General features: G+C 34.8%; 50 protein-coding genes and 1 other RNA gene (1 of these 51 only partly in view). 8 read left to right on the top strand and 43 right to left on the bottom strand.

Annotated features, from left to right (window positions below; genetic code table 11):
- Window positions 1-219: 219 nt before the first annotated feature.
- From BMW29_RS05935 to BMW29_RS05850, 18 genes are all read right to left on the bottom strand, one after another.
- The gene (locus tag BMW29_RS05935) at window positions 220-1,095 is read right to left on the bottom strand and encodes an aldose 1-epimerase family protein (protein ID WP_092651377.1); all 876 of its coding nucleotides are present in this window, start codon (window positions 1,093-1,095) and stop codon (window positions 220-222) included.
- A gap of 352 nt (window positions 1,096-1,447) precedes the next feature.
- Window positions 1,448-2,242: a GTP-sensing pleiotropic transcriptional regulator CodY gene (gene codY, locus BMW29_RS05930; RefSeq protein WP_092651347.1), complete on the bottom strand. Its 795-nt coding sequence runs from the start codon at window positions 2,240-2,242 to the stop codon at window positions 1,448-1,450.
- A 20-nt stretch (window positions 2,243-2,262) separates the two neighbouring features.
- Window positions 2,263-3,654: an ATP-dependent protease ATPase subunit HslU gene (gene hslU / locus BMW29_RS05925; RefSeq protein ID WP_092651344.1), complete on the bottom strand. Its 1,392-nt coding sequence runs from the start codon at window positions 3,652-3,654 to the stop codon at window positions 2,263-2,265.
- 16 nt (window positions 3,655-3,670) lie between these two features.
- Window positions 3,671-4,210, bottom strand: coding sequence for an ATP-dependent protease subunit HslV (gene hslV / locus BMW29_RS05920; protein ID WP_092651342.1), 540 nt, complete (start codon window positions 4,208-4,210; stop codon window positions 3,671-3,673).
- 38 nt (window positions 4,211-4,248) lie between these two features.
- Window positions 4,249-5,148 (bottom strand): tyrosine recombinase XerC, encoded by a 900-nt coding sequence (gene xerC, locus BMW29_RS05915; RefSeq protein ID WP_092651339.1) that lies wholly within the window; start codon window positions 5,146-5,148, stop codon window positions 4,249-4,251.
- Between the two features lie 73 nt (window positions 5,149-5,221).
- Window positions 5,222-6,529, bottom strand: coding sequence for a methylenetetrahydrofolate--tRNA-(uracil(54)-C(5))-methyltransferase (FADH(2)-oxidizing) TrmFO (trmFO, locus tag BMW29_RS05910; protein ID WP_092651335.1), 1,308 nt, complete (start codon window positions 6,527-6,529; stop codon window positions 5,222-5,224).
- Between the two features lie 29 nt (window positions 6,530-6,558).
- Window positions 6,559-8,637, bottom strand: a complete 2,079-nt coding sequence (topA, locus tag BMW29_RS05905) for a type I DNA topoisomerase (RefSeq protein ID WP_092651334.1) — start codon at window positions 8,635-8,637, stop codon at window positions 6,559-6,561.
- Between the two features lie 168 nt (window positions 8,638-8,805).
- Window positions 8,806-9,672: a DNA-processing protein DprA gene (dprA, locus tag BMW29_RS05900; protein ID WP_092651331.1), complete on the bottom strand. Its 867-nt coding sequence runs from the start codon at window positions 9,670-9,672 to the stop codon at window positions 8,806-8,808.
- A 59-nt stretch (window positions 9,673-9,731) separates the two neighbouring features.
- Window positions 9,732-10,499 (bottom strand): ribonuclease HII, encoded by a 768-nt coding sequence (locus BMW29_RS05895; protein WP_092651328.1) that lies wholly within the window; start codon window positions 10,497-10,499, stop codon window positions 9,732-9,734.
- A 10-nt stretch (window positions 10,500-10,509) separates the two neighbouring features.
- A complete protein-coding gene (gene ylqF, locus BMW29_RS05890; protein WP_092651326.1) occupies window positions 10,510-11,361 on the bottom strand; it encodes a ribosome biogenesis GTPase YlqF in 852 nt (283 codons plus the stop codon).
- A gap of 51 nt (window positions 11,362-11,412) precedes the next feature.
- Entirely contained in the window at window positions 11,413-12,060 is a 648-nt protein-coding gene (lepB, locus tag BMW29_RS05885; RefSeq protein ID WP_245706241.1) for a signal peptidase I, read from the bottom strand.
- A 25-nt stretch (window positions 12,061-12,085) separates the two neighbouring features.
- Window positions 12,086-12,637: a signal peptidase I gene (gene lepB / locus BMW29_RS05880; RefSeq protein WP_092651321.1), complete on the bottom strand. Its 552-nt coding sequence runs from the start codon at window positions 12,635-12,637 to the stop codon at window positions 12,086-12,088.
- 245 nt (window positions 12,638-12,882) lie between these two features.
- On the bottom strand, window positions 12,883-14,349 hold the full coding sequence (locus BMW29_RS05875; RefSeq protein ID WP_092651318.1) for a S41 family peptidase: 1,467 nt from the start codon (window positions 14,347-14,349) through the stop codon (window positions 12,883-12,885).
- 16 nt (window positions 14,350-14,365) lie between these two features.
- A complete protein-coding gene (gene deoD, locus BMW29_RS05870; RefSeq protein ID WP_092651315.1) occupies window positions 14,366-15,076 on the bottom strand; it encodes a purine-nucleoside phosphorylase in 711 nt (236 codons plus the stop codon).
- A gap of 30 nt (window positions 15,077-15,106) precedes the next feature.
- Window positions 15,107-15,328: a YozE family protein gene (locus tag BMW29_RS05865; protein WP_092651313.1), complete on the bottom strand. Its 222-nt coding sequence runs from the start codon at window positions 15,326-15,328 to the stop codon at window positions 15,107-15,109.
- Window positions 15,329-15,340: 12 nt separating this feature from the next.
- Window positions 15,341-15,994 (bottom strand): YpmS family protein, encoded by a 654-nt coding sequence (locus BMW29_RS05860; protein ID WP_177165690.1) that lies wholly within the window; start codon window positions 15,992-15,994, stop codon window positions 15,341-15,343.
- Window positions 15,995-16,007: 13 nt separating this feature from the next.
- On the bottom strand, window positions 16,008-16,808 hold the full coding sequence (locus BMW29_RS05855; protein ID WP_092651309.1) for an SGNH/GDSL hydrolase family protein: 801 nt from the start codon (window positions 16,806-16,808) through the stop codon (window positions 16,008-16,010).
- Between the two features lie 79 nt (window positions 16,809-16,887).
- Complete coding sequence (locus BMW29_RS05850; protein WP_092651306.1) at window positions 16,888-17,730, bottom strand: DegV family protein; 843 nt, start codon at window positions 17,728-17,730, stop codon at window positions 16,888-16,890.
- Window positions 17,731-17,926: 196 nt separating this feature from the next.
- Between BMW29_RS05850 and trhA the strand changes: the two genes are divergently transcribed.
- Window positions 17,927-18,571 (top strand): PAQR family membrane homeostasis protein TrhA, encoded by a 645-nt coding sequence (trhA, locus tag BMW29_RS05845; protein ID WP_092651304.1) that lies wholly within the window; start codon window positions 17,927-17,929, stop codon window positions 18,569-18,571.
- A gap of 86 nt (window positions 18,572-18,657) precedes the next feature.
- Here the strand turns inward: trhA and BMW29_RS05840 are convergent, their stop codons facing one another.
- The 5 genes from BMW29_RS05840 to BMW29_RS05820 form a co-directional block, all read right to left on the bottom strand.
- A complete protein-coding gene (locus BMW29_RS05840) occupies window positions 18,658-19,152 on the bottom strand; it encodes a dihydrofolate reductase (protein WP_092651301.1) in 495 nt (164 codons plus the stop codon).
- A gap of 15 nt (window positions 19,153-19,167) precedes the next feature.
- On the bottom strand, window positions 19,168-20,115 hold the full coding sequence (locus BMW29_RS05835) for a thymidylate synthase (protein ID WP_092651298.1): 948 nt from the start codon (window positions 20,113-20,115) through the stop codon (window positions 19,168-19,170).
- 15 nt (window positions 20,116-20,130) lie between these two features.
- A complete protein-coding gene (locus BMW29_RS05830) occupies window positions 20,131-22,017 on the bottom strand; it encodes an ABC-F family ATP-binding cassette domain-containing protein (protein ID WP_092651295.1) in 1,887 nt (628 codons plus the stop codon).
- Between the two features lie 89 nt (window positions 22,018-22,106).
- A complete protein-coding gene (locus BMW29_RS05825; protein ID WP_092651292.1) occupies window positions 22,107-22,499 on the bottom strand; it encodes a VOC family protein in 393 nt (130 codons plus the stop codon).
- 84 nt (window positions 22,500-22,583) lie between these two features.
- Window positions 22,584-24,263, bottom strand: a complete 1,680-nt coding sequence (locus tag BMW29_RS05820; protein ID WP_092651290.1) for a formate--tetrahydrofolate ligase — start codon at window positions 24,261-24,263, stop codon at window positions 22,584-22,586.
- 261 nt (window positions 24,264-24,524) lie between these two features.
- Here BMW29_RS05820 and BMW29_RS05815 point away from each other — a divergent pair, with 261 nt between their 5' ends.
- A complete protein-coding gene (locus tag BMW29_RS05815) occupies window positions 24,525-24,725 on the top strand; it encodes a cold-shock protein (RefSeq protein WP_092651287.1) in 201 nt (66 codons plus the stop codon).
- Between the two features lie 267 nt (window positions 24,726-24,992).
- Here BMW29_RS05815 and BMW29_RS05810 read toward each other — a convergent pair whose 3' ends face one another.
- Complete coding sequence (locus tag BMW29_RS05810) at window positions 24,993-25,472, bottom strand: EbsA family protein (RefSeq protein WP_143047336.1); 480 nt, start codon at window positions 25,470-25,472, stop codon at window positions 24,993-24,995.
- 116 nt (window positions 25,473-25,588) lie between these two features.
- On the opposite strand from BMW29_RS05810, the gene BMW29_RS05805 reads away from it, so the two are divergent.
- Complete coding sequence (locus BMW29_RS05805) at window positions 25,589-25,999, top strand: ribonuclease HI family protein (protein ID WP_092651283.1); 411 nt, start codon at window positions 25,589-25,591, stop codon at window positions 25,997-25,999.
- A gap of 47 nt (window positions 26,000-26,046) precedes the next feature.
- Here the strand turns inward: BMW29_RS05805 and BMW29_RS05800 are convergent, their stop codons facing one another.
- The 5 genes from BMW29_RS05800 to BMW29_RS05780 all read right to left on the bottom strand — a co-directional run bounded on the left by BMW29_RS05800 (window position 26,047) and on the right by BMW29_RS05780 (window position 30,143).
- Entirely contained in the window at window positions 26,047-27,546 is a 1,500-nt protein-coding gene (locus tag BMW29_RS05800) for a carboxypeptidase M32 (protein ID WP_092651280.1), read from the bottom strand.
- Between the two features lie 5 nt (window positions 27,547-27,551).
- Window positions 27,552-28,706: a THUMP domain-containing class I SAM-dependent RNA methyltransferase gene (locus tag BMW29_RS05795; RefSeq protein WP_092651374.1), complete on the bottom strand. Its 1,155-nt coding sequence runs from the start codon at window positions 28,704-28,706 to the stop codon at window positions 27,552-27,554.
- An 83-nt stretch (window positions 28,707-28,789) separates the two neighbouring features.
- Window positions 28,790-29,165, bottom strand: an RNA gene (rnpB, locus tag BMW29_RS05790) — RNase P RNA component class B.
- 15 nt (window positions 29,166-29,180) lie between these two features.
- Window positions 29,181-29,513: a cell division regulator GpsB gene (gene gpsB, locus BMW29_RS05785; protein WP_092651277.1), complete on the bottom strand. Its 333-nt coding sequence runs from the start codon at window positions 29,511-29,513 to the stop codon at window positions 29,181-29,183.
- A gap of 93 nt (window positions 29,514-29,606) precedes the next feature.
- Entirely contained in the window at window positions 29,607-30,143 is a 537-nt protein-coding gene (locus BMW29_RS05780) for an SLOG family protein (protein WP_245706240.1), read from the bottom strand.
- A 71-nt stretch (window positions 30,144-30,214) separates the two neighbouring features.
- On the opposite strand from BMW29_RS05780, the gene recU reads away from it, so the two are divergent.
- Complete coding sequence (recU, locus tag BMW29_RS05775; RefSeq protein ID WP_092651274.1) at window positions 30,215-30,841, top strand: Holliday junction resolvase RecU; 627 nt, start codon at window positions 30,215-30,217, stop codon at window positions 30,839-30,841.
- Window positions 30,842-30,855: 14 nt separating this feature from the next.
- A complete protein-coding gene (locus BMW29_RS05770) occupies window positions 30,856-33,330 on the top strand; it encodes a transglycosylase domain-containing protein (protein WP_092651271.1) in 2,475 nt (824 codons plus the stop codon).
- A gap of 66 nt (window positions 33,331-33,396) precedes the next feature.
- Here BMW29_RS05770 and nth read toward each other — a convergent pair whose 3' ends face one another.
- The 5 genes from nth to BMW29_RS05745 form a co-directional block, all read right to left on the bottom strand.
- On the bottom strand, window positions 33,397-34,041 hold the full coding sequence (gene nth, locus BMW29_RS05765) for an endonuclease III (RefSeq protein WP_092651268.1): 645 nt from the start codon (window positions 34,039-34,041) through the stop codon (window positions 33,397-33,399).
- Window positions 34,042-34,053: 12 nt separating this feature from the next.
- Window positions 34,054-34,758, bottom strand: coding sequence for a DnaD domain-containing protein (locus tag BMW29_RS05760; RefSeq protein ID WP_092651265.1), 705 nt, complete (start codon window positions 34,756-34,758; stop codon window positions 34,054-34,056).
- 74 nt (window positions 34,759-34,832) lie between these two features.
- On the bottom strand, window positions 34,833-36,515 hold the full coding sequence (locus tag BMW29_RS05755; RefSeq protein ID WP_092651262.1) for a ribonuclease J: 1,683 nt from the start codon (window positions 36,513-36,515) through the stop codon (window positions 34,833-34,835).
- Between the two features lie 38 nt (window positions 36,516-36,553).
- Window positions 36,554-37,438 carry a 4-hydroxy-tetrahydrodipicolinate synthase gene (gene dapA / locus BMW29_RS05750; RefSeq protein ID WP_092651369.1) on the bottom strand — a complete coding sequence of 295 codons (885 nt, stop codon included), beginning with the start codon at window positions 37,436-37,438 and terminating at the stop codon, window positions 36,554-36,556.
- 26 nt (window positions 37,439-37,464) lie between these two features.
- Window positions 37,465-38,511: an aspartate-semialdehyde dehydrogenase gene (locus tag BMW29_RS05745; protein WP_092651259.1), complete on the bottom strand. Its 1,047-nt coding sequence runs from the start codon at window positions 38,509-38,511 to the stop codon at window positions 37,465-37,467.
- A 150-nt stretch (window positions 38,512-38,661) separates the two neighbouring features.
- Here BMW29_RS05745 and BMW29_RS05740 point away from each other — a divergent pair, with 150 nt between their 5' ends.
- Window positions 38,662-39,651, top strand: a complete 990-nt coding sequence (locus BMW29_RS05740) for a biotin--[acetyl-CoA-carboxylase] ligase (protein ID WP_092651256.1) — start codon at window positions 38,662-38,664, stop codon at window positions 39,649-39,651.
- Here BMW29_RS05740 and BMW29_RS05735 read toward each other — a convergent pair.
- The 7 genes from BMW29_RS05735 to BMW29_RS05705 form a co-directional block, all read right to left on the bottom strand.
- Complete coding sequence (locus BMW29_RS05735; RefSeq protein ID WP_092651254.1) at window positions 39,648-40,208, bottom strand: biotin transporter BioY; 561 nt, start codon at window positions 40,206-40,208, stop codon at window positions 39,648-39,650. The genes BMW29_RS05740 and BMW29_RS05735 overlap by 4 nt on opposite strands.
- Window positions 40,209-40,326: 118 nt before the next feature.
- On the bottom strand, window positions 40,327-41,226 hold the full coding sequence (locus BMW29_RS05730; protein WP_092651252.1) for a hypothetical protein: 900 nt from the start codon (window positions 41,224-41,226) through the stop codon (window positions 40,327-40,329).
- A 51-nt stretch (window positions 41,227-41,277) separates the two neighbouring features.
- Entirely contained in the window at window positions 41,278-41,595 is a 318-nt protein-coding gene (locus tag BMW29_RS05725; RefSeq protein WP_092651250.1) for a hypothetical protein, read from the bottom strand.
- Window positions 41,596-41,602: 7 nt separating this feature from the next.
- Window positions 41,603-41,911 carry a hypothetical protein gene (locus BMW29_RS05720; protein WP_092651248.1) on the bottom strand — a complete coding sequence of 103 codons (309 nt, stop codon included), beginning with the start codon at window positions 41,909-41,911 and terminating at the stop codon, window positions 41,603-41,605.
- 73 nt (window positions 41,912-41,984) lie between these two features.
- Window positions 41,985-44,108 carry a polyribonucleotide nucleotidyltransferase gene (gene pnp / locus BMW29_RS05715; RefSeq protein ID WP_092651246.1) on the bottom strand — a complete coding sequence of 708 codons (2,124 nt, stop codon included), beginning with the start codon at window positions 44,106-44,108 and terminating at the stop codon, window positions 41,985-41,987.
- Window positions 44,109-44,323: 215 nt separating this feature from the next.
- Window positions 44,324-44,593 carry a 30S ribosomal protein S15 gene (rpsO, locus tag BMW29_RS05710; RefSeq protein WP_092651243.1) on the bottom strand — a complete coding sequence of 90 codons (270 nt, stop codon included), beginning with the start codon at window positions 44,591-44,593 and terminating at the stop codon, window positions 44,324-44,326.
- 161 nt (window positions 44,594-44,754) lie between these two features.
- Window positions 44,755-45,252 (bottom strand): DUF3013 family protein, encoded by a 498-nt coding sequence (locus BMW29_RS05705; protein ID WP_092651240.1) that lies wholly within the window; start codon window positions 45,250-45,252, stop codon window positions 44,755-44,757.
- 128 nt (window positions 45,253-45,380) lie between these two features.
- On the opposite strand from BMW29_RS05705, the gene BMW29_RS13965 reads away from it, so the two are divergent.
- Window positions 45,381-45,524, top strand: coding sequence for a hypothetical protein (locus BMW29_RS13965; RefSeq protein ID WP_177165688.1), 144 nt, complete (start codon window positions 45,381-45,383; stop codon window positions 45,522-45,524).
- 23 nt (window positions 45,525-45,547) lie between these two features.
- Here the strand turns inward: BMW29_RS13965 and BMW29_RS05700 are convergent, their stop codons facing one another.
- Together BMW29_RS05700 and BMW29_RS05695 are read right to left on the bottom strand one after the other, a co-directional pair.
- Window positions 45,548-46,090: an HdeD family acid-resistance protein gene (locus BMW29_RS05700; RefSeq protein WP_177165687.1), complete on the bottom strand. Its 543-nt coding sequence runs from the start codon at window positions 46,088-46,090 to the stop codon at window positions 45,548-45,550.
- 144 nt (window positions 46,091-46,234) lie between these two features.
- Window positions 46,235-46,462: a helix-turn-helix domain-containing protein gene (locus BMW29_RS05695; protein WP_092651235.1), complete on the bottom strand. Its 228-nt coding sequence runs from the start codon at window positions 46,460-46,462 to the stop codon at window positions 46,235-46,237.
- Window positions 46,463-46,619: 157 nt separating this feature from the next.
- Between BMW29_RS05695 and BMW29_RS05690 the strand changes: the two genes are divergently transcribed.
- Window positions 46,620-46,775: the beginning of a helix-turn-helix domain-containing protein gene (locus BMW29_RS05690; protein ID WP_092651233.1), read on the top strand. The gene runs 240 nt beyond the window's last position; 156 of the gene's 396 nt are visible here — the first part of the coding sequence; the start codon lies at window positions 46,620-46,622; its stop codon lies off the right edge, out of view.

The following is a 46,775-nucleotide window of genomic DNA, read 5'->3' as shown; positions in this document are numbered from 1 at the left end:
ATCGAACTTGTTCGACTCTGAACCTTATAAATTTGTTGTGATCGAAGCGTAGCGTAGTAGGTATCAATCAGCATCTGTTCACTACGTTTACAGTGGTTCTTGACAATTGCAGACCGAACCTGCCTTTTGGCCACCGTCTATAGAGGTAATTTATGGTTTTTCAGAAGCAATTTAAGAGGGCGAGACAAAACGTTAACGTTTTGTCTCGCCCTCATTTTTTTAATAAACAGTAATATCAAAATAAGTTTCAAATTCATGCTTAGGATCTAACTTACGTAACCCTAATTTATCTAAAAACTGCCCAGTACTATCAACACTATCCGCAATACCAAACCAAGGTTCAATACAAACAAATGGTGCTTCGGTTTGATAGGGAGACCATATTCCTGTGTAAGGAAAATCTTTAAAGGTTACATCAATCCCATGTTCTGTCTTATCTGATTTAATTGAAAAAGTATTTTCTCCATTTGTTTCATAAATCAAAGCATCATTTTTAAATAAAGCACGATTTAAGCTGATTTCAGTATTTGTTTGCCCTAATGTTCGACCATTTAAATCGATATGAGGACCCACTAAAGGAATCATTGTTCTTGTTTTTCTTGGAGAAAAACTTAAATAATAGTCATCAAATGTTGTATTTTCAACCAAAGGTACATTAAAGCCAGGATGAGCACCAATCGAAAATGGCAGGACTTCTTGTGAGCCGTTTTCAACATGATAGCTTGTTCTAACTGTACGATCCTCTAAAGTATAAGTAATGGTTAAGGTGAAATCAAAAGGGTATTGCTTTCTTGTATCTGCACTAGATTCTAGTCTTAAAGAAACAGCTTTATCTGTTTGAGATACCACATCATAAAAGCCATCTCTAGCAAAGCCATGTTGTGTCATTTGGTATGTTTGACCATTCAGTTGATACTGGTCATCTTTTAGTTTCCCAACAATTGGAAAAAGAACAGGTGCATGTCTCCCCCAAAATGCTTGGTCAGCAGACCATAAATACTCAATTTCAGAATGATTATCTTTAATGCTGGTTAACTCAGCACCCTGTGGATTTACTTCAACAGTGAGTTGTTCATTTTTTAATACAATCGGCATAACTTCTTCCTCCAATTCGTGTTCAGTCATTAAGTGAAACCTATCTAACATATTCCAACGTTGTAGCTCTTTTAGCACACGAACTTGGATTGACCCAAATAAATCAAAATGTGGAATTTTGGTACTTTCAGGATCAATCATAAAGTCATAGAGTTGTAGCTTCTTTCCCCATACTTTAAGTGTTTTTAAGTCGTTTGCTGCAACTTTTGTGACGGTATTGCTATCTGGAAAGCGGTCATCTGACCAATAATGAGTTAAAACAGCTAACTCATTATTGGTCACATTTTCTTTATAACGCTTTAACTCATTCTTTTTTACACCAAATGCCACTGTCTATCACTTCCTAAAAATCTTAGTAAATTACTTCTTTGTCTAATTCTTTTAAGAAATTTTCATTTTTAATGTGAATATAAGTCCCTTTCATTCCTAAAGAACGAGATTCAATCACACCCGCTGATTCTAATTTACGAAGTGCATTCACAATCACTGATCTAGTAATCCCAACTTTATCCGCAATATTTGAAGCGGTTAGACGTCCTTCTAATCCATCTAATTCCGCAAAAACAGCTTTTACAGCTTTCATTTCACTATAAGAAAGAGTGCGAATGGCCATTTGTACAACAGCTGTACTTCTCACTTCTTCTGCTAATTGAATGGATTGAACATGCATAATCTCCATCCCAACAACAGTTGAGCCATATTCAGCTAGTAATAAATCATCATCTGTAAAAGCAGCATCAACCCTAGCCAAAATTAGTGTACCTAGGCGAACCCCAGCCCCTGTAATGGGTACAATAGTTGTTAATCCCTGATTAAATAAATCTCTATTTTCTACAGGAAATGCTGTATAGTCACTTTCAACACCAATGTTTGCTTCAGTGCTTGTGATACTTCTTAGATTATCGGTATAATCAATTGGAAATTTTTGGTCAACAAGCATTTGTTTAACACGTTCATTGTTAATCTCATGCTTTTCTTTATAGCCTAACAAAATCCCTTTGTTATCAATAATGTAAGTGTTGGCATCAATAATATCCCCTAAGGTCATGGCCATATTAGTAAAAGGTAAAGCTTCTTCCCCCATCGATACTCTTCCATTTTGTTGAAGCATTGCATTTAGTTTTCGAGTTTTATCTAATAAACTCATTTTATTCCCTCTTTTCTTTATTATAAAATGTAGCGACTTAAATCTTTGTCTTCTACAATATATTCAATCTTGTCATTCACATAGCTTTCAGTTATGGTAATATCCCCCATTCCCATATCTGGTGCTTCAAATAATAATTCTTCCAGTAATTTTTCTAAAATGGTATGCAGTCTTCTAGCACCAATATTGTCAGTTTCATTATTGACTTGATAAGCAATTTCAGATAAGCGTTCAATCGCCTCAATTGTAAAGGTTACATTGATGTTTTCAGTTGCTAACATCGCAACATACTGTTTGATTAAAGAATGCTGTGGTTCTGTTAAGATACGTACAAAATCCTTTGCATCTAAATTATCTAATTCAACACGAATTGGGAATCTACCTTGAAGTTCTGGGATTAAATCACTTGGTTTGGCAACATGGAATGCTCCTGAAGCAATAAAGAGAATATAATCCGTTTGAATGGGTCCATATTTAGTGTTTACTTGAGAGCCTTCAACAATTGGTAAAATATCTCTTTGAACACCTTCTCTAGATACTTGACCAGCTTGGCTTCCTTGCGAGGCAATTTTATCCATTTCATCAATAAAGATAATCCCATTGTTTTGCGCATGTAAAATCGCTTCACTATGGATATCTTCATCATTAACTAGCTTTTCAGATTCTTCATGAATCAGAATTTCTTTTGCTTCTTTCACCGTTACATTGCGCTTCACTTTTTTCTTAGGAGTTAATGCACTTAAGGTATCATTTAAGTCAATCCCCATTTGCTCTAAACCATTGCCCATGGCACCAATTGGTTTCTTAACTTCATCCACCTCAATGGTAATTTCTCTGTTATTAAGCAGACCATTTCTAATTTGCTCTTTTATTTGTGCACGATTTGTTGTAATCGTTTCATTCACTTCTTCTTTTTCTTCTTCTTGCTGCAAATTCATATTTTGGAACATTGCTTCAAAAGGATTCGTTGCATTTTTCTTTTGTTCTTTTTTAATACCAGGAACTAACAGCTTTGTTAAGCGATCAATTGCATTTTTTTCCGCTTGGACATAAACTTGACTATGTTGTTTCTTTCTAACAATTTGAATACTCACTTCAACAAGGTCTCTAACCATTGATTCAACATCACGGCCGACATAACCAACTTCAGTAAATTTTGTCGCTTCTACTTTTAAGAAAGGAGCATTCACAATTTTTGCTAATCTTCTAGCAATTTCAGTTTTACCAACACCGGTTGGGCCAATCATTAACATATTTTTTGGGGTAATTTCTTGTTGCATTTCCGCATCTAATAAGGTGCGACGATAACGATTACGCAAAGCAACTGCTACGGCTTTTTTCGCATCGGCTTGACCAACGATAAAGCGGTCTAATTCTTCTACAATTTCTCTAGGCGTTTTTGTTGTATTCATTTGGTACACATCCTATCTATAATTCTTCTACGATAATATTATGGTTCGTAAAGACACAAATATCTGCCGCAACAGTTAATGCTTCTTGTGCAATCTCTACTGCGCTTAATTTTTCGCCATGTTTTTTTAAAGCACGACCTGCTGCTAAGGCGTAATTGCCACCAGAACCAATCGCTAAAATACCATCATCAGGCTCAATCACTTCTCCACCACCTGAAACCATTAGCATTTCCTCTTTATTCATCACAATTAAAAGTGCTTCTAGTTTTTGCATCATTTTATCTGTACGCCATTCTTGTGCTAATTCAACAGCTGCCCGTTTTAGGTTGCCACCATATTCATTTAATTTTGCTTCAAATTTCTCTTCTAGTGTAAAAGCATCTGCAACACTACCTGCAAAGCCTACTAATACTTCACCATTATATATTTTTCTAACTTTTCTTGCAGTGGCTTTCATTACAACAGATTCTCCCATTGTAACTTGCCCATCACCTGACATGGCAGATTTCCCATTATGTTTAACTGCAAAAATTGTTGTTGCGTGAAAAGTTGTCATTCTATTACCTCCTAAAACTCGTTTCTTCTTCTATTCTATCATGGTCTTGGATGAAATAATCTATAATTTTTCTGTAAATTTTCTTTTGTTACATGGGCATAAATTTGTGTTGAAGATAAACTCGCATGCCCTAGTAGCTCTTGCACAGTTCGCATATCAGCGCCATTATTTAACAAATGTGTCGCAAATGTATGCCGCAACATATGAGGATGAATATGACTGGTCAAACTACTCTTTTTGATGATTTGATTTAAAACATAGCGAATCCCATTTGTTGTGATGGGATCCCCATAATGGTTTACAAATAAATAAGGATGTTCCTTATGATGTTTCTCCATTAGTATTCCGCGACTTTCACGACAATAGTTTTCAATTGCTGCTGCCGCAAACTGGCCAAAAGGAACATACCTTTCTTTATTCCCTTTTCCATGAATCAATAAGACCCCTAATTCTTGATCAATATCTTGCATTTTCAAGGATGTACACTCACTCACACGAATCCCAGTGGCATATAAGACTTCAATTAAAGCAATATTACGCTTATCAAGCATTGAATCCCCTTGAGCTGCCTCAAAAAAGACTTCTAATTCTTTCTCATAGAAAAAGTGTGGTAATTTTAATGCTTTTTTCTTGAGTTGGATATAAGAGAAAGGATTTTCATTTACTAATTGATTTTTTAATAAAAATTGATAAAAAGCGCGTAAACTAGATATTTTTCTAGAAACTGAATTTCTGCTATAGGCTTCCTCTTGTAAATAAGCCAAATAAACACGAACATCTTGTGTTGTGACATTTTCCAAATTGCCATCACCTGATGCTTCAAGAAAATTGCTAAAAGAGGCAATATCTTCTTCATAAGCTTTTTTGGTTAGCTCAGAGTAGTTTCTTTCTGTCATTAAGTAGGTTAAAAATATTTGGATGGCTTCTTTTTTCTCCATAAAAAATCCCCCTTTCTATGGACAAAGTCACTTTATCACAATAGCTAGGGGAATACAATTCATTCTCTCTCATTTATAGAAAATTCTTATAATTCTCTACAATTTCTAAAGCTCGTGCTGCATAAGCTTCATTTCTTAACTTTTTATCTTTAATTTTTTCTTTTAAAGGCGCTAAAATTCCAAAGTTTGCATTCATTGGTTGGAAATGTTTACCTTCAGTATGTGTAATATAATGAGCCATACTCCCAATTGCTGTTTCATTTGAAAAGACAACTAGTTCTTCACCCTTTAATAGTTTAGCGGCATTTATCCCTGCTAATAAACCACTTGCAGCACTCTCAACATAGCCTTCAACACCCGTCATTTGTCCTGCAAAGAATAAATCGACACGTTTCTTCGTTTGATAGGTTGCATTTAAAAGCTTTGGTGCATTTAAGAAAGTATTGCGATGCATCACACCATAACGAACAAATTCAGCATTTTCTAAACCAGGAATCATTTGGAAGACCCGTTTTTGTTCGCCCCATTTTAAATGTGTTTGAAAACCGACTAAGTTAAATAAAGAACCTGCTGCATTATCCTGTCTTAATTGAACCACTGCATGAGGTCGCTCACCTGTTTTAGGATCCTCTAAGCCAACTGGTTTCATTGGTCCAAATAATAAGGTTTTATGCCCTCTAGCAGCCATGACTTCAACTGGCATACAGCCTTCAAAGAATTTTTCTTTTTCAAAAGTATTAAGTGGCGCAACTTCTGCATGGATTAAGGCATCTTGGAAGGCATCAAATTCTTCTCTTGTCATTGGACAATTTAAATAGGCTGCTTCTCCCTTATCATAACGTGATTTTAGATAAACCTTATCCATATCAATTGTGCTTTTATCTACGATTGGTGCTGCAGCATCATAGAAATATAAGCCATCTTCCTCTGTAAATTCAGCAATTGCTTTTGCTAAAGGACTAGAAGTTAGCGGTCCTGTTGCAATAATCGTAATACCATCAGGAATAGCAGTGATTTCTTCAGAAAATACTGTAATATTTGGATGATTTTTTAATTTCTCTGTTACAGCTGCAGAAAAGCCATCACGGTCTACAGCCAAAGCGCCTCCAGCAGGAACAGCATGTTGATCTGCCATGTCAATAATGACAGAATTCAATAAGCGCATTTCTTCTTTTAAAAGTCCAGCAGCAATCGTTACTTGATTGCCTCTCAATGAATTCGTACAGACCAATTCAGCGAAATCTGAAGTATGATGTGCTTCTGTATTTTTTACAGGTCTCATTTCATATAAATGAACTTGTACACCAGCCTCTGCAGCTTGCCAAGCAGCTTCACTCCCAGCTAAGCCAGCTCCAATGATATTAATAAATTGTTCAGTCATTAAATCATCCTTTCAAACAATATTGCGATTTATTTTTGTGCTTCTTCTTTATAATCACAGTTACTACATTGAATTTGCTTGCCACCTCTTAGTTTCTTCTCAACTAAATAATGGTCACATTTTGGACAGTTTCTACCAATTGGCTTATCCCATGAAACAAACTCACAGGTTGGATATTGATCACAACCGTAGAAAAGTCTATTTTTCTTAGATTTACGTTCAATAATATGTCCTTTACCACAAGTTGGGCAAGTAATCCCTGTATCTTTAACAATGGCTTTTGTATTACGACATTCTGGGAAATTACTACATGCATAGAATTTTCCATAACGACCCATTTTAATCACCATTGGATGACCACAAAGCTCACAATCAAAGCCAGCTGGTTCATCTTTAATTTGAATTTTTTCAATGCCTTCTTCAGCTTTTTCAAGTTCAATTTTAAATGGTTGATAGAATTTATCAATAACAGTTACCCATTTTTGATGCCCTACACCGATTTCATCTAACTCTTTTTCCATTTCAGCAGTAAAATGAATATCAACAATTTGAGGGAAAAAGTCAACAATTAAGCCATTTACAATTTCACCTAACTCAGTTGGCTCAAAACGTTTACTTTTTAAAGCCACATAATATCTTCTTTGAATAGTTTCTAAAGTGGGTGCATAAGTTGATGGACGCCCAACTCCGTTTTCTTCCAATGCTTTAACTAGTCTTGCTTCTGTAAAGCGTGGTGGTGGCTGAGTAAAGTGTTGCTTCGGCTCCATATCAACTGATTTGACAAGATCGCCTTTTTCCATATCTGGTAAAATATTCTCTTTTTCTTCACTACCATCATCTGTGCCTTCAATATAGACTTTGGTAAAACCTGGGAACTTAACTTTTGAGCCATTCGCTCTAAATAGGACATCATTTTGAACCAAATCAACTGTCATCGTATCAAAGATAGCTGGTTTCATTTGGCTGGCTACAAAACGAGACCAAATCAATTTATAAAGTTTTAATTGATCTTTACTTAAATACTTTTCGACTTCTTCAGGTGTTCTTAACACGCTTGAAGGACGAATGGCTTCATGAGCATCTTGTGCGCCTTGCGCTTTTTTCGTTACTTTTACTTCAGTAGCAGTATATTCTTTTCCGTAAGTTTCTTGAATAAATCCAGCTGCTTCACCTTTGGCACTATCAGCAATACGTGTTGAATCGGTACGCATATAGGTAATCAGACCGACTGCTCCACCTCTACCAATTGCAATCCCTTCATACAATTGCTGTGCAACCATCATTGTTTTTCTTGTTCTGAAATTTAATTTTCTAGCAGCTTCCTGTTGTAAACTACTTGTTGTAAAAGGTAATGCTGGATTTCTTTTACGTTCCTTTTTCACAACTTTAGCGACTTCGAAGTCTTTACCATTTAGTTTAGACATCACTTCTTTTACATCTTCAGCATTGGATAAGGCTTTTTTCTTACCATCTACGCCATAAAAAGCAGCTTTAAATTTCTTTGTTTGCTTTTTAAAATTACCACCAATTGTCCAATATTCTTCTGGTTTAAAGCGACGAATTTCATTTTCACGGTCAATAATCAATTTAAGCGCAACAGATTGTACACGACCTGCACTTAAGCCTTTTTTGACTTTTTTCCATAAAATCGGACTAATGTTATAGCCAACTAAGCGGTCTAAGATACGTCTTGCTTGTTGTGCATCAATTAAATCCATGTTTAAAGCACGAGGTTCTTTAAAAGCCTCTTTAACCGCTTCTTTGGTAATTTCATTAAATACAACACGGTTTTTATCCTCTTTGTCTAATCCAAATAAAGTCGCAAGGTGCCAAGCAATCGCTTCTCCCTCGCGATCCGGATCGGCTGCGAGATAAACTTTATCTGCTTTTTTAACATATTTTTTTAAATTTCTAATTAATTCACCTTTACCTCTAATTGAAATATAATGAGGTTCATAGTTGTTTTCAACATCTACCCCCATTTTACTCTTTGGTAAATCTCTTACATGTCCTGCGCTTGCTACTACTTTATAATTTTTCCCAAGATACTTTTCAATTGTTTTCGCTTTAGCAGGTGATTCCACTATTACTAAATATTTATAAGCCATTAAGAAACTCCTTCCATTAAAGGTTATTATTTATTTATCGTTAACTAGCTTGGATAGCATCAATAAATCAATCATCCAAATCGTAACCCATCTTATGCTATCTGAGGGGTCTTTGTCAACAGATAGTTTTTTTCCTACTATATAATAACCACAAAATTTGTCTCTTTTTTAGCCTAATTCCTCTAAAATGTGCTGTGCATGATAAACTGATTTAGCACCTTGTTGAATCAATTCATTGGTTCCCATTGAGGAGGCACTTGTAATACTCCCAGGTACTGCAAACACTGACTTTCCATATTCTAATGCTAAATTTGCAGTAATCAAACTACCGCTTCTTTTTTTAGCTTCTACAACCAAACAACCTTGCCCAAGCGCCGCAATAATTCTATTTCTCATTGGAAAATGATATTTTTTTGGTGGTGAACCAATGGGGTACTCTGATAGCAATAATTGTTCTGTTGCAATTTTCTTTTGTAAAAAAGCATTTTCTTTTGGATAAACAACATCTAATCCAGCTCCTACTACCCCAATGGTTTTGCCTTTTAACGAAAGTGCGAGTTGGTGAGAGCAAGTATCAATTCCTCTGGCTAAACCACTAACAATCACATAATCTTCTTTGATTAAGCCAGGTAAAATACATTGTAAGCTTCGTTTTCCATATTGACTCATTTTCCTACATCCAACAACAGCCATTTTCTTTTTTGAAAGTAAACTAATATCTCCTTGATAAAATAATAAGACTGGCGGGCAATCCATTTCTTTAAATAATGAAGGATAACAGGTATCAATCATTGTAAACCATTTAATATTTTGCTCTTGATAACGTGCGACTAAAGTAGGAATATCCACTTGATGATAACTTTCTAAAAAATCATGAATCACACCTTTAGGTAGTTGAGCAATTAAAGCTAACTCATAAGGGGAAATTTCTGCTTGATCAATACAGGCAGCAATACAGTAAATAATCCCTTTGGTCGTCATGTGTTTACAGTGAAATAAATGAAAAATTTGTTGTTTAAGCTCTTCTTTATTCATAAAAAAACTCCTTTACATATCATTGCGTTCAAATACAATATATGCAAAAAAGTTCTTTTTTATTTAATATAATCTTTAATTGGCGCAAAGGTTTTACGATGGATGGGAGTAATCCCATGTTTTCCAAGACCTTCTAAATGCTTTTTAGTACCGTATCCAGCATTATTTTCAAAGTCATAACCAGGATAAGTCTGTCCATAATCTTTCATCATTTCATCTCTTATCACTTTGGCAACAATACTTGCCGCAGCTATTGAAATGCTTCGTGCATCCCCTTTAATGAGGTTTTCTTGTGGCATAGGAAGCGGTAGGGTCATGGCATCAATCAATAAATATTCTGGTTGAGGATTTAGCTGTTCAACTGCTTGCACCATTGCTAATTTGGAAGCTTGATAAATATTGACTTGATCAATGGTTTGTTCATCAATAATACCAACACCAATTGAAATCGCTGCTTCTTTAATTTTTTCAAAAAGCATTTGGCGTTTCTTTTCAGATAATTGCTTTGAATCATTGATTTCTAAAACATGAAAATCTTTGGGTAAAATCACTGCAGCTGCAACAACCGGACCAGCTAAAGGACCTCTTCCAACTTCATCAATGCCAGCAATATAGGTTTGCCCATTATGCCAAATTTCTTTTTCAAATTGTAGCATTTCCTGAAACTTTTCTTCTAACTGTTGCTGTTTAAGTTGCTTTTTGCGCCAGCTAACAATCTGTGTTTGTACACCTTTTCGTTCATCTTTTAAGAGTGCTACAAATAATGGATCTGTTTCACTCTGAATCGTCTGAAGCAGTGCTTTTACTTCTTGAATTGTTTGACTCATCTTTATCACCTTATTCAGTTAGGGAAACAGGGACCATGTCTAAGGTAAAGCGCCCTAATTTTCCACTTCTAATTTCATAAATCACCATTTCACTGGCACGATCATAATCATCTCTAAAACCACGTTTCTCACTAATACGCATTAATAATTCTGGTGGCTCTAACTGAGCCTCTTCCTTTGTTAAAGCATATCTTTTCTCTAATTGCTGCGCATAATTTTCTTTGAAAAAAGCTAAGCCATATAAGGCAATATCATCCATATTTAACAAAGTATCCTTAATAGCACCTGTTAACGCTAGTTTTTTGCCAATCATTGGATCTTCAAACTTAGGCCATAAAATACCAGGCGTATCTAGCAATTCAATCTCTTTACCAAATTTTAACCATTGTTGTCCTTTTGTGACACCAGGCTTATTTCCGGTTTTTGCAATATTTTTTTTCACCATACGATTAATTAGGGTTGATTTCCCAACATTAGGAATACCAATACTCATTGCACGAATGGCTCTTGGATTCACTCCTTTTGCTTTGAATCGATCAAATTTCTCTTTTAATAAGGCTTTAGAAGTACTTAATATTTTGTTCATTCCTTTACCTTCTTGTGCCACAATTGGGATAGCTGAAATGCCCTCATTAGCAAAATAAGTGATCCATGCTTTTGTTTGTGCTTCATCTGCTAAATCACTTTTATTTAAAATAATAATTCTTGGTTTTTGACCAATAATATCATCTAAAATCGGATTACGGCTTGATAAAGGTAAACGTGCATCTACTAATTCATAGACAATGTCTACTAATTTTATTTTTTCAGAAACTTCTCTTCTTGCTTTAGCCATATGGCCTGGAAACCACTGTATTGTCATTTTCTTACTCCTTCTCAAAAAAAGAATGGCCTTTATGCCACTCTTTTCTCCTTATTTTTCCTGTCCATTCGTTGGAATGGTCCCAATTTTATTTAAAGGCCAAAAACGCAATTTTGCTTCACCAATTATTTTATCTTGTTGAATAAAGCCAATTTGTCTACCATCATGAGATACTTTTCTATTATCTCCTAAAACAAAAATCTGCCCCTCTGGTACAACGCTAACGCCTTGAATATCTTCTAATATAAAATCAGGTGTCAACAACTCACCTGTTACCAAGTCTGATTTATATTCATCCAAATAGGGTTCCTCATAGGCTTTATCATTTACATATAAAATATCATTCTTATATTCAATCTTATCTCCTGGTAAACCAATTACACGTTTAATATACTCTCGTTTTGGATCATCTGGTGCAGGAAAAATAACCACATCAAAACGATCAATAGTCGTTACTTTGCTTACAATTAGGTGATCTTGATCTGCTAATGTTGGTGCCATAGATTTTCCATCTACTATCACTGGAATAAATAAAAAGCGATGCACTAACCAGACAATGGCTAAACTAATGGCAATTGTTACACCAAAACTGACTAAATCACTCTTTTTATTGCTCTTCTTTCCTTTTTCTGAACCTGATCGAGTCCCATGAATTTGACTTCTAGAGGGTAATTGCTGATTGTTTGAAAAATGATCCAATTTGTTTCCTTCTCTCGTTATAAAATTATTTGTGTATGAACCCGATATGTTCTCTTGGACCATAAATGAAAATGACTTTTCCAATCACTTGATTTTCGTTAATTGTACCAAAATAACGGCTATCTTTGCTAGATCTTCGATTGTCTCCTAAAACAAAAAACTGATTTTTAGGCACCGTTTTTTTACTTGTAATTTCTTCTAATGTAAAATCTGAAGTCCATAATTCATGTTTATTTACCTTTTCATCTTGATATTGACTCAAAAATTTTTCATCTATTTGTTGATCATCTATATATAAAGCATCATCTTTATAAGAAATTCTCTCACCTGGTAAACCAATTACTCGTTTCACATAGGTTTTCCCTTTACTGTCTTGAAATACAATCACATCGAACCTTTTAATGGCTGAAAAGGATGTCATCAGTATGCGGTCATTACCTTCGATGGTTGGAGCCATAGATGTTCCATCAATCACTACAGGAATAAAGACAAAATTTCTTAACACAAGTGTAAAAGCTAAGGCAATAAGTATGGCTTTAAACCAGTCCCATAAATGATCTCTCCAACTTTTTTTCAAATCTTTCACCTGAATTCTTTATAAATTAATCATACTAAAAAAGAAGAAAAAAAACTATCATTTTAGCATAATTCATGATTAATATTTTATTAAGTGATGCTAATTCCTGAATAGTGAAGAAAACTTCACCAATTAAACCTAAAAAGAATTAGTTTGCTTATTCTTAAAGTATAGGTGCAAAAGGAGTTGCAGTCAATCAATCTATAGAAAAAGCACTGAATAATTTTTATTCAGTGCTTTCCAACTTATTTTTCAAGAATTTCTAATGCTTTTTGATATTGTGTATCATTTTTCAAGAGTAATTCTCTTAATTTTTCAATCATTTTATATGAAGTATCTCCAGTAACAATACCATCTACAGGTAAATTTTGATCTTTCTGGAATTTTTCTACCGCAGCTTTTGTTGTCGCATCAAAGAATCCATCTACTTTTCCTGAATCATAAGATAAAGCGGCCAACATTGCTTCAATATTTTTAACGCCATCAGATAAGTCACTTTCTTGATACTTCTCTTTACTGTCAATTAAAGTCAGTTTGGCATAATCTGGTAACGCTACTTCAACATCTGGTTCAATACCTTTTTCATGAATCCAGTTGCCACTAGGCGTTAACCATTTAGCAATGGTGATCTTTAATTCACTATTATCTTGATAAGGTAACATAGTCTGAACCGTTCCTTTACCAAAGCTTGTTACACCTACTAATGTAACATTGGCAGATTCTTGAAGTGCTGCTGCAAATATTTCTGAAGCACTTGCACTTCCTTCATCAATTAAAACAACTACTGGTTCAGTAACTTTGAAATCTCTGTTTTTTGAAGAACTTGCTTGATAAATCTTTGGATCTCCAGTTTTTCCTTGGACTTGTAAAATCGTTTGTCCATCTTCCATAAACATACTTGAAATATCAATTGCTTGATCAAGTAAGCCACCTGGATTTTGTTTGACATCTAAAATAAACGAGGTTGCACCTTTTTCTCTTAAATCTATTACTGCTTGCTTCAACTCGTTGTAAGTCGGCTCTGAAAAGCTGGTGATTTTAATATAACCAACAGTTGGATTGTTTTCATCCATTTTACTGATGACGGTTTCTACTGGAATGGTATCTCTTGTGATGGTTAAATTAAATGTTTGCGTACCTCTTTGGATGGTTAAGGAAACATCGGTTCCTTTTTCTCCTCTAATTAAGTTCACAGCTTGCCCTAAGTCCATACCTTTAACCTCAGTATCGCCAACTTTTGTGACAATATCATTCGGTAATATACCAGCTTTTTCAGCTGGTGAACCAGCAATTGGAGAAACAATGGTCACATCCCCATTTTGAATGCTGACTTCTGCACCAATGCCTTCAAAGCTTGCTGAAATCGAACTATTTAAAGCACTGGCCTCTTCAACATTCAAGTATTGTGAGTATGGATCCTCTAAAGAAGCAGTCATTCCAGCTAATGCACCTTCAATTAATTTTTCACTATCTACATCATCATAATATTTTTCAGTGATATCATGATAGACTTGAGAGAATTTTTTGAATTCTTCATCAACTTTTTTTGCTTCTTCTTTACTAGTATTATTTGCTAGTGGTGAAGGATTTGCTGTTACAGCATAAGTAATGCCTACTGACAGCACAATAACAGCTAACATACTAAAAAGATAAGTAATGGGTTGAATGGTCAGGACTTTCTTTTTTTTAGGTTCTAATTCTTGATTTGACATCAACAGGCACTCCCTTCTATTTCATTTTTAAGCTTGCTTCTAACGCAACAATCATCATATCATTAAAGGTCTTTTCACGCTCTTCAGAGCTAGTTTCTGCTTCTCCACTGAAAAGGTGGTCACTGATTGTCAGGATAGCTAAAGCTCTTCTATGGTGCTTTGCAGCTAATGTATATAAGCCAGCTGCTTCCATTTCAACAGCTAACACACCATAATCTGCTAGTTTTTTCTTATCTAATTCATCGTTATAAAAGCGGTCAGCTGATAAAACATTACCAACTTTAATGGTCAACCCTTTTTCAGTACCTACATCATAAGCAGCTTTTAATAAATCAAAGTCAGCTATTGGTGCAAAGTCAACACCTGGAAAGGTATTTTGATTGATTCTGGAATCTGTTGTTGCCCCTTGAGCGATGACAACATCACGAATCTTAACATCCATTTGCATCCCACCAGCAGTTCCAACGCGAATTAAGTTTTGAACACCATAATCCACCATTAATTCATGTGCATAAATCATCATGGATGGTTGTCCCATGCCAGTTCCTTGAACTGAAACACGATGACCTTTATAAGTTCCAGTGTAGCCAAACATATTCCGTACACGATTATATTGCTCAACATCTTCTAAAAATGTCTCCGCAATATATTTTGCACGTAATGGATCTCCTGGTAGTAAAACGGTTTCTGCAATTTGTCCTTTTTTCGCTTCAATATGAATACTCATTTGATAACCTCCATTAATGTTTTTTGCTATTTATTGATCAAAGTGTAAATACGCTTCCCAAGCTTCATCAAAGATGGTCATGCTTGGCAAATAATCTACACTAATTTCTAAATAATGTGTGAGCTCTAAATAAGACTCTGATTGTTTTGGAAAGCTAACATCTAAATAAGCATCATTAGCAAACAAAGTAATGGCATCTTTTTTATGAGGATCTCTTTGGGTCATTAAATAATGATAAAAACTTCTACGCATGTGCATCTTCCTTTATTGTGTGGCTTTTACTTCTTGATTCAACGGAAGGTAAACCTTCAATCTAATATCATTGTTTTTTAAGTCAATTTTCTCAGCTGATATTTGAGTGCCACTATTAAATGAAAATTTATCTAAACGCAATAAAATAGTTTTTTCTTTTGAATCAACTGTTACCCAACTCGGAATCTTATAATTTTTTGCCACAAAGTTCATCACATATGAAATCGGTAAATCTAAATCCCCAACTGCTAAATGTGTTGCTTTTAATTGAACATTACCATCTTCAGTTACATAAGGATCAAAGAATAAACTAAAAGACACATCATGACCAAATATTTGGAAAGTCCCAGTTAATTCAGCTTGTTCATCCAGAATCAATGAGTATTTAATCTCACTATCTTTTGTAAAATCTTCAAGATAATGTGCAACAACTGTATTGATATCCACTTTATTTGCTGCAATTTCAAATGGGACTTGTGTTGCATCTTTCAGAATCAAATCAGATTGATCCTTTGTTGCTGGTTTACTGAATACACTCACACCAATCCACAATGTGACAATCAGTAAGATTCCTACTAAAAAAAGAAAAGCTATTTTCCACTTATTTCTTTTTTTAGTGGGGTCTTTACGTTTTTTTTGTTTTAAAGTACGACGACTTTCTTCCACACTTTCCACCTCTTTAATGCCAATTTTCTTCTTCGGCTACAATATTTTCAAATAAGCGCTCTGCCATTTTTTCATAACCTGCTTCATTTGGATGATAGTTATCTTCTTCAAAAAGCAGTTTATTTTTTTTCTTTTCATAATTTTCTTTCTTTTCTGTATCGCCTTTTTCCAATAAATCATTAATTGGCACAAAGTAAGCATTTTTTTGCTTATTGACTACTTTTTCTGTTCCTTCATTCCAATGATCAATGACGCTTTGAAGTTCAGTAATTTCAGGGAAATAGACATAAAATGGATTATAAATTCCTAAAATAAAAATAGCTGCCTCACTATTTAAGCTTCTAATTTCATCAAAGATTTCTTGAATACGCTCCTGATATTCCTCACCAGGCTCTTCAAAATCTTCTTCTGTAATATCTAAAAGTTTGCTTTTAAAAGTTTTCATTACATCATTTCCACCAACAGTGATTGAAATAACTTGTGCTTCCTCAATAGCTTCTCTTAATGCCTCATCTTCTTTGATTCGTTCTAAAATTTGATCACTTCTCTCCCCACTAATACCATAGTTATGAGAAGAAACATCTAATTTAGGGTATTCTGCTTTTAGCTTTTCAGTCAACAAGCCAACATATCCACCCTCTTTTTTTCCATCACCAACACCTTCAGTTAATGAATCCCCGATGGAAACTAGCGTCAAATGGCTCGATTCAGTTACTTTTTTGTCTCCTTTAAATTGCCATTGATAAATGAAGTAAGCACCGCCAATCAAAAGGAATACGCAAACACTCAGAATCATTTTTGTTCTTTTTTTCATTTGTTCACCTTCTTAAATCTTGTTTTCATGATAGTAAAAAGAACAGATTGAAGCAATCTGCTCTTTTGTCAGACTGCTATTAGTCTGTATAATACATAATCGCAAAAGCACCTTTACCTGTATGTGTTGCAATAACTGGACCAGTTTGTCTAACTGGCATCGGAACATTTGGAAAGACTTCTTTAAATTGTTGCATCATGCCATTTGTATATTCAAATGCTGCTGCATGTGAAAAACCAATTTCTTTTATATTGGTCTTGCTTTTTAAAGTCTCAATTAGTGAAGTAATCCATTGATTAATTGGCTTCATTCCACGCCCTCTTACCAACACTTCTAAATTTCCACCAACTAATTCAAACATCACTTTTACATTTAAAAGACTAGAAATTGCCCCCATTACGCGACCAATGCGGCCACCTTTCACTAAGTTTTCTAATGTAACAACACAAATATAAAGTTTTGTATTATTTTTTACATGTTCAATGCGTGCCAGAATCTCTTCTTTTGAAGCACCCTTTTGTGCCATTTTAGCAGCTTCGATTACTTGGAAGGACAACCCTCTATCAGTAAATAGGCTATCTAAAACCGTTACATTTGTTTTACTTAATTGTGCTGCTTGTCTTGCAGCATTTACCGTCCCACTTAAAGACTCAGTAATATGAATAGAAATAATTTCACTGCCATCTTCACCTAAGGCATCATATGTTTCAATAAATTTACCAATTGGTGGTTGGCTACTTTTAGGTAATGCTTTTGCTAACGGCATCTTTTCCATAAATTCAACTTTTGATAAATTTTCCCCATCAATATACACAACATCATCAATCATGACACTCAAAGGTAATACCGTGATATTAAATTCTTCGATTTCCTCTGGCGTTAACTCTGCCGAAGAGTCAGTGACAATCTTAATTTTATTCATTTTGTAATCTCTCCCATAATTTGTATATATCAAATTTAAATTTCATGATATACTACATAAATAATCTATAGTTTAACGCTTATCTTAAAACACCTAACAAAAAACAAACGTTTTAATCATGAAACTAGTATAACAGATTCTAACTTTTTCGTATACTCTGTTGATGATGAATCTAAAAAAAATTGGAGTGATGTTTATGCAACCTGTCAAAGCAACAAGAAAATATGAGATTCTAAATGAAGTATTAAATGCGGTGACACACGGAATAGGTGTTGTGCTTAGCATTGCAGGTTTGGTCGTTTTATTGATATCTGCCTCAAAAACAGGTGACAGCCTACGTTTCGTCTCTTATACAATTTATGGCTCTAGTATTATTTTGCTCCATCTATGCTCAACGCTTTTCCATAGCTTAATTTTTACTAAGGCTAAAAAAGTTTTCCAAATTTTTGACCATAGCAGTATTTACATCTTAATTGCTGGTTCTTATACCCCACTTTGTTTAGTGACGATTGGTGGAAGATTAGGTTGGATTTTATTTCTGACTGTTTGGGCCATTGCTATCCTAGGTATTATCTATAAATCTCTTTGGATTGACAAATTTAAAAAGGCTTCTACTGTTTTATATGTAGCGATGGGCTGGATTTGTATGGTAGCAATCAAGCAACTATGGGGTGGTCTTGGCTTAACTGGATTTATGCTCTTGCTATCTGGTGGCTTAGCTTACACAGTCGGCGCGATTTTCTATAGCATGCGTGATGTAAAATATATGCATGTTGTCTGGCATCTGTTTGTGTTACTAGGTACTGCCTTAATTTACTTCTCAATTTTATTATATGCATAAAAAAGTAGTAAACCAGTCTAGGCTTACTACTTTATACGAACTGATTGAGCAATGCTCAATCAGTTTTTTTATACAAAATTATCGTGTTATGCGTTTCTTTCATACTTCTCAAAAGAATGAGCAAACTTATTTTTTTCATCAAGCTGACCTTCTATTTTTTCTACTAATTGCCACTCTTCCCAATTTACTTTAGGAAACACCGTATCTCCAAGAAACTTCTCATGAATCACAGTTCGGTACAGCAGCGTTGCATCCTCTAAAAAAAGTTGATAAATATTTGCACCACCAGTAATATAGGTTATTCCTTCATACTCTTTTGCAAAAGCTAATACTTCTTCTTTACTATGCATGATGGCAACTTGATCTGCTTGATAGTTTAAATCTGTCGTTAAAACAATCGTTTTTCTACCAGGCAAAGCGCGTTTGCCCATTCCTTCAAAGGTTTTTCTTCCCATAACAATCACTTGCTTTAATGTCTTTTCTTTAAAGAAGCGTAAATCATTGGGTAAATGCCAAGGTAATTTATTTTCTAAGCCAATTGTTCCTGCTTCATCTTGTGCCCAAATAAATGCTAGTGTCATCTTCATTTCCTCCCTTTAAACCGCAATAGGTGCTTTAATTGCTGGGTGTGGTTGGTAATTTTCAATGGTAATATCATCTACATCGAAATCAAAAATACTTGTTTTATCTTGATTGAGTTGTAAAGTTGGAAATGCTCTAACATCTCTTGATAATTGTTCCTTCATTTGCTCAAAATGATTGCTATATAAATGAGCATCTCCTAATGTATGAACAAATTCTCCAACTTCAAGACCGGTTTCATGAGCAATTAGATGCGTTAATAAAGCATAGCTTGCAATATTAAAAGGGACACCTAAGAAAATATCCGCACTACGTTGATATAATTGACAGCTTAATTTACCATCTGCCACATAAAATTGAAACATCGTGTGACAAGGAGGTAACGCCATTGATGGGACATCTTCAGGATTCCAAGCTGAAACAATGAGTCTTCTTGAATCAGGATTGGTACGAATCATTTCAATCACATCTTTTAATTGGTCAATCATTTCTCCTTTAGAAGTTTTCCAATGACGCCATTGTGAACCATAAATATTGCCTAAGTCACCATGCTTTTTAGCAAAGTCTTCATCTTCAACAATTTTTTTACAAAAATCGGCCAATACTTCTTGATAAACCGTATTGAAAGCTTCATCCACTAAGCAACGACGACCAAAATCAGTCATATCAGGTCCATTATAATCAGTGCTTTTTACATAACGCTCAAAAGCCCATTCATCCCAAATATGGTTATTATGCTGTAGTAAATAACGGATATTTGTATCCCCTTTAATAAACCATAACAATTCGCTTTTAATTAAACCCATTGGCACTCTTTTAGTCGTTAATAAAGGAAACCCTTTAGCTAAATCAAATCGCATTTGATGTCCAAAAACACTGTTGGTTCCTGTTCCAGTACGATCTGTTTTACTTTGCCCTTCTGTTAATACTTTTTTGCCTAAGTCTAAATATGCTTGCTCCATTTGTTTATTCCCCCACTATTCAATATATTCGCTTAAATATTCCCAACGTGCCATTTTTGCTTCAAGTTCATTGGTATTTTGATCTAATTTTTCTTGTAATTGTTGTAAGACAGCAAAGTCAGATTCACCTTGATTCATTTCCTCTTGAATGGCTTCAATTTCTGCCTCAATTAAGAAAATGGCCTCTTCTATCGTTTCCCACTCAATTTGCTCGCTGTAGGTTAACTTCGTTTTTTCTTTGGCCTTTACTACAACTTTTTTCTCTGCTTTCTCTTTTGTTGGTGTCTGAATCATCGTTTTTTCATTTTTCTGTGATAAATAATAATCTGTCATTGCACCTAAATAGGTTTCAATTTGACCATTTCCTTTAAAGATTAATAATTTTTCAGCAACTTTATCTAAGAAATAGCGATCATGAGAAACAGTAATAACGGCTCCTGCAAAGCTTTCAATATAATCTTCTAAAACGGTTAAAGTTGCAATATCCAAATCATTGGTAGGCTCATCTAATAATAACACATTTGGTCGTTCAACTAATAGTTTTAGTAAATAGAGACGGCGTTTCTCACCACCAGATAACTTACCAATTAAGGTACCATGGGTTTCTCGTGAAAATAGAAATTGCTCCAATAATTCTGTAATACTCATTTTAACACCATTACTGGTTTCAATTTCTTCTCCCGCTTCTTGTAAATATGCAATCACTCGCTTGTTTGGATCCATCGCTTCTGTCATTTGCGTATAATAAGCAATTTTGACAGTCTCTCCCACAATCAATGAACCGCTATCTAGCTGGATTCTTCCTGCTAAAATATTGAGTAAAGTCGATTTTCCTGTTCCATTTAAGCCAGTAATCCCAATACGGTCTTTGGTTTGAACCAGCAAATTAAACTGTTCAAGCAACTGCTTACCTTCCAACTGAAGTTCGCCCTCTTTGATTTCAAAAACACGTTTTCCTAAACGACTTCCTTCTACATTTAATTCCACTGTTTCATCAATTTGTACCTGATTTAAATTGGTTTCTAAATCATGAAAGCGATCAATTCTTGCTTGTTGCTTTGTCGTCCTTGCCTTTGCTCCAGCTCTCATCCAAGCAAGTTCTTTGGTATACAATTGTTTTCTTTTTTGCTCTTGTTTTTGTGCTTCATCCATTCTTTCTGCACGTTCTTTTAAATAAGATTCGTAATTTCCTTTATAAGTCATCAGCTTTCCATGAGTTAACTCAAACATCTGATTGACAACATGGTCTAAAAAATAACGATCATGGGTTACTAATAATAATGAGCCTTTATATTGTGTCAAATAATTCTCTAACCATTGAATGGATTCAAAGTCTAAATGGTTTGTTGGTTCATCAAGTAGCAATAAATCAGGTGCTTGAATTAAGACTTGAGCTAAGCCAACACGTTTCTTTTGACCACCAGAAAGATTTTTTATTTGTTCATTTAGGTTTGGTACACCTAATTTGCTTAAAATAGTTTTTGCTTCAGTATCCGCATTCCAAGCATTTTGTGCATTCATTTCTTGTTCTGCTTGATAATATTGTTTCTGATATTGCTCATTTTCAGGATATTCCCCTAAATTTGTAACAGCTTTTTCAAACAATCGGACGGCTTTTAAAATAGGTGTTTCTCCTTCAAAAATAGCATCAAAAACGGTTTGATCTGGATTTAAATGTGGCTGTTGTTTTAAATAACCAATCCGATAATCTTTAGCAGTTTGAATTTCACCAGCTTCTTTACTATCCTCATTTGCTAAAATATTTAATAAAGTTGTCTTACCGGTTCCATTCACACCAATTAAGCCAACACGTTCTCCTTCAGAAATGCTAAATGAGATGTCATTAAATAAAACTTTCTCACCATATGTTTTTCTTAAACCTTCTACATGGATATCTCTCATTTTGTTCACCTCTTATATTCACTTTTTTCATTATATCAAATTCAAGTTGAAAGTGAAATTGCTATTTCTTTTTGAATGAAGCTTCATTTTCACTTTGACACAATTTCAAGCTTGATTTTATCTGGATCTTCAAAAAAAACAGCATAATGATTTTCACCACCAGCAAATGGATAGTTCTCTTCATACAACAACGTCACATTTCTAAGCTTTAATTCATGTTGGAAATCATCTACTTCTTTTTTTGAAGCTACTTGAAAGGCTAAATGATTTAAGCCAATATTGCATCTATGATAGCCATTAGCAAGATATTCTTTATTCGTTTGTACAAAAACAAGATAAGAGCCATCCGTTGCTTGATAGCTAAATCCTGCTTGCCACTCTTGAAATAATGTATAGCCTAATTTCGGTAGTAAATACTGATAAAACTGTCTGCTTCTCTGTAAATCACCAACATAAATTTCTAAATGATGTAGTCCTGTCATTTTAGCCACTCCTTTTTATCATGCCATCAATTTATCTAATTTTCTCATAAAAAAAGAGCGAAAAATCGCTCTTTTCTATCTAAATTAGAACAAACCAATTGCTTCGCCATTTTCTCCAACATCCATCTTAAGAGCAGCTGGATACTTCGGCAACCCTGGCATGGTCATTACATCCCCTGTTAGAGCAACAATAAATCCTGCACCTAGTTTTGGGACAAGCTCTCTGATAGTAACATCAAATCCTGTTGGAGCGCCCAATGAATGAGGATCATCAGATAAAGAATATTGTGTTTTGGCCATACAAATGGGAAGCTTCTCCCAACCATTTTCCTCAATTGTTTTTATCTGATTCAATGCTTTTTTAGTGAAATTCGCTTGTCTTCCACCATAAATATTCTTCACAATTTTATTTATTTTTTCAGGAACAGAAAGTTCAGCTACATCATAAAGCGGTGTAAAAGAATGAGTCTCTTCAGCTTCAATTGCTGTAATGACTTTTTCAGCGAGTAAGAAACCACCTGCAGCGCCTTTTTCCCAAACTTCTGTTAAGGCAACGGGTACATGAATCGCCTCACAATATTCCTTTACAATATCAATTTCAGCTTCTGTATCTGAGACAAATGCATTAATTGCAACAACAACAGGTATTCCATATGCTTTCATATTAAAAATATGTTTCTTTAAATTTGCAAAACCTTCAGCCACAGCAACAGGGTTTTCATCATTTAACGCTTTTAATGGAATCCCACCATGCATTTTTAAGGCACGAATTGTTGCAACAACTACAATAGCATTTGGTGCTTTACCTAATTGTGGCACTTTAATATCTAAGAATTTTTCTGCACCTAAATCAGCACCAAATCCAGCTTCTGTTACTGTATAATCAGCCAATTTTAAAGCTGTTTGAGTTGCCAAGATACTATTACAGCCATGAGCAATATTCGCAAATGGTCCACCATGAACAATGGCAGGTGTATGTTCTAAGGTTTGAACAAGATTTGGTTTTAAAGCTTCTTTTAATAAAAGGGTTAAGGCGCCTTCTACTTCTAAATCTCTCACAAAAATAGGTTTCTTTTTAGCTGTATACCCAATTAAGATATTTGCTAATCGGTTTTTTAAATCTTTTAAGTCTTTTGCTAAACAAAGAATTGCCATGATTTCACTTGCTACAGTAATATCAAAGCCATCTTCTCTTGGCACACCTTGCATAGGACCGCCTAACCCAACATTTACATGTCTCAATGAGCGATCATTTAAATCAACAACACGCTTCCATAAAATCCGTCTTGTATCAATTTCCAACTCATTTCCATGATGTAAATGATTATCTATAAACGCAGATAAAGCATTATTTGCAGTCGTAATCGCATGCATATCGCCAGTGAAATGCAAGTTAATATCTTCCATTGGTACAACTTGTGCATGACCTCCACCTGCTGCACCACCTTTAATGCCCATTGTTGGTCCAAGAGACGGCTCTCTTAAAGCAATCATAGTCTGCTTACCTAAACGTGATAGCGCGTCTGCTAAGCCAATCGTAACCGTCGACTTTCCTTCTCCAGCAGGTGTGGGGTTAATGGCAGTTACCAAGATTAATTTGCCATCTTCTTTGGTTTCCAACGATTTTAAAGCATCCATTGTCAATTTAGCTTTATAATGCCCATAAGGTTCAATTTGCTCATCTGTTAAGCCTACTTTTAAAGCAATATCTTGTATCTTATTTAAGGTTGCAGCTTGTGCAATCTGAATATCCGTTTGCGTCATAAGTTGATCAACTCCCTATCTCACTACTAGTGATTTTTAACTAATTGTTATGATTTAACTCTATTATACACTAAATACTTTTCAGCACCATTTCTTTTAAACGTTCTTTTTAACTTTCATTCTTAATTTTTTAAGAAAGCGTTTTAACAGTCTTTGATTGACGTATACCTATTTTATTTTTATAATAGAAGTAGATAGGTAAAAAGTGACATTTTTACTTATTACTTAGCACTTATCATTTTGAACTGAGGAGGAACGTACATGCAAAAAGGTAAAGTAAAATGGTTTAACAACGAAAAAGGTTATGGATTCATTGAGACAGCGGATGGTGAAGATATCTTTGTTCACTTTACAGCAATCGAATCAGATGGATTCAAAACCCTTGAAGAAAATCAGGAAGTCACTTTTGATGTAGTAGATGGTAGTCGTGGTCCTCAAGCAACAAACGTTCACAAACAATAGATTGTCATGCTTTTTGTCATAATTCTTGTCATGCTTCTTAGGATTGTTATGTTTCTAAGGATTGTCATGCTTCTTAGGATTTCTAATCCTTAGAAACATGATACAGATTGAACACAGTTCAACTCTGAACCTTCTAGCTCTTATCTTTTAAAGGTATAAACACGACAAAAAGTCACTCTTGTTTTACTTTAAACTATATCTAATCAAAAATAGGTAGGGAAAACTCAACGAGTTCCACCCTACCTATTTTTAAACTACTAACAATAATTAATAGCTTTTATTTTCTAATTTCCCTAATGGAAAATTAGAAGCATGTTTCTTTTTTTCGCTTCTATTATCCCGAACGACAACATGAGCCTCTTTCATCAACTGAATAAAAAGATCGACATCTTTTTCATCTAAGCCAATCCGAACCAATTTCTTTTGGTTGTTCAGTTGCCAAACAAGTTCCTTATCTTCAACAGAAATATAGGCAACATCAACAAGGTTAATTTTTTTACGATAGATTCCTCTAAAATTAGAAATAATAATTGCTTGATTATATAATTTAGCTTGAAAGCCAGTTCCTAAAAAAGCCATTACTAAAAACAAAATAAATAATGGTGTATTTCGAACATCAATCGTTAAAAATTCAAGAAACAAACTAATGCTAAAACATAGAAGTGAGATGGTGATTGACCAGTATATAATCAGATATGCCCAATCAAAATGTAATTTAAATATGCGATAATTCTTCTTAGTCTCCACCAGATTCACTTCCCTTCTGTATTAAATTGTTTATACACTCATACTAACATAAGTTTTTATCAAACAAAAGGAATAACAAAACCATTAATCGTTAAATTTTTATAAAGGAGAAAAATATGATTCATTTATATGTAGATGCTGCCACTAAAGGGAATCCTGGGATAAGCGGAATCGGAATTATCATTAAAACTGAAAATATCTATGAACAATCTGCTTTCCCGTTAAATGGTTTATATACAAACCATCAAGCAGAATTTGAGGCTTTAAAAACTGGGCTTAAAATGCTCACTCAGCAAAATTTAACTCATGAAATTCTCAAAATTTATACGGACAGTAATATTTTAGCAAAAGTCATTCAACGCTCTTATACCAAAAATCCAGATTATCAGCCTTATCTTCCATTTTTTGAAGAACAACTGGCACACTTTCCACTGTATTTTGTTGAATGGATTCCTGAAGCCAAAAATAAAGGAGCAGATCACTTAGCAAGACAAGGCTTACAAAAAGCACTAAAGATAAAAAAATAGGCCTTAACCAATTGGTTAAAGTCTATTTTTTTACTTAAAGTACTGATTTAAAATTGATAAACATCTCCATAAATTTTCGCTTGTAAATCTAGTAAGTGCTGAGGATTCAATACTTCTCCTGTAGCAGCCATCATTAATTCACTTGGTGTTTTAGATTTTCCATATTGATGGATTTTATCTGTTAACCACTCACGGATTTGATGATAGTCATCTGTCGCAAGAATAGCAGAAATGTCCATTTCTTTTTCCATTGAAGCTTTCAATTGTGCCGCATACATAAACCCTAAAGCATATGATGGGAAGTAACCAAATGAACCACCTGCCCAATGAATATCTTGTAAAATACCTTCACGGTTATTTGCTGGACGAATCCCTAAATATTCTTCATATTTATCATTCCAAATTTGAGGTAAATCTTTTGTCGCAACCTCTCCATTAAAAATCATTTTTTCAATTTCATAACGAATAATAATATGCAGTGGATAAGTTAACGTATCTGATTCAACACGAATTAATGAAGCTTTTGTTTCATTTAATCCACGATAAAATGTATCAAAATCGATTTCATCTAAATTACCATGAGCATGTTTTTTCAATAAGTCATAGTTACTTTGCCAGAAGCTACGATTGCTGCCAATCACAATTTCATGGAATAAGGATTGTGACTCATGAATTCCCATTGAAACCCCACCAGAAACTGGTGTATAATCCCATTTTGGTGAAACATTTTGCTCATAAATACCATGTCCAGCTTCATGAATAATCCCAAAAATTGCCATTTTAAAGAAGTTTTCATTCCATCTTGTTGTAATTCGAGCATCTGCACGGTTCACACTTTGCATAAATGGATGAATAGTGTCATCTAAACGACCTTCTTCAAAACGATAGCCCATTTTCTTAATCACAGCTTCAGAAAACGCTCGTTGATCTTCTTTGCTCATATATTGTTCAATAAAATCGGTACGAGGTGGTGTTCCTTGCGTTTTAATTTTATCCATTAAAGCGATAATGCCAGCTCTTAGTTTACTAAAAACATCATCTAAAATTTCAACGGTCATTCCAGGCTCATATTGATTTAATAAAACATCATAAGGCGTTTTTTCATCTTTACGCCAGTAGTCAATAAATTTCTTGTTAAATTGAATTAAAGTATCCAAGTGTGGTTCAAATGTTGCAAAATCATCATTAGCTCGCACGGTTCCCCATAGGTTTTCCGAAGTATTTGATGCTTTTATGTAAGCTTCAAGTTCTTCTTTTGGTAACTTGCTATTTAATTCATAATTTTTCTTCACTTCAGCTAAAGAACAACGAGCGACTTCACCTAAAGTGTTCTCTTTTCCTTCAAATGCTTGAATAAACTGCTTCATTTTTCCAGATTGCTTCATCTCAAATTGCAAACCTGATAAATAACCAATTGATTCTGATCTAAAATCACTGCTTCCTTCAGGCATCAACGTCCGTGCATCCCAAGCAAGTAAAGCAACGGCTTGCTCAATTGATGAGATTTCCTTCAAATACGCTAAAAATTCTTGTTCTTTTCTCTCCATACTCTTCACTCCTCTTCATTTTGTTTTTTACGAGGTGGACGTTCTCCCCAATATTGGAATAAGTCAGTCCTTAAAGCACCGTTATATAACTTCCGTTTTTTAGTAGCTTTTGCCCCATAATAGTTTTCAAAATCCAAATCACTGGTTAGAATATACTTACTCCATGTTTTTAATGGTTGATAAGTTTGTCCCATTTGTTTATAAAGATGTCGAACTGCTTCTTCATCTCCTAAACGCTCACCATATGGTGGATTAGCAACTATAATACCATATTCTTTATCAGTAGTGAAATCAGATAATTGCATTTGTTTAAATGTGATACTATCTGCAAGCCCTGCTTCTTCAGCATTTTGCTGTGCAATTTCAATCATTCTTCCATCAATATCTGTTCCAGTAATATCAAGCTCAATATCGTAATCTGCTTGTTCTTCAGCGTTTGCTCTGACTTCATCCCAAATTTCAGGTTCAAACCAATCCCACTCCTCACAAGCGAAGGTTCTATTAAATCCAGGAGCAATCCGATGACCAATTAAAGCTGCTTCAATAGGAATCGTTCCAGAACCACAAACTGGATCATAAAATGGTCGATCTGGACGCCAAGTTGTTAAGGCTACTAAAGCCGCTGCCATATTCTCTTTTAAAGGGGCGCCTCCTTTATCAATGCGGTAGCCACGTTTAAAGAGACTGGAACCAGTAGTGTCTAATGTAATGGTAACTTCATCCTTTAATAAGGCTACTTCTAATTGATACAATGCACCTGTTTCAGGTAATCTTGTATGACGATGGTAAACATCACTTAAACGATTAACAATCGCTTTTTTTACAATCGCTTGACAGTCAGACACACTAAATAGTTTCGATTTAATTGATTTTCCAGCAACTGGAAAATGTGCATCCATTGGTAAAAAATCTTCCCATGGTAAAGCTTTAGTTTTTTCAAATAATTCATCAAACTCATACGCTTTAAATTGTCCAACAATAATTTTGACACGATCAGCTGTGCGCAACCATAAATTTGCTGTTGCAATATCTTTTTTAGTCCCTTCAAATAACGCTTTGCCATTTTCTACTTGACAGGCATAGCCTAAATCCTTTAATTCTTTTCCTACCAACGCTTCGATACCACTAGCTGCCGTTGCAACAAGTTGAAAAGTTTCCATGGTTTTTTTCCCCGTTTCACTGTTATAAATTTGCTTTTTAAAAAACCCTCCAATGATGGAGGGTAAATCCTGAATTTGTAAATTTCTGTAAGCCATGTTCTGTAACAGCTAAAGCTTCAGGTGAATCTTTAGCTGTTGGTAATCATCTATCTGCAACAATGTTGCTCTCTTCCTCTGTTCAATTCCTTGGAAGAAATGCCCCTACCATAGTTTGGGTTGCTCGCTCGAGGGGTTTACCGCGTTCCACCAATGGGATTTCTCCAATTGCTTCGTCTCTGTGGCACTTTCAAGAATACTAGCACATAGAATAAATTCCTTAGCACGTTTTTCTGCCGTTAACTTCCTAAGAAGATACCTTAGCTTATTTTTTCGCTAAGCACGAACACTACAAGCATCGCAGCTTGTGCGAGCATGGACTTTCCTCAGCTTATTATATATAAACCGCGATTACCCAAAATTTACAAAGTAAAACAATTAATCATTCTCGCTTAATTTACTACCAAATACATGTTTTTCTAAGTTAGATAATCTTTTTAAGATATCAAAGTTAGTCACGGTGTTTGCTTGTGGCATAGCAGGTGCTGCTGGTACATTTTGAGGCGCCACACTTTGTTTTTCTAAGGCTTCAACTTTATTGATTAAATGCCCATTTTCAACTCTTAATTGTTCAATTTCTTTTGTAAAAGATTCATAGTCACGAATGACATTATCTAAAAATTCATCTACTTCTGTTGGATTATATCCTCGCATACTTGTTTTGAAATCTTTTTGTAAAATTTCCTTTGTTGTATATGCTCTATTTGTCATAAATACACCTCATCTTATCATACGTTTCTTCTAACAGAATTTAGCTATAATAACATTGTACCAAATAAACGCACAAAAAAAAATAGATTTCTCTTAATCTTGGTAACTATTTTGTAACATGTCAAAATCGATTGAAACCAATTCGTAATTTTCTTGTTCTTTCAGACGAAGTATTTCTTTATAAATATACTGGGTTTTCCCAGGGTACTCCGTATCATACACTAAAACAGCACCATCTGTATGCTGTAACATAAAGGCTTGATGATTACGTAATTGACTTGGATTTTCATATGGTTGATGCGAGGTACTATTCACATAATCCGCACGTTTTTTGATTTGAAGCAACTTTTCTCTCTTTTCTTCTTTCCAGTTACTGCCAAAACCTTCATGTGGCATAATCAACGCCAACTTTATATTAGGGTATAATAATTTCAAATCAAGAATAACTTCTGCCCCCCAGGTCTCAACGCCAAGCTGGCCTCCCACTAAAAACCACTCTGTTCCCTCTTCTATTAACGGAATCAATGTTAATTTTAAACAATTCTTAACAACTGCTACTTTTGGATCATCATCCTTAAATACATTGAGCTCAAAGCTTCTATAGCCAGTAATCAACCTATTTTTAATCATCATTTCATCCTTTCAAATTTTCTTTCCATCTGCTTTTTTGTTATAATACGGTATTAGGAGTGTGATATCAATTGGCTATTCAGTACCCGAATGGGAAAAGTTATCCTAATGGGATCCAAAACAATAAAATAAAAAAAGACAAGCAGTCCATGACTTTTGGTAACCGTGGCATGACCTTAGAGGAAGACATTAACGCTAGTAATGAAGCTTACAATCTTCGTGGTGTTGCTGTTATTCATAAAAAACCAACTCCTGTCCAGATTGTTCAAGTTGATTATCCAAGTAGAAGTGCTGCAGTCATTAAAGAAGCCTATTTTAAACAAGCTTCAACAACTGACTACAATGGAATCTACCGTGGTTACTATATTGACTTTGAAGCAAAAGAAACACAATCAAAAACTTCTTTTCCCTTAAAAAATTTCCATGAGCATCAAATCAATCATTTAAGGAATTGTGTCACGCATAAAGGAATTTGTTTTGTTATTATCCGTTTTACAGCATTTAATCAAGTCTTTTTATTGCCTGCATCCGCATTATTTCAATTCTGGGATGCACAACAAAATGGTGGTAAAAAATCAATTTCATACCAAGATATACAAAAAAATGCATTAGAAATCTCTTACGGCTTCTCCCCTAGATTACCTTATTTAGATGCTGTAGACAAGTTGATTCTACAAATCGAGGAATCGTCGAATTAAAGGAGTGAATAAAGATGAGTGAAAACAAATCATCTCGTGTTAATCGAAATAAGAAACCTACAAAACGAAAAAAGAAAACAACAAAAAGAAAAACTTGGAAAGTTGTTTTATGGAGTATTTTAGGACTGCTTACAACAATCCTGCTAGTTGGTGGTGGGCTTTTTGCTTACTATGTAGCCTCTGCTCCTGAGCTCACAAAAAAAGATTTAACAGATGCAATATCTTCTAAAATCCTTGCAGGTGATGATTCTTTAATTAAAGAAATTGGGACAGAAAACAGGGAATATATTGAGTATTCTGAAGTGCCAGATCCACTTAGAAATGCTGTTATTTCTATTGAAGATAGGCGCTTTAACGAACATCATGGTATTGATCCAATCCGTATTTTTGGTGCCCTCTTTGCAAATGCGAAAAGTGGCGGGATTGCACAAGGTGGTAGTACGTTAACACAGCAATTGGTAAAATTATCCGTCTTTTCTACAGAAGCAAAAGATCAAACCATCAAAAGAAAAGCACAAGAAGCTTGGTTATCCTTAAAATTAGAACGAGAATATTCCAAAGATCAAATTTTTGAGTTTTATATCAATAAAGTCTACCTAGGGAATGGTGTTTATGGAATGGAAACAGCCTCACAGTATTATTTTGGCAAACCATTAACGGATATTTCCATTGCACAAACGGCCTTTATTGCTGGGTTGCCGCAAAGTCCAAATGAGTATGATCCTTATACAAACCCTGAGCTTGCAACAACTCGTCGTAATCAAGTATTAAATGCAATGGTTGAAAACGATAAACTGAGTCAAGCAGATGCTGATACAGCTAAGAATGAGGATATTCAGACAGGATTGATTGACCATTCGCAAGATGCTTCTGATACACTTGTGAATGATGCTTATATCCAACAAGTAATTGCAGAAGTTGAAGCATCAGGACATGATATTTATACTGAAGGGCTTACCGTCCATACAAACCTCGATGTGAAGGCACAGCAAGCAGTCTTTGATATTCTAAATTCAGATGAATATGTTGATTATAAAACAGACAATATTCAAGCTGGTGTCTCAATGGTGGATGTGAATGATGGTGCCGTAAAGGCTTTAGGAGGCGGTCGTAATCAAAATGCACAACAGGTGCTTAATCGCGCAACTCAAGCGAAGCGAAGCATTGGATCTACCGTTAAACCATTAGCTGATTATGGTCCTGCAATTGATGAACTTGACTATTCAACTTATACACAAATCAAAGATGAGCCGTATCATTACTCCAATGGCCAAGAGCTTAAAAACTATGACTTAATGTATAAAGGTTCAATTTCCATGCGCCAAGCAATTATTGAGTCTAGAAATATTCCTGCATTAAAGGTTTTCCAAGATGTTGGCATTGAAAAATCTGAAGCCTTCTTAAAAAAATTAGGCATCACCCCTACTGATTTCCAAGAGGCTAGTTCAATTGGCGCAGGGATTGAAGTCTCACCAATGGATTTATCAGCTGCCTATGCAGCTTTTGCAAATGGTGGAACCTATTATAAACCACATACAGTAAATAAAATTGTGCTACAGGATGATACTGAAATAGATTTAAAACCAGCTGGTGAAAAAGCGATGGAAGATTATACTGCCTACATGATGACAGATATGTTAAAAGATGTTGTTCGATATGGTGTTGCAAATGATGTAGCCATTACAGGATTACCAATGGCTGGTAAAACAGGAACAACAGATTATGGCTCTGATGAAATGGCTGCTGCAGAAAAAAATGGCGCCATTATCGAAGACGGTGATGCAAAAGACTCTTGGTTCAGCGGCTATACGAAAAACTATTCAATTTCTGTTTGGACTGGGTATGATAAACCTTTAGAAGAAAACAGCCAAATAAGCGTTTCACAATATGGTGTTGCTCGTTCAGTCTTTCATGAGTTAATTGCTAGCGTTTATGAAGGTTCTGATACCTCTGATTGGGAAATGCCAAGTAGTGTTGTGAAGGCTTCGGTAGAAAAAGGAACGAATCCTGCTAAAAAACCAGGTCCAAATACACCACTTGTGAATATCCTACAAGAATTATTTGTCAAAGGAACAGAGCCGTCAAGTATCTCTACCTCATTTGGTACAGAATTAAAAGCACCAACAGGCTTAAATGCAGTTTATGATCAAACCGCAAACCATATCACAATCAACTGGGATGCTTATGACACATCAGGCTATGATGTAACGTATTTATTAACCATTGATGGTACAGCTTATCAAACCAAAGACTTAAGCTATGTGCTGCAAGCGCCACCTGCTGGTAAGAGTATTACGATTACATTAGCTGCACAGTTCAATGGAAGTACTAGTCCATCAGTGTCCGTAAATGTTGAAGTTCCAGCAACTGCAGAAAAAAAACCTGATAAAGAACCGCCAAAAGAAGAAGAAAAAGAAAAAAACAGTGATGAAAGTCATCTTAGCAGTGAATCTTCAAGTAGCTTAGAATCAGAATCTTCTTCTGAATAGCCTAAAAAACCTTAATGATTGAAAGCAACAAAAAAACTAGCCTCGCGCATTGTAGCGAGGCTAGTTTTATTTCACCATTAATCTTCCTTCTCGACATTCAGCTAGCAATGGACATTGATCACATTTAGGCTTACGAGCTGTACAGTGATAACGCCCAAAAAAGATTAAACGATGATGGCCATCGACCCACATCTTTTTGGGTAACTTCTCCATTAAAGTTTCTTCCACTTGTAACACAGTATCCTTGATACGACAAATACCTAAGCGTTTTGTGACACGTTCAACATGTGTATCAACAGCAATCGCAGGAATACCAAATGCATCTCCTAAAACCACATTCGCAGTTTTTCGACCAACCCCAGGCAAAGTCATTAAATCTTCTCTTGTTTGAGGTACTTGACTTTGATACTCATTGACTAGCCTCTCACAACAGCCTTTGATATGCTTGGCTTTATTTCGATATAAACCAATCGTTTTGATTTTATCTTCAATATCATAAAGATCGGCAGCAACAAAAGCTTCCGGTGTGGGATAAGCTGCAAATAAAGCAGGTGTTGCTTTATTGACAGAAATGTCTGTTGCCTGTGCACTTAACATCACAGCAATTAAAAGCTCAAAGGCATTGCGATGCTCTAATTCTGCTTTCGCTTCTGGAAACATCTCCCCCATCACTTCAATTGCATGGATTGTTTTAGCTTTTGAGTAGACCATTTGATTTCCCTCCTATTGTTGTTTTTTTACCCAGTTGTGTAAAGGAACTTTCCCCTGTTTTTTTTCAGTTGGCTGAGTCGTTTGTGTTTTTTGAGCACGATATTTTTCTGATTCTTTTTCAACTTGCTCAGCTGTTTTAATATTGCGTTTTTCCCAATTCAACAAAATCCGATCCACATACTTCAAATTATAAACCTGACTCAATACTGCTTCACGCAAGGCCAAATGAATGAGCTCAATCTTATAATGATCCTGATCAATCCACATCCCAATGGTTTCAACTTCAATTGGAGATAAAGGACGACCAAACTCTTTTTCAAATAGTTCATACAAAGCAGACTCAGAATCCACTGCAAGGGTTTCCTTTTGTTGCTCAGATAGATCTGTTAAAACACGAGCCAACTGATGCCATAGCGGCTTTAAGCTATAAATATCGCGCGCTCTGCCATCAGTATCTGTAACCGTATCAATTTTAAGCATATTTTGTTGCATTAATTGATGAATCCCAGCATAAGCTTGTTCATTTGTTAATTGCATACGGCTTGAAAGTTCCTCTATTGAAGGAAATTGAATGCCATTATCTAAGAATGATTTAATTTGTAGCAATAAAATAAATGTGACTTCATTTAAACCTATTGTTTTATAATGCATTAATAAGATATTAGAAATTGATGTTTCTCCTTGCGCTAACCATTCCTCTAATAGGTCATTATTCATGTCTCATAAGACTCCTTTTTTCCTGCTGTTGAAAAATTCCCTTACAGTAGCACTGTAAAGGAATTCCATTGATTTTAACCTTTTTTACGACTGCTACCTTCCATGATGATTGGTAAAATAACAGGTCGTCTTCTTGTTTTATCGAATAAATATCGGCTTAAAGAATCGCGAATTTCTTGTTTTAAACGACTCCATTCAAATTCTTTTCTACCAAGATTTTCTTCTACTACTTCTTTCACAATTGCAGTCGTTTCTTTAATCAGCTCTTCACTTTCCTTGACATAAACAAAGCCTTTTGAAGTGATTTCTGGACCAGAAATAATGGTTCCTTTTTTACGACTGATTGTAACAACTGCCACAAAAATACCGTCTTCTGATAGAATTTTACGGTCACGTAAAACAATATTGCCAATATCACCAATGCCAATACCATCAATCATGGTATTTCCAGCATCTACTTGACCAGCCATACGCATACGACCCGCTTTATATTCAATCACATCTCCCTTACCAGGCATAAAGATATCTTTATGCGCAATGCCAACTTCATTTGCTAATTTAGCATGAGCAGCTAACATGCGGTATTCACCTTGAATTGGAATGAAGAACTTAGGTTTTAATAAATTGATCATTAATTTTAAGTCATCTTCTGAACCATGTCCTGAAACACTAAGTGATTCATTAATTAAACGAACGGTTCCTCCAGCACGATAAATCATATCCTCTGTTTTTGCTACAGTTGTTTCAAAAGCAGTTGATGGGGTTGTGGTAATATAAACTAAGTCCCCTTCTTTAATATTGACTTGACGGTGCTTGCCTTGAGCCATTTTTTGTAAGGACTTAATAGGTTCCCCATAGCTACCCGTTTCTAAAATAACGATTTCTTCATCATCATATTTTGCAATATTTTTTACTGGAATAATTAAGTCATCGCTTGGCAAAATAATTTTATTTAATTTTAAAGCTGTTGCAAAAACTTTTTCTAAATCTTTACCAGTAATGGCTACTTTACGATGTGTTTTATGGGCTGCATCTAAAACTTGCTGCACACGACAAATATTGCTTGCCACACAAGCAGCAATAATTCTGCCATTTGTATTACGGAAAATTTCTAAAACTTCCTCTGCAATTTTTAATTCACTCGCAGTATCACCTGCATGCTCAGCATTTGATGAGTCACTTAATAAAGCTAACACACCTTTTTTAGATTTCCCTAAATCTGTAATCTTGCCTAAATCTGTTTGATACATTGGGATGGCGCTATGATCAAATTTGAAATCCCCAGTATAAACGACATTGCCATCTTTTGTGCCAATTGCAATTCCAACAGAATCAGGAATGGTATGGGTCGTTCTAAAGAAACGCACATCTGCATTTTCAAAGCCAACAGTTGTTGTCGCATCAATCACATGGAAATCAGTAAAGTTTTTCACTTGTCCATTTTCTTCAACTGCTAATTTTGCAAGTGCAATGGTTAGTTCAGTCCCAAAAACAGGTACATCAAACTTTTGTAAGAAATAAGGTAATGCCCCAATGGCATCTGCATGTCCATGAGTTAAAAATACACCTGTTACTCTTTCTTTATTTGCTTCTAAATAGCTAAAATCAGGGATAACTACGTCTATTCCTAATAATTCGCTTTCTGGATACATGAGCCCACAGTCCAAGACAAAAATCTCGGCATCCACTTCAACGATGTACATATTTTTTCCATTTTCACGCACACCACCAAGTGGAATGATTTTGATGTCACTCATTTTTTCACCTCTATTATTTATTATTTAATAACTAACATTTAGCTATCATTTGATTGATTCATTTTATTTAATATCATCACTGATTCTTCATCGGTACAAGCGACCATTGGTAATCTTAAACCGCCCACTTGAATACCAGCATGATTTAATAACATTTTTACTGGTGCCGGAGAAGACACCATAAAGCAGGTAGCCATTTTGGGTAATAAGCCTCTATGAACACGGCCTGCCTCTTTTAAATCTCCTTGATTGTATGCTTGATACATTTGTTGCATTTCATTTCCGAGCACATGACTGGCAACTGAAATCACACCTGTACCACCAATTAAACGAGTTGGTAAGCTTAAAGCATCCTCTCCTGAATAAACTAAAAAGGAACTTTCGGTATTTGCAATGATTTCACTCATCATTTCAACACCACCACATTCTTTGATACCAATGATATTTGGTAATTTTGCCAAAGCGATGGTTGTCTCTGTTGTGAGACTCACACCTGTCCTACTTGGTACATTATACAGCAAAATTGGCAAAGATGCGACTGATGCAATTTTTTCAAAATGTGCATATAATCCAGCTTGATTTGGTTTGTTATAATAAGGCACCACAACAAGCGCTGCATCAATTCCAGGGATTTGTGCAACCTCTTGTGTAAAGGCAATCGTTTCAGCAGTATTATTTGTTCCTGTACCAGCGATAATTGGTACGCGACCATTCACTATTTCAACAACATGCTGATACAAATCAACTTTTTCTTGTTTGGTTAAAGTCGAGGCTTCCCCTGTTGTTCCACCAACAATTAAACCTTCCGTTCCATTGGCTAACAAATACTCAACTAAGATAACTGTCTGATTGGGGTCAACCTGTCCATTAGCATCAAATGGCGTGACCATTGCAGTCATTATTTTAGCATCTTTTAATTTCAACATTGTCTCCTCGCCTTCTTTGACTATTAAGATTGGATTAGGTTTAAACGATGTAAGCTTTCAGCAATTTGCACTGAATTCCAAGCCGCTCCTTTTAGTAAATTGTCAGAGACAACCCACATATGAAACCCATTTTTCACATCAATATCTTGTCTAATACGACCAACAAATGTTGCTTTTTTACCAACTGCTGCCAGTGGTGTTGGATAGCGTTGCTCAGCAGGCTCATCCTCTAGCACCACGCCAGGAGCATCAACTAATAATGCTTTGATATCTGCAACGGTAGCTTGTTCTTCGTTTATTTCAAGGTAAATAGATTCTGAATGTCCAGAAACAACAGGAATCCGGACACAGGTTGCAGAAACTTTGATGGTGTCATCTGCCATAATTTTCTTTGTTTCATTGACCATCTTCCACTCTTCAAATGTGTAGCCACCCTCTGCAAATAAATCAATTTGTGGTAATGCATTAAAGGCAATTGGAAAATGCTTTTCATCTGCACCACAAGGTAAAATGTTGGCAGCAACCTCTGTCTTGCCAACTAGCAAGGCTTTTGCTTGCTCTTTCATTTCTTCTAACGCCGAAACACCAGCACCACTGACTGCTTGATAAGTGGATACAATAATTCTATTTAAGCCATATTGCTTACGAATCGGTTCAAGAGCAACCATCATTTGAATGGTTGAACAATTTGGATTTGCAATAATGCCTTGATGGTTTGCTAAAGCTGCTTCATTCACTTCTGGTACAACTAATGGAACAGTTGGATCCATTCTAAAAGCACTCGTATTATCAATCACTACTGCCCCACGTTTGACTGCTTCCTTAGCAAATTGTTTTGAAATACTTCCACCTGCACTAAATAAGGCAATATGTACACCTTCAAACGCATCTGGTGTCGTTTCCTCTACCATCACTGATTGATTTTTAAAGGATAATACTTTACCTGCTGAACGTTTTGATGCTAAAAACTTTACAGAAGCAATAGGAAAATTTGCTTCTTCTAACATTTCAATCATTTTAGTACCTACTGCTCCTGTTGCGCCAACGACTGCTAGATGATAGCCATTCATTTTCAACACCCCTATCATTTGCTCTATATTTATCTCTATATTTTACCACAATCTTGAGATTTCGCCTATATAGATTCAACAATAAGTTTATCTAGTTGGCTAAAATCTGTTACAATACTAACAAGAACATTCTTAGAAAAGGAGATTCTTATGAAAACAACGAAACAAAAAATCCTACATTTGTTAATCAAGGAAGCACCAAATGCCCTATCTGGTGAAAAAATGGGTCAGCTCTTGGCCATTTCAAGAACCGCTATTTGGAAAGGAATTCAAAGCTTGAAGGATGATGGTTATGGGATTGTTTCTCAAGGGAAAAATGGCTATGCACTTCCCTATTTACCCATTGATGAAGCTAAAATTCGGCAACAATTAAAGACTCATTTTCTTGGACAAAAAATGCAAGTCTTTCCAACGATTCCTTCAACTAATGTCTTTGCTAAAGAAGAAGCACAACAAAAACCTGAAAATGGCAAAGTCTATTTGGCCGAGGAGCAAACACTTGGTAGAGGCCGTTTGGGTCGTGTTTGGTCTTCTCCTAAAGGGAAAACAATTGCCTTATCGATGGTCCTTACACCAGAAATCCCTCCAATGGAAGCTAGCAAGTTAACCCAAATTGTTGCAGCTGCTTTTGTTGAAGCAACCAAAAATATAGCTGATGTCCAAATTAAGTGGCCAAATGATATTGTCATAAATGGTAAAAAACTTTGTGGAATCTTAACTGAAATATCTGCAGAGCTGACACAAATTCATTATGTTGTGATTGGCATTGGTATCAATACAAATTTAAGTTTCGAAGAAATGCCTCCTGATATTCAAGAGAAAGCGACCTCACTCTTACAAGTTTTAGGCAAAGAAATTGATCCTAATCATTTGATTGCAAGCTTTTTAACTACTTTTGAAAAGTATTATGCAGCATTTATTGCAACAGGAAATTATCAGCCAACTTTACAGATTTGTCGGCAACACTCTGCTGTGATTGGAAAAGAGATTTATGTGATTCAGCAAGATAGCAAGCGTTTAGCAAAAGCTGTTGATATTGATGAAAAAGGACAACTGCTTGTACAATTTGAAAATGAAAAAAAGACAACCCCTATCTTTGCAGGAGAAGTCTCAATTCGAGGAACTCAAGGTTATATTTAATCTTGAGTTTTTTTAATAACTATTTTTTGAACACGTAGCACAACCATTACTGCAATAACACTTTTAAGTAGATCTAGTGGTAAAAAGGTGATTAAGTTTGTTTTGATCAGAAGATGATAAGGAATTGGTGCTTTTGATACATATTTTAAAATAAAATAGGTATATGTGATGCCAATCCCATATAGTACAAATAATCCAATAATGGATACTAGTAGCGTTGAAACAAATTGAAGCTGACCACGCTTAGATTGAAGCAACGTTCCAATCAGAAATGCAACCACACTATAACCAATAATATAGCCAAAACTTGGGCTAAAAATACTTTGGATACCACCATTTCCTCCTGCAAAAACAGGTAACCCTATTAAGCCTAAAATCATGTAAAGAAACATAACCAATACACTTTGCGTTCTTGTTAAAAGTAGCGCTGTGACCAATACAAAAAATACTTGTAAGGTAATTGGGACTAATCCCGTTGGAATCACTATCATTGAACCAATAGCAAGTAATGCCGTAAATAAAGCGATTTCTACTTGTTCTTTTATTGTTAATTTCATTTTACCACCCTTTGCGTTAACCTGTATTTATATTTACAGTTTACACAAATCAAAAATGAATGACAAGCTTAAATTGATTTTATAGATGGTATTCGAAAGATGATCAGTAGAAAAATCATTAAGAGTGTTCAATACTTAGTAAATCAAATGCTTTGCTTTCAAACATATGCTTCATTCCGCCAAATGCTTTTTTACAATTAACGGCTGTTAACATTTTAAGAGAATCCATGTCTAACAAGGCTTCTACATTCTTTATTTTAAAAGAATTATAGATTGTTAATTCTTCTAAAAATAATAGTTTTTTAAATAACCTGCAATCCAATTCACCATTCACACTATTAAGTACAACTTTTTTTAATTTACTCAAATTTGAAATGCCTTCAATATTTTGAATATTACTTAGACTGAGATAATGGATTTGATCATCAATCGCATCAAATATCTGCTTTTTTTTAACCATTCCTAATTCTAAAGCTTTTAGTGAAGAAAAATTTGAGATCTCTTCCATTAGTATTCCTTTTTTATCCAAAGTAAGGTTTAAAAATGCTAAATTAGGGAAGTGTTTTTGTGCCATACCAAATAAACAATCAATATCAATTTGAGAATGAGAGTTAGCTATATGAAGATATTTTAAATCTGATAAGATTAATTCTTTTGGCCAGAGAATTGTTTTTTTATTTTCTTCTGATAGATAACCTTTTTTATTTATTAAGACTAATCTCTCAAGATTTTCTGGAATAATGGTCAACTTACTAAGATAGTGTATTGGTATTTGTAGAAATTTTAAATTTAAAAGATCCGGTAAATACATTGGAAAAAAATTATCAATATTCCCCTCATCGTAATCTAAAATTAAGGCTTCTACTTCCAAATTATTTTCAAGGTTTATTTGTTCATGAGGTAAGGATGTTTTAGCACCTTTATATTGCAAAGGTGGTTGATTATAGCTGACATAAAGCAATCTATTGCCTATTTTTCTTGGGTAAAATAAACCTTTATATTGTGCAAATGTTTTCATCATGACTCCTTTCACTTTCTATACTCACTAACGACATTTTACCTTCATCGATTATTCATCAAAAATTTCATTGCCTTCTATATCATAAAATGGCGTCTGACCTCTATACTCGATATATGTATTTTTTTCATTTTCAGATGCTCGCCAATCATCGCTTCTTATTTCCCACATGGTAATTAAGCCAAGTAATGCTTGAATTGTCGTCGCACTAAAAAGCCAATCATCTTTTTGCGCTTCATATGTCCAACGGCAATCGGAGCCTTCTACATTTGTTAATTGGCTAGAGATTGTTACTTCAAAACCTTTTTTAATGATTGCCCAATAACATGGACATTCTGTATTACCAGCTATTCTAATAGTTTTATGCATTGGTGCTTCACTCCTTTATCATTTCCTTTAGCGCTTCATGAGAAAAATGCAACAGCTCAGTCAAATGAGCAGTCTTTTTATGAAAAATTGGCATATCCCAATTTCCTGCTTTGATTAATAAAATTTGAAAGGCGCCATTTCCACTGAAGCTAGGATACCAACCTATATCTAGTATATAATTATGTATAAAATGCGCTTGTAATAAATCTTCTTTTAGGTAGCTGACTTGTTCTTGCACCGTTTTATCTGACGATAAATGATGTAAATCATCAAACATCATCGTTCCTTGATATTCTTTTACTAATTTTTCTAGCATCTCTCATCACCTCTACTGCATTCATAATAATAAAAAATAGGTATTGAAGTCAACTTCAATACCTATCCCTGATTTATTTTTTCGTTTCAGCTGTTTCGTCATCTTTTAGTAAGGCTTTACGAGAAAGATTAATACGTCCTTGTTTATCGATTTCCGTTACTTTTACAAGTACTTCATCGCCAAGATTTAAGACATCTTCCACTTTAGCAACACGTTCTTTGGCTAATTCAGAAATATGAACTAAGCCATCTTTACCTTTTAGAATTTCTACAAAGGCACCGAATTTTTCAACGCGCTTCACTTTACCTAAGAAAATTTCACCAACTTTGATTTCTCTTGTTAAATCAGTAATAATTTTCTTCGCTTTTTCAATCATTGCTGCATCAGTTGAAGCAATACTTACATTACCTTCTTGATCAATATCAATTTTAACCCCAGTTTCATCAATGATTTCATTGATTTGTTCGCCACCACGACCGATGACAACCTTAATTTTATCTGGGTGGATTTGAATCATTTCAATTTTCGGTGCATAAGGACTTAATTCTTCCTTAGGAGCCGCAATTGTTGAAGTTAACTCAGCTAAAATTTCCATACGTGCTTTTTTAGCTTGTGCTAATGCTTCTTCTAAAATTTGTTGTGTAATCCCATCAATTTTAATATCCATTTGTAAAGCAGTGATTCCTGCAGTTGTACCAGCTACTTTAAAGTCCATATCGCCTAAGTGATCTTCTAGTCCTTGAATATCTGTTAAAACAGTATAATCGTCGCCTTCTTTAACAAGTCCCATCGCAATCCCAGCAACTGGTGCTTTAATTGGTACACCAGCATCCATTAATGCTAATGTTCCTGCACAGATACTTGCTTGAGAAGAAGAACCATTTGATTCTAATACTTCTGACACTAAACGGATGGTATAAGGGAAATCTTCTTCACTTGGAATAATTTGTGACAATGCACGTTCACCTAAAGCACCATGTCCAATTTCACGTCTACCTGGTCCACGATTTGGTCCTGTTGAACCTACTGAGAATTGTGGGAAATTATAATGATGGATGAAACGTTTGCTATCTTCTATACCTAAACCATCAATAATTTGATGCTCACCTAAAGGTGCTAATGTAGCTGTTGTTAAGGCTTGTGTCTGACCACGTGTAAATAGACCAGAACCATGGGTACGTGGTAATATCCCAATTTCTGACGCTAATGCGCGGATTTCATCAATTTTACGACCATCAGGACGAATTTTTTCAACAGTAATCAAACGACGGACTTCATTTTTCTCTAAATCCTCCGCAATTTGTTTTACTTCTTTCATCCATTTTGCAGCTTCTTCATGATCTGCAAATTTTTCTTCATAAACAGCGATGACTTCTTCTTTCACTGCTTCAATATTGTCTTCACGAGCTAATTTTTCTTCTGTTTGGATTGCTTCAATCATTTTACCTTTATAAGCAGCATTAATCTCTGCTTCAAGCTCAGCATCTACTTGTAATAAAGCAACTTCCATTTTTTCTTTGCCGACTGCAGCAACGATTTCTTCTTGGAAAGCAATGATTTTTTGAATTTCTTTATGTCCAAATAGCAAAGCACCTAACATCTCTTCTTCAGATACTTCTTCAGCGCCACTTTCAACCATGTTAATCGCTTCTTTTGTTCCAGCAACACTTAAATGGATACTAGATTTTGCACTTTGTTCAATTGAAGGGTTTAAAATATATTCTCCATCAACATAAGCCACATCAACACCAGCAATTGGGCCGTTAAATGGAATATCAGAAACACATAATGCTAAAGAAGAACCTAACATTGCCACTACTTCTGGTGAGCAATCTTGTTCCACAGACATGACTGTATTTGTGATTTGCACTTCATTACGGAAACCTTCCGCAAACATTGGACGAATTGGACGGTCAATTAAGCGAGCCGTTAAGGTTGCACGTTCACTTGGACGACCTTCACGCTTAATAAATCCACCAGGGATTTTACCAACTGCATACATTTTTTCTTCATAATTGACTGTTAATGGAAAGAAATCTACATCTTTAGCTTTTTTGCTAGCTACAGCAGCGGTTAAGACAACTGTTTCTCCATAACGAATAAAGACTGAACCATTTGCTTGTTTAGCCAATTGTCCAACTTCAACTGTTAGTGGACGTCCTGCCCACTCCGTTGTAAATACTTTTTTTTCACTCATGTAACTTGTCCTCATTTCTTTTTGTTTCTTATCCTACTTTTAGTCATCACTTGCTACACACGAACTACTAAACAAATATCAAAAACCAACTCTTTATTGGTTCTTCATATTTGTATAGTAGGTTCATAAAACATGTAGACTTTTCAAATGATGCTATTTGTTCAAAATGAAAGCGAGATTCATAAGAATCTCGCTTTCAAACAGACCTGCGAGAATTAACGACGTAGGCCTAAACGTTGAATCAATTCACGGTAACGAGCAACATCTTTGTTACGTAAGTAAGCAAGTAAGTTACGACGGTGACCGATTTTTTTCATCAAACCGCGGTAAGAATGGTGATCTTTTTTGTGGTTACGAGCGTGCTCGTTTAAGTGGTTAATGTCTGCAGTTAATACAGCAATTTGTACCTCTGGTGAACCAGTATCTCCTTCATGTGTCGCGAATTCTTTGATGATTTCATTTTTGCGTTCTTTAGAAATAGCCATTTCTAAAACACCTCTTCCTTTTCTTTTATCCTGATACTGAGTAAAACGTTGGTGATTCGTTAAACCAAGTAAAAGGTTGTGCAATTGCACAATGTAACTTTACACGAACTACATTTAAAAAGCAAGACTTTAGCCATGTTTTCTCATGATATTATAGGATTTTAAAATTTAGGATAAGGAATAAATGTTTGATCATATTTTGTTTCCAGTTTAGCTTGTGCTAATCTTGCTTCAAAGCTAGCGTCATCCCAATTTAATTCAAATTCTTCAATATCTGGATTCGTTACAAAATCAAGCAAATCACTTTGTCCTTCGTCTAAAACATCCTTTAAATAAGCTAAAAGAGTCTCAAGATAACCTATTTCTAGTCCTTTTTTTAAGGAAAAAGGAATGACTTGTAAATAATCTTCTGTTGCCTCAATCTTTGATTTTTCTGGGTCAAAAAAAACAAGACTATCTTCGAATTCAATCACTTCATTTTCCGCAATTGTCCCTTCAATATCTGCAATCTCTGCTGCATCATCTGAAATCTCAGCAAACAGCGAAAAATAAAGCGTGATATTTTTTTCTTTCTTATACCATTCTATGGTCCATTCAACATCATGAAATTGTTCTTTCATTTTTTCATCTAAATAGGTTAGTAAATCTAATTTTACCATGTCAATCCCCTCTTTCTTCTACTTCAAATATTGTACATGATATTGCAGCAGAATGACACCTAGAGTTTTGCTAAATCTTATCTGCTATAGTATAATTTCTCCATACTGTAATGAAGGAAGGCAATCAAATGGCTGAGAAAAGAACCGCAGATGGTTTAACTGTTGAAGATATGTTCCAAAAATTTTTCATCACACCTGATGAAAAATCTGATGACAAAAAACAAATGGAAACACAAGAACAAGCAGACGAAAAAAAAGACGAAACAGTTTAAAAGCTGTTTCATCTTTTTTTTCATTATTTTGATGATTTCTTTCCTATAAAGGCATCCATTAGATAAATAAATCCAAATAGATAGAAATAGAAACTCATTAAGAAAGAAATCGCTAATGCAGAACTAAATGGATTCATTAATAATAAGACACCAAGCACAACGCCAATAAGGTTCACAATAATGGTCAACCAATAATAACCCGTTCCAATTTTTTTTGTTTGATAGGCATGGAACAGTCTAAAAATAGAATTAATAATAAACCAAGTAGCAAATATAAATGGTAAGACCTGTGCACCAATCCCTAGATTGAAAACTAAAATCAAGCCAAAGATGATATCAATAATCCCCATAATCAACATATATGTTGCATGATATGCAGTACCTTTTTTTATACCTACATAACCTGAAATCAAGAAGATTCCTTTCACAATCCCACCTAAACCAAATAGTAAAGTGATTGCTAATAAGTTAGCTATTGGTCGATTAATGGCCATTGAACCAAATAATATAAAAATTAGTCCAATTAAAAATTCACTCCAACCAAATTTTGTTTGTTTTTCATTCATGCTGATCATCCTCTTTCTTCTATCTATAGACAATCATAGCAAAAAGTACTCTGACATTCAAAAATTAACACTTATTCTAATAAAATAATATTATCATTAAAAAAGCCAACTGATTCGCTTCAGTTGACTCTTCCTTTACTCTTGTTATGTATTTATTTTTTCTCGATATTCAATAAAAAAATCGGATAATTCACATTTAAAAAGTGATGCTAATATTGGTAAATGAACTGCTTTAAACATATAAGTTCCATTTTCATACTTAAAATAATTACATGCATTTTTAAATCCTAATAATCTAGCCAAATATTCTTGACTATAAGCCATTTCTTGCCTTCTTTCTTTGATGTATGCTAAATCAATATGATATTCCATTCTATGACCTCCGATTTCTAAAAGTGAAACTCACATATCTAATTCTAAATTTTTATTGCGTATATGTCAACTAATAATTTCGTTTTATGAAATAAAATAGCTTCTTTTACGGAAAAATGGTACAATATTATTGCTATTATAGAAAGTTGGTTGAAATATGGAGATACATGAGCGCATCATTCTTTTAAGAAAAAAACAGGGTTGGAAGCAGAAAGATTTAGCAGATAAAATGATGTTAACGCGACCTGTTATGTGTCGCATTGAGTCAGGAGAACGAGCGATTAAAGAGCATGAACTGGCAATATTGGCAAAT

The organism is Isobaculum melis, from assembly GCF_900111355.1.
Lineage (GTDB): Bacteria > Bacillota > Bacilli > Lactobacillales > Carnobacteriaceae > Isobaculum > Isobaculum melis.
This window is presented reverse-complemented; position numbering and strand designations above follow the sequence as displayed.

Bases quoted from the DNA above. Each gene is read 5' to 3' on its own strand.
- pnp (WP_092651246.1), bottom strand. From the start codon at position 44,108: ATGAGTGAAAAAAAAGTATTTACAACGGAGTGGGCAGGACGTCCACTA.
- BMW29_RS05755 (WP_092651262.1), bottom strand. From the start codon at position 36,515: ATGAGTGACATCAAAATCATTCCACTTGGTGGTGTGCGTGAAAATGGA.
- BMW29_RS05825 (WP_092651292.1), bottom strand. From the start codon at position 22,499: ATGACAGGACTACATCATTTAGAAATTTATGTTGGTGATTTACAGAGA.
- BMW29_RS05700 (WP_177165687.1), bottom strand. From the start codon at position 46,090: ATGAATGAAAAACAAACAAAATTTGGTTGGAGTGAATTTTTAATTGGA.
- dprA (WP_092651331.1), bottom strand. From the start codon at position 9,672: ATGAATAAAGAAGAGCTTAAACAACAAATTTTTCATTTATTTCACTGT.
- hslU (WP_092651344.1), bottom strand. From the start codon at position 3,654: ATGAATACAACAAAAACGCCTAGAGAAATTGTAGAAGAATTAGACCGC.
- BMW29_RS05735 (WP_092651254.1), bottom strand. From the start codon at position 40,208: ATGAAATTAACAATAAAAGAACAAGTAGAAATCGCTTTATTTACGGCA.
- BMW29_RS05705 (WP_092651240.1), bottom strand. From the start codon at position 45,252: ATGGTAAAATTAGATTTACTAACCTATTTAGATGAAAAAATGAAAGAA.
- topA (WP_092651334.1), bottom strand. From the start codon at position 8,637: ATGGCTTATAAATATTTAGTAATAGTGGAATCACCTGCTAAAGCGAAA.
- gpsB (WP_092651277.1), bottom strand. From the start codon at position 29,513: ATGACAAATAGAGCATATACAACAAAGGAAATTTTACAAAAAGATTTC.
- BMW29_RS05850 (WP_092651306.1), bottom strand. From the start codon at position 17,730: ATGAATAAAATTAAGATTGTCACTGACTCTTCGGCAGAGTTAACGCCA.
- BMW29_RS05875 (WP_092651318.1), bottom strand. From the start codon at position 14,349: ATGTCAAATCAAGAATTAGAACCTAAAAAAAAGAAAGTCCTGACCATT.
- deoD (WP_092651315.1), bottom strand. From the start codon at position 15,076: ATGAGTATTCATATTGAAGCGAAAAAAGGACAAATTGCAGAAACCGTT.
- BMW29_RS05815 (WP_092651287.1), top strand. From the start codon at position 24,525: ATGCAAAAAGGTAAAGTAAAATGGTTTAACAACGAAAAAGGTTATGGA.
- BMW29_RS05935 (WP_092651377.1), bottom strand. From the start codon at position 1,095: ATGCCGATTGTATTAAAAAATGAACAACTCACTGTTGAAGTAAATCCA.
- BMW29_RS05830 (WP_092651295.1), bottom strand. From the start codon at position 22,017: ATGAGAGATATCCATGTAGAAGGTTTAAGAAAAACATATGGTGAGAAA.
- ylqF (WP_092651326.1), bottom strand. From the start codon at position 11,361: ATGACAATACAGTGGTTTCCAGGCCATATGGCTAAAGCAAGAAGAGAA.
- BMW29_RS05740 (WP_092651256.1), top strand. From the start codon at position 38,662: ATGAAAACAACGAAACAAAAAATCCTACATTTGTTAATCAAGGAAGCA.
- BMW29_RS13965 (WP_177165688.1), top strand. From the start codon at position 45,381: ATGGCTGAGAAAAGAACCGCAGATGGTTTAACTGTTGAAGATATGTTC.
- BMW29_RS05730 (WP_092651252.1), bottom strand. From the start codon at position 41,226: ATGAAAACATTTGCACAATATAAAGGTTTATTTTACCCAAGAAAAATA.
- trmFO (WP_092651335.1), bottom strand. From the start codon at position 6,529: ATGACTGAACAATTTATTAATATCATTGGAGCTGGCTTAGCTGGGAGT.
- BMW29_RS05805 (WP_092651283.1), top strand. From the start codon at position 25,589: ATGATTCATTTATATGTAGATGCTGCCACTAAAGGGAATCCTGGGATA.
- codY (WP_092651347.1), bottom strand. From the start codon at position 2,242: ATGAGTTTATTAGATAAAACTCGAAAACTAAATGCAATGCTTCAACAA.
- BMW29_RS05760 (WP_092651265.1), bottom strand. From the start codon at position 34,758: ATGAATAATGACCTATTAGAGGAATGGTTAGCGCAAGGAGAAACATCA.
- BMW29_RS05795 (WP_092651374.1), bottom strand. From the start codon at position 28,706: ATGGAAACTTTTCAACTTGTTGCAACGGCAGCTAGTGGTATCGAAGCG.
- trhA (WP_092651304.1), top strand. From the start codon at position 17,927: ATGCAACCTGTCAAAGCAACAAGAAAATATGAGATTCTAAATGAAGTA.
- BMW29_RS05835 (WP_092651298.1), bottom strand. From the start codon at position 20,115: ATGGAGCAAGCATATTTAGACTTAGGCAAAAAAGTATTAACAGAAGGG.
- BMW29_RS05840 (WP_092651301.1), bottom strand. From the start codon at position 19,152: ATGACACTAGCATTTATTTGGGCACAAGATGAAGCAGGAACAATTGGC.
- BMW29_RS05865 (WP_092651313.1), bottom strand. From the start codon at position 15,328: ATGCGTAGAAGTTTTTATCATTATTTAATGACCCAAAGAGATCCTCAT.
- BMW29_RS05895 (WP_092651328.1), bottom strand. From the start codon at position 10,499: ATGAGTCAAACAATTCAAGAAGTAAAAGCACTGCTTCAGACGATTCAG.
- BMW29_RS05725 (WP_092651250.1), bottom strand. From the start codon at position 41,595: ATGCATAAAACTATTAGAATAGCTGGTAATACAGAATGTCCATGTTAT.
- xerC (WP_092651339.1), bottom strand. From the start codon at position 5,148: ATGGAGAAAAAAGAAGCCATCCAAATATTTTTAACCTACTTAATGACA.
- rpsO (WP_092651243.1), bottom strand. From the start codon at position 44,593: ATGGCTATTTCTAAAGAACGCAAAAATGAAATCATCAAAGAATTCGCG.
- BMW29_RS05800 (WP_092651280.1), bottom strand. From the start codon at position 27,546: ATGGAGAGAAAAGAACAAGAATTTTTAGCGTATTTGAAGGAAATCTCA.
- BMW29_RS05695 (WP_092651235.1), bottom strand. From the start codon at position 46,462: ATGGAATATCATATTGATTTAGCATACATCAAAGAAAGAAGGCAAGAA.
- BMW29_RS05780 (WP_245706240.1), bottom strand. From the start codon at position 30,143: ATGATTAAAAATAGGTTGATTACTGGCTATAGAAGCTTTGAGCTCAAT.
- BMW29_RS05720 (WP_092651248.1), bottom strand. From the start codon at position 41,911: ATGCTAGAAAAATTAGTAAAAGAATATCAAGGAACGATGATGTTTGAT.
- BMW29_RS05820 (WP_092651290.1), bottom strand. From the start codon at position 24,263: ATGACGCAAACGGATATTCAGATTGCACAAGCTGCAACCTTAAATAAG.
- BMW29_RS05855 (WP_092651309.1), bottom strand. From the start codon at position 16,808: ATGAAAAAAAGAACAAAAATGATTCTGAGTGTTTGCGTATTCCTTTTG.
- BMW29_RS05770 (WP_092651271.1), top strand. From the start codon at position 30,856: ATGAGTGAAAACAAATCATCTCGTGTTAATCGAAATAAGAAACCTACA.
- BMW29_RS05745 (WP_092651259.1), bottom strand. From the start codon at position 38,511: ATGAATGGCTATCATCTAGCAGTCGTTGGCGCAACAGGAGCAGTAGGT.
- hslV (WP_092651342.1), bottom strand. From the start codon at position 4,210: ATGACAACTTTTCACGCAACAACAATTTTTGCAGTTAAACATAATGGG.
- nth (WP_092651268.1), bottom strand. From the start codon at position 34,041: ATGGTCTACTCAAAAGCTAAAACAATCCATGCAATTGAAGTGATGGGG.